Below are 57234 nucleotides of genomic sequence, written 5' to 3' on the forward strand. Positions count from 1 at the left end.
GCGAAGCGGCTCGCCGCCGCGGTCTCCCCGGCCGGCCAGTGGCTGAGTACCATCCCGGTGATCGCCCTGGTGGTGATCCCGGTCTACGCCTACATCGATCCGAACATGTCGATCATCTTCTTCGCGGCGGGGGCGGGGCTGGCGGCGGTCAGCGGGCCGGTCAACCGGCCCGGCTCGGCGCCGGCCGCCGGCGCCACCGCACCGGTGGCGGCGCCCACGGCCCCGCCGGTCCGCGCCACCGGGGCGGCCGCCGTCCCGGCGCGGGCCACCGCCGCCGTCCCGCCACCCGCCCCGGCCGAACCGCTGGTCGCCCGCGCCGCCGTGCCGGCCCCGAGGGTCGACCCGGAGCGGACCGGTGCGCCGGTGACCGCGTCGGCGTCCGTGCCGAGGCCGGCGGGCCCGGTCGATGCGGAGACGACCCGTCCCTCCGGGCCCGGTCCGGCGCCGGAGCGGACCGGTGCGCCGGTGACCGCGTCGGCGTCCGTGCCGAGGCCGGCGGGCCCGGTCGAGCCGGGCGCCGTGCCGGCGCCGGCGCCCGCGTCGTCCGGGGCGACACCGGCCGGTGTCCCGCCCCGCCCCACTCCGGTCGCGGCGCAGCCGGTGGCCGGGCGTGCGGTGGTCGCGCCGACCGCCGTGGGACCCGAGGCGGCCGTGGGCCACGCGCCGCAGCGGGCCGCCGCGCGGAGCGTGGACGCGCCGACCGTGATCCAACCGGTACGGCGGGACCCGGAGGCGGGCCGGGTCGAGCCCGGCGCCGGGGCGCGACCGCCGGTCCGCGAGCAGTCGCCCCCGACGCAGCAGCCGGCGGCCCGGGTGCCCCGGCAGACCGGGCCCGGCGAGCCGGCGCGGCCCGAGGCGGCCACCCCGTCGGTGCGGGTGCCGGCCGGGCGTCCGGAGGAACCGGTCGCGGGCGGCGAGGGGGAACGGGCATGAGTCAGCCGGGCAGCGGGACGTCGCCGGCGACGGCGGTCGCGCCGCCGCCGGTCGACCGGGACGCGAACGTCGCCGCCGTGACCCCGGGCGGGCCGGGGGAGTCGACCGGGCCGGGCGAGGTCCGGCGCAGTGCCCGCAGCGGCGCGGTCGGGCTGGCCGGCGCGGCCGTCAACGGCGCGCTGGGTTTCGTGCTGACCGTGGTGATCGTGCGCGGCTATGGCGCCGCCGGCTCCGGCGCGCTCTTCACCGCGATCGGGGTGGTCTCCATCCTCGGTGCGGTCTGCTGCGCGGGCGCCGACACCGCCCTGGTCTGGGCGATGCCCCGCCGGCGCGCCGGGGCCGGTGGCGACGCCGCGCGGCTGCTGCCGGTGGCGCTGCTGCCCGTGCTGCTCCTCAGCGCCGTCGTCGCCGCGGCCGGCGCGCTCGCCGCCGACCGGCTCGCGCCGATCTTCTTCGACAGCCCCGACGGGCCGGCGCTGCTGCGGCTGGCCTTCCTGGCCCTGCCGGCGACCGTCGCGATGACGGTGCTGCTCGCGGCCGTACGGGCGGTCCGGCCGGTTGCCGCCGTGGTCGGCATCCAGTACGTCGGGGTGCCGCTGGCCCGGCCGGCCCTGCTGCTCGCGGCGGTGGCGGCGGGAGCCGGCGTCGCGGTCGGCTTCGCCGGCTGGCTGCTGCCGGTGCTCGCCGCCGTGGTGGCCGCCGCCGTGCTGCTGGTCCGCCCGCTCGGCCTGCTCGGCGGCGCGCGGCTGCGCCCGGACCGGGCGGACTGGCGTACCCTCTGGGGTTTCGCGCTGCCCCGCGCGGTGTCGGCGGCGATCGACGCGAGCAGCATGTGGGTCGGGGTGCTGCTCACCGCCGCGCTGGCCGGTGCGACGCAGTCCGGCGTCTTCGCCGCCGTGGGCCGCTACGCCCTGGCCGGACTGCTGATCATGCAGGGGCTGCGGGTGGCGGTCGCGCCGCAGCTGTCCCGCCTGCTCGGGCAGGGCCGCGCCGCGGACGCGGCGCTGGTCTACCGGCGGGTCACCATGGTGATCATCATGCTCTCCTGGCCGGCCTACCTGCTGCTCGCCGTCTTCGCGCCGGCCTTCCTGAGTCTCTTCGGCGACGGCTTCGCCGCCGGCGCCACCCCGCTGGCGGTGCTCGCCGGCGCCATGATGGTCAACTCCGGGGTGGGCATCGTGCAGACGATGCTGCTGATGAGCGGCAACAGCCGCCGTCACCTCCAGGCCACCCTGGTGGGCCTGACCCTCACCGTGGGCCTGGGCGTGGTGCTGATCCCCGACCACGGCGCGCTCGGCGCCGCGTCCGCGTGGACCGCCGGCATCGTCGCGGAGAACGTGCTGGCCGCGCTGGCCGCCCGGGTCGCCGTCGGGGAGCCGCTGCTGACCCGCTCGGTGGGGCGGACCGCCGCCGCGGTGGGCGGGGGCGCCGCCGTGATCGCGCTGCTCAGCGCCGTGTCGGCCGGGCGCGGTGTCGCCGGCCTCGCGCTGGCCCTGGCGGTGCTGGCGGTCACCGCCGCGGGGCTGATGGCGAACCGGCGGGTCCGCCGGACGGTCCGCGCCACCGTGACGATGCTCGGGCCGCGACCGGCGTGAGGAGAGGGGAACGATGACGATCCGCGACCGGCTCAAGGGTGCGGTGCCGCACCAGGTCACCCGCCAGGTGCGCAGCTCGCTGGTGCGCTACGGCGAACGGACCGCCGACCGGCGGCCGCTGCCGGACTTCCTGATCACCGGTACCAAGCGCGGCGGCACCACCTCGCTCTGGCGCTACCTGCTGGAGCACCCCCTCGTGCCCCGGCTCTTCCCGGCCTGGAACACCAAGACCTCGCACTACTTCGAGGAGAACTGGGGACGCAGCGAGACCTGGTACCGGTCGCACTTCCCGACCGAGCGCCAGCGCCGGGCCCTGGAGAAGCGGCACGGCGGGCCGGTCCGGGTCGGCGAGGCCGCCCCGCTCTACATGTTCCACCCCCTGGTTCCGCAGCGGGTGGCCGACCTGCTGCCCGACGTGCGGCTGATCTTCCTGCTCCGCGACCCGGTGGAGCGGGCGTACTCGCACTGGAAGGAGCGGCGCACCGAGGGCCGGGAGCCGCTGGACTTCGCCGAGGCGCTGGCCCGCGAGGAGGAGCGGACGGCGGGGGAGCGGGAGAGGCTGATCGCCGACCCGACCTACTTCAGCGAGGCGTACGACTGGTACACCTACCGGGCCCGGGGCCGCTACCTGGAGCACCTGGAGCCGTGGCTGGCCCGCTTCGACGCCGAGCAGCTGCTCATCCTGCCCAGCGAGACGCTCTACGCCGAACCGGCCGCCACCCACGCCCGGGTGCTGGACTTCCTCGGCCTGCCGCCGCACCGGCTGGCGACGTACGAGGCGCACAACCACCGGCGCAGCAGCAAGATGGACGAGGCCGTGCGGGCGGAGCTGAGCGAGTACTTCGCGCCGTACAACGCGGCGTTGTCGGAGCGGCTCGGGATGCGTTTCGACTGGTCCTGACCGGCACCGGTGACCTGCCCCGCGGACGTCCGCGTCCGCAGGGCGGGACGCGGCGGGCACGGCGTCGCGGCGGGCACCGGGCGTGACAGACTGACCGCTGTGTTGCGCTGGCTGACTGCAGGTGAATCGCACGGTCCCGCCCTGGTGGCGTTGCTGGAGGGCGTCCCCGCCGGGGTGGCGGTGACCTCCACCGACATCGCCGGTGAGCTGGCCCGGCGCCGGCTCGGCTACGGCCGTGGCGCGCGGATGTCGTTCGAGCAGGACGAAGTCGAGATCATCGGCGGGGTACGGCACGGCCGCACCCTCGGCAGCCCGGTGGCGATCCGGGTTGGCAACTCCGAGTGGCCGAAGTGGCGCACGGTGATGGCGGCCGACCCGGTCGACGCCGACGAACTGGCCCGGCAGGCCCGCAACGCGCCGCTGACCCGCCCCCGGCCCGGCCACGCCGACCTCGCCGGCATGCAGAAGTACGGCCACACCGACGCCCGGCCGATCCTGGAGCGGGCCAGCGCGCGGGAGACCGCCGCACGGGTCGCCGTCGGCACGGTCGCCAAGGCCCTCGTCCGGCAGGCGCTCGGCATCGAGATCGTCTCGCATGTGGTGGAGCTGGGTCCCGTCGCCGCCAAGCCGGGCCTGCGGCCCCGGCCGGAGGACGCCGAGCGAATCGACGCCGACCCGCTGCGCTGCCTCGACCCGGAGGCCAGCGCCCGGATGGTCGCCGAGGTCGACGCCGCGAAGAAGGCCGCCGACACCCTCGGCGGCGTGGTCGAGGTGCTGGCGTACGGGGTGCCGCCGGGCCTGGGCAGCCACGTGCAGTGGGACCGCAAGCTCGACGCCCGGCTGGCCACCGCGCTGATGTCCATCCAGGCCATCAAGGGCGTCGAGATCGGCGACGGCTGGCAGCAGGCCCGCTCCCGTGGCTCGGAGGCGCACGACGAGATCATGCCGACCGCCACCGGTGTCCGCCGGGTCACCGACCGGGCCGGCGGCCTGGAGGGCGGCATCACCACCGGTGAGCCGCTGCGGGTCAAGGCGGCGATGAAGCCGATCTCGTCGCTGAACCGGGCCCTGGCCACCGTCGACGTGACCACCGGCGAACCGGCCACCGCGATCAACCAGCGCTCCGACGTCTGCGCCGTCCCGGCGGCGGCGGTGGTCGCCGAGGCGATGGTGGCCCTGGTGCTCGCCGAGGCGGCCACCGAGAAGTTCGGCGGCGACTCGGTGGCCGAGATCCGCCGCAACCTCGACGGCTACCTCGACGCGCTGGTGATCCGGTGATCGGCCGGGCGACGCCGGGGCGGAGTGTGCTCCGGTGAGCGCGAGGAGTGCAGCGGAGCGGAGCCCCGCAGTCGCGAACGACAGGGTGATCCCGTGACGAAGCCGCTCTGCGTGCTGGTCGGGGCGCCCGGCTCCGGCAAGTCCACCATCGGCTCGGAGCTGGCGACGCTGCTGGGCGTCGAGTTCCGGGACACCGACACCGACATCGAGCGGCTCGCCGGCAAGCCGATCCCGGAGATCTTCATCGACGAGGGGGAGGCGCACTTCCGTACCCTCGAACGGGCCGCGGTGGCGGCGGCGCTGGCCTCGCACGGTGGGGTGCTCGCGCTCGGCGGCGGCGCGGTCCTCGCCGAGGAGAACCGCGCCGCGCTGGTCGGGCACACCGTGGTGCACCTGTCGGTGGAGCTGTCCGACGCGGTGAAGCGGGTCGGGCTCGGCGCCGGCCGGCCGCTGCTCGCCATCAACCCCCGGGCCACCCTGAAGTACCTGATGGACCAGCGCCGACCGCTCTACGCCGAGGTGGCCACCGCGACCGTGGTCACCGACGGGCGCACCCCGGCGGAGATCGCCGGCGAGATCGCCGGCCTGCTCAAGCCCTGACCCGGGCGGGTCAGCCCCGGGCGATGGCGTCGAGCAGGTCCGCGAGGGCCTTCGGCTCGCTCAGCATCGGCCAGTGGCCGGTCGGCAGGCCGTGCAGCTCGGCGCCGGCGAGACCGGCGAAGAACGGGTGACCGTCGGCGATCATCGCACCGGCCACCTCCACCGGGAAGGTGCAGGCCACCAGCGCGGTCGGCACCGGCCGCCCGCCGGTGCGCCGCACCGGGTCGGTCGCCGCACCCAGTGGGTGTCCGGTGGAGCGGCGGCGCAGCAGCGCCAGCGCGGCGTCGTCCAGACCGGCCAGGTTCTGCGGGTCCTCGGCGGGTTCCCAGGCGGGCGGCGGCAGCAGGTGCCCGTCGCCGATCAGCGCGCGCAGCCGCTCCTGCTCCTCCGGCGGGTTGCAGTCGAACTGGGACACCCCGTCGGGCAGCGGCCCGCTCTCCACGTAGACCACCCGGGCGATCCGGTCCGGCATCCGGTCGGCCGCCTGGGTCACCGGCATCCCGCCGCCGGAGTGTCCGACCAGGATCACGTCGCGCAGCTCCTCCGCCTCGATCAGTCCGGTGAGGTCGGTGGTGTGCGTCTCCAGGTCCACCTGCGGGCCGGCCAGGTGCGCCCGTTCGGCCACCCCGGTCAGCGTCACCGGGTACCCGTCGTGGCCGCGCCCGCGCAGGTCGGCGGTCACCTCCCGCCACGCCCAGCCGCCCAGCCACAACCCCGGCACCAGCACGAACGTCGCCATCTCGGATCTCCCTTTCTCGATGTCCAGGGACACCGTAGGCTCGGATCCGGACGACTTCCGCCCGGTATCGTGAGGTGGCCCGTGTCACATCCCGCCGGTCGGGTGCTGGCGATGCTCGAACTGCTCCAGAGCCACCACCGACTCACCGGCGCCGAACTGGCCGACCGGTTGCGCGTCGACGAGCGGACCGTGCGTCGCTACGCCACCACCCTGGCCGAGCTCGGCATCCCGGTCACCGCCGCACGCGGCCGGTACGGCGGCTACCGGCTGCGCCCCGGCTACAAGCTCCCGCCGCTCATGCTCACCGACGACGAGGCGGTCGCGGTGCTGCTCGGCCTGGTCGCGGCGGAGCGGCTGGGGCTGGGCACCGAGGAGCCGGCGACCGTCACCGCCCTGGCGAAGATCCGGCGGGTGCTGCCGGCGCCCCTCGCCGAGCGGCTCGCCGCCGTCCAGGACCACCTCGGCTTCACCCTGCGCCGCGCCGACCCGGCGCTCCGCCCGGCCGCCGCGACGCTGCTCACCCTCGGCGCGGCCACCCGGCAGCGGCGGCGGGTGACGCTGGACTACCGCTCCTGGCGGGGGGAGCCGTCACGGCGGCAGGTCGACCCGTACGGGCTGGTCTTCCACGCCGGTCGCTGGTACGTCACCGGCCACGACCACCTCCGCGACGAGATCCGCACCTTCCGGCTGGACCGGATCGGGGAGGTCAGCCCCGGCCCGGAGAGCTTCCACCTGCCGGACGGCTTCGACCCGGTGGCCCAGGTGACCCGCTCGCTGGCCGGGGTGCCGTACGCGCACACCGTCGAGGTGCTGCTGGAGACCGACCTGGCCGCCGCCCGCCGCCGCGTCCCGCCCAGCGTCGCCGAGCTGACCGAGGTCGCCGACGGAGTGCTGCTGCGGGCCCGCGCCGAGCACCTCGACGGGATGGCGCAGCTCCTCGCCGGGCTGGGCTGGCCGTTCACCGTGCTCGCCCCCGACGCGCTGCGCGACGCCGTCCGCGCACACGCGACCCGGCTGGCCGCCTGGGCCGAACGGCCGCTACCCGCCGTCACTGGGGCGGGCACCGGACACCACAACGAGCCTGATACCTCAGAGGCATATTGATGCCTCTGAGGTATCACGCTTACTCAGGCAACCGCCTTCCGGCGCCGCCGACGACACGCACCACCGCCTCACCCAGCCGATCATGAATCGCTCACGCCGGCCGGGATCGGGGGCGGCGCGACGGGCGGCCGGCCGTAACCGGGCGGGCGGTGTCCGGGCTCAGGCCGGCGACGGCGCCGTCCCGGGCCGGACGCGGCGGGGCGCCGGGCGCCAGGTGACCAGCAGGGCCAGGGCGAGCAGAAGTTCGGCGAGGTCGCCGCCGTAGTACATCAGCGTCGCCGCCGCCCGGAGCTGCTCCGCCGGCGCGGCGGTGTCGACCAGGCCGACGTACATCAGCTGGGCGAGGGTGGCGTGCGCGGCCACCGACACCCCCAGCACCACCAGCCGGACGGGCACCCCCGGCCGGTGCGGCCCCGGGTCGGGGCCGGCGATCGCCCAGCAGAAGAGGTATCCGCTGACCAGGAAGTGCAGCAGCACCAGCGCGTGCAGGCCCGGGTCGCTCAGGACGGCGCGGTGCAGCGGGGTCAGGTGCAGCAGGTAGAGCCCGCCGGCGGTGAGCAGCAGGCCGGTGACCGGGTGGGCGAGGGTCCGCGCCACCGGGTGGCGCAGCAGCCGCAGCGCCGCGCGTCCGACGTCGCGGCGTACCGTGCGCAGCGCCAGGGTGCCCGGCGCGCCGAGCACCAGTCCGAGTGGCGCGACCATCCCGACCAGCAGGTGCTGCCACATGTGCCCGACCAGGTCGTGGCCGGGGAGCACCACGGCCACCGCGAGCAGCGCGGCGCCCGCGCCGAAGCTCGCGGTACGCCAGTGGCTCCACCCGCCCTGGTCGCGCTGCCGCAACGCGGCGGCCAGGTAGACCCAGAACAGCACCGGCGGTACGAGCAGCAGCGGGCCGACGACGGTCGGCGCGTGTCCGGTCATCGCCGGTCGGCGCAGGTGTCCACCACCGTGGCCCGCCGCTGCACCGCCCAGCCCACCGCGATCAGCGCCACGCCGAGCAGCAGGAAGCCGATGTCCCAGGCGGTCTGGTGCGGTCCGCCGCGGACGTGGTGGATGCCGAGCAGGTGGTGGTCGACCACCCCCTCGACCAGGTTGAACAGCCCCCAGCCGACCAGCGCCCAGCCCCACAGCGCGCCGGAGCGCCAGAGCCGGCCCCGGGACCGGGTGACCCGGGCGTACAGCAGGGCCAGGCCGGTGAGCACCGCGATCCAGGTGACGACGTGGAAGAGCCCGTCCCAGAGCGTGTTCATCTCCAGGCCGGGCACGGTGTCCACCGGATACGCCCGGAGCCCGAGGTTGTCGCTGCCGGTGCTGCTGAGCAGGTGGTGCCACTGGAGCACCTGGTGCAGCAGGATCCCGTCGACGAGCCCGCCGAGCCCGACGCCGAGGATGGTGGCGGGCAGTCGGATGTCCGCGCCGTCGATCGTGCCGGCCATGGGCCACCTCCGCCGTCGTGGGTCGGTCGTTCCGCCGGTGCCCCCGCTGCGCCCGGCTAAACGTCGGTCCCGGCCGGCGCGTCCCGGCGCCATCAGGTGGACACCGCCCGTCGGGGGCCCGTAACTGCACTAGGCTGCGCTGCGATGGACGAGGTGACCCGGATTCCGGTCGGCGGCGACCAGCCGTACGACGTACTGGTCGGACGTGACCTGCTGGCTCCGCCGCCGCGGCTGCTGCCCGGCGCGGAGCGGGTGGCGGTGCTGTACGCCGCCCCGCTCAAGGGGCTGGTCGACGCGTTCGGCGAGCAGTTGCGCGCGGTGGGTGTCGCCCCGCTGCCGATCGAGGTGCCCGACGCCGAGGCGGGCAAGCGGATCGAGGTGGCCGCGCACTGCTGGGACCGGTTGGGCGAGGCCGGCTTCACCCGTACCGACGCGGTGGTCGGGGTGGGCGGCGGCGCGGTGACCGACCTGGCCGGCTTCGTCGCGGCCTGCTGGCTGCGCGGGGTGCGCTGGGTGCCGGTGGCGACGTCGCTGCTCGGCATGGTCGACGCCGCGGTCGGCGGCAAGACCGGCGTCAACACCGCCGCCGGCAAGAACCTGGTGGGCGCGTTCCACCCCCCGGCCGGGGTGATCTGCGATCTGGCCACCCTGGACAGCCTGCCGCCGGCGGACCTGGCCGCCGGGCTGGCCGAGGTGGTCAAGTGCGGCTTCATCGCCGACCCGGTGATCCTCGACCTGGTCGAGCGGGACCCGGCCGCCGCCACCGATCCCCGCGGCCCGGTGGCCCGGGAGCTGATCGAGCGGGCGATCCGGGTGAAGGCCGACGTGGTCTCCGGTGACCTGCGCGAGTCGGGGGTGCGGGAGGTGCTCAACTACGGGCACACCCTGGCGCACGCCATCGAGAAGGTGGAGGGCTACCGCTGGCGGCACGGGCACGCCGTCGCCGTCGGCACCGTCTACGCCGGCGCCCTGGCCCGGCTGGCCGGACGCCTCGACGCGGCCACCGCGCAGCGGCACCGCACCGTCATGGCCGCGCTCGGCCTGCCCACCAGCTATCCGGCCGAGGCGTGGCCCCAGCTGCTGGCCACCATGCGGGTCGACAAGAAGGCGCGGGGGAGCACGCTGCGCTTCGTGGTGCTGGACGGCCTGGCCCGGCCGGCGATCCTGGAGGGCCCGGACGACGAGCTGCTGCACGCCGCCTACCGGGAGATCTCCTCGTGAGGGTGTACGTGCTCAACGGCCCGAACCTGGGCCGGCTGGGCACCCGGCAGGTGGACGTGTACGGGGTGACCAGCTACTCCGACCTGGTGACGCTCTGCGTCGACACCGGCCGCGAGCTGGGTCTGGACGTCACCGTCCGGCAGACCGACGCCGAGCACGAGCTGCTCGGCTGGCTGCACGAGGCCGCCGACGAGGGTGCGGCGGTGGTGCTGAACCCGGCCGCCTGGTCGCACTACTCGATCGCCGTACGGGACGCCTGCGCGATGCTGCGCGCCCCGCTGGTCGAGGTGCACATCTCCAACATCCACGCCCGGGAGGAGTTCCGGCACCACTCCGTGGTCTCGGCCGTGGCGACCGGGGTGATCTGCGGCCTGGGCGTGGACGGCTACCGGCTCGCCCTGCGCCACCTGGCGACCCGCCTCGACGCGGAGGGCGGGTCGGCGTCGGCCGGCGGCCAGTGGCCGAGTGGACGCAGCTAGTAGACTTGTCAGGTCTGTCCGCCAATTGATGATCAAGGCAGGAAATGGCATCCACCAACGACCTCAAGAACGGCCTGGTACTCAACCTCGACGGGGAGCTCTGGGCCGTCGTCGAGTTCCAGCACGTCAAGCCCGGTAAGGGTGGGGCGTTCGTCCGCACGACGCTGAAGAACGTGCTGTCCGGCAAGGTCGTCGACAAGACCTTCAACGCGGGCACCAAGGTCGAGACCGCGACCGTGGACAAGCGCACCATGCAGTACCTCTACGCCGACGGCGAGGACTACGTCTTCATGGATCTGGAGACGTTCGACCAGATCACCGTCCCCGGCGGCACCGTCGGCGAGGCCGCCAACTACCTCCTCCCGGAGGCCGAGGCGACCGTCGCCACGCACGAGGGTGTCCCGCTCTACATCGAGCTGCCCACCTCCGTCGTGCTGGAGGTCACCTACACCGAGCCGGGTCTGCAGGGCGACCGTTCGACCGGCGGCAACAAGCCGGCGACCGTCGAGACCGGCGCGACCGTGCAGGTGCCGCTCTTCATCACCACCGGCGAGAAGATCAAGGTCGACACCCGCGACGGCCGTTACCTCGGCCGCTCCTGATGGCCGAGGGTCCCAAGCAGCAGATGCCGTCGCGCCGCAAGGCGCGCAAGCGGGCGCTGGACGTGCTCTACGAGGCCGACCTGCGTAAGCGGCCCCCGGTCGAGGTGCTCGCCGGCTACGTCGAGCGGATCGAGAAGCCCCGCCCGGAGCACCTCGGCTACGCGGTCAGCCTGGTCGAGGGGGTCGCCGCCCACCTCGACCGGATCGACGAGCTGATCGCCAGCTACGCCGAGGGTTGGACCCTGGACCGGATGCCGGTGGTCGACCGCAACCTCGCCCGGATCGCCGTGTACGAGCTGCTCCACGTCGACGAGATCGACGACGCGGTGGCGATCAGCGAGGCGGTGGAGCTGGCCCGGCAGATGTCCACCGACGACTCGCCGCGCTTCCTCAACGGCATCCTCGGCCGGATCGCCGAGTACGCCACCCGCTGACCGGCGTTGCCGAGGCTGGTACGAACGAAAGGGCCCGTGCCTGGCGGCACGGGCCCTTTCGGTGCGACAGCGTGGATCAGGACGCGAAGAACGCCCGCGGGTCGGCGACGAGCACGCCGTGCTCGGTGAGCCGCTCGATCAGGCCGGACGGCGAGGCGTCGTAGACGATCGCCAGGGCGCGCAGGTCGTCGGCGCGGATGGAGAGCACCCGGCCGTTGTAGTCGCCGCGCTGCTGCTGGATGGCCCGGGCGTAGCGGGCGACGTACGCGAGGTCCTCGGAGGCCTCGTCGTAGAGCCGCTCCAGGTCCAGGACGATCTTGCTGGTGGGCTCGTGCCGCACCCCGCTGCCGTCGGGCAGCAGCTCCGAGACGGGAACGCGGTAGAAGTCGGCCAGCTCCGCCAGGCGGGACACGGTGACGGCCCGGTCGCCGCGCTCGTACGAGCCGACCACCACGGCCTTCCACCGCCCGTTCGACTTCTCCTCCACCCCTTGCAGGGACAGACCCTGCTGCTGGCGGATGGAGCGCAGGCGGGCGCCCAGCGACTTGGCGTATTCAGAGGGCATTCGGACACTCCCAGTGCTGTGCTTTGGGGTTCTCCCAGCGATCGCTACGGAGCGTGACGGTACGGGGATTGCGACACCGGGTCAAGTGGTCGTGACCTTACCGTTGGGGAGCGCGGGGGGACTTATCCCCTTTTCGCCGACCTGATCCGGGGATCAGTGGGTGCCGACGATCGACCTGGTGACCGCTGGTAACGTGGCGTGAAGCTCCGACCCGGGCCGCCCGCGGCCCGGCCGGAGACCCCAGACGTCCTTTAACGACCCGTCCCGTGAGGCGGGGAAGGAGGTCCGCCGTGGCCTGCCCACCGGCTGCCCAGTCATCGCCCCCACGACAACCCTCGGTGAAGGTGATCCTCGCCAGCGCCGACGTGCAGCGCGTCGTCGACCGGATCGCCCACCAGATCCTGGAGAAGACCCAGGGCGCCGCGGATGCCGTCCTGCTCGGCATACCCACTCGCGGAGCTCCGCTCGCAAGGCGCCTCGCCGCCCGGATCAGCACCTTCGAGGACGTGGACGTCCCGGTCGGCGTGCTGGACATCACTCTCTACCGCGACGACCTGCGCCGGCACGCCACCCGCGCGGTCGGACCGACCCAGCTCCCGCCGGGCGGCATCGACGGCAAGCGGGTCATCCTCGTCGACGACGTGCTCTTCTCCGGCCGCACCGTGCGGGCCGCGCTCGACGCGCTCAACGACGTCGGCCGCCCGGCCACCGTGCAGCTCGCCGTCCTGGTCGACCGCGGCCACCGCGAACTGCCGATCCGCGCCGACTACGTCGGCAAGAACATCCCGACCTCCCTCGCCGAGAGCGTCAAGGTCACCCTCGCCGAGACCGACGGGGCCGACGAGGTCAGGCTGTACGGGGGTACTTCTTCATGATCCGGCACCTGCTCTCCGGGGCCGACCTGGACGCGGCCACCGCCACCCAGATCCTGGACACCGCCGCCGAGATGGCCACCGTCGCCGGCCGGGAGGTCAAGAAGCTTCCCGCGCTGCGCGGCCGGACCGTGGTGAACCTCTTCTACGAGGACTCCACCCGGACCCGGATCTCCTTCGAGGCGGCCGCCAAGCGGCTCAGCGCCGATGTGATCAACTTCTCCGCCAAGGGCTCCAGCGTGACCAAGGGGGAGAGCCTGAAGGACACCGCGCTCACCCTCCAGGCGATGGGGGCCGACGCAGTGGTGGTGCGGCACCCCGCCTCCGGCGCCCCGCACCGGCTGGCCAACTGGGTGGACGGGTCGGTGGTCAACGCCGGCGACGGCACCCACGAGCACCCCACCCAGGCGCTGCTCGACGCGTACACGATGCGCTCCCGGCTGGGCCGGCTCGCCGGCCTGCACGTCGCGGTGGTCGGGGACGTGCTGCACTCCCGGGTGGCCCGCTCCAACGTGCTGCTGCTCTCGACCCTCGGCGCCAAGGTCACCCTGGTCGGCCCCCCCACCCTCATCCCGGTGGACATCGCCGCCGCGCTCGCCCCCGGCACCAACGTCTCCTACGACCTCGACGCCGTTCTCCCTGATGTGGACGTGGTGATGATGCTGCGGGTGCAGCGCGAGCGGATGGGCGACTCCTACTTCCCCTCCGCCCGCGAGTACGCCCGCCGCTACGGCCTCGACGGCCCGCGCATGCGCCGACTGCCGGAGCACGCGATCGTCATGCACCCCGGCCCGATGAACCGGGGCATGGAGATCACCCCCGAGGTCGCCGACTCACCCCGCTCCACCATCGTCGAACAGGTCGCCAACGGGGTCTCCGTGCGGATGGCCGTGCTCTACCTGCTGCTCGGAGGGAACAACCGGTGACCGCGTACCTGATCAAGAACGTGAGCGTCGTCGGCGCCGCGCCGACCGACCTGCTGATCCGCGACGGCGTCGTCGCCGAGACCGGCGCGGGCCTGACCGCGCCGGACGCCACCGTGCTCGACGGGACCGGGCTGGTCGCCCTGCCCGGCCTGGTCGACCTGCACACCCACCTGCGTGAGCCGGGCCGGGAGGACGCCGAGACCGTCGAGTCCGGCTCCCGCGCGGCGGCGCTGGGCGGCTACACCGCCGTCTGCGCGATGGCCAACACCTCTCCGGTCGCCGACACCGCCGGCGTGGTCGAGCAGGTCTGGCGGCTCGGCCGGGAGGCCGGGCTGGTCGACGTGCAGCCGATCGGCGCGGTCACCGTCGGGCTGGCCGGCGAACGGCTGGCCGAGCTGGGCGCGATGGCCGACTCCGCCGCCCGGGTGCGGATCTTCTCCGACGACGGGCACTGCGTCGCCGACCCGAAGCTGATGCGCCGGGCGCTGGAGTACGTCAAGGCGTTCGACGGGATCATCGCGCAGCACGCCGAGGAGCCGCGGCTCACCGAGGGCGCGCAGATGCACGAGGGCGAGGTCTCCACCCGGCTCGGGCTCACCGGCTGGCCGGCGGTCGCCGAGGAGGCGATCATCGCCCGCGACGTGCTGCTGGCCGAGCACGTCGGCAGCCGGTTGCACGTCTGCCACGTCTCCACCGCCGGCAGCGTCGAGGTGCTGCGGCACGCCAAGGCGCGCGGGGTGCGGGTAACCGCCGAGGTGACCCCGCACCACCTGCTGCTCACCGACGCCCGGGCCGAGACCTACGACCCGGTCTACAAGGTCAACCCGCCGCTGCGCACCGAGGCCGACATCGCCGCGCTGCGCGCCGCGCTGGCCGAGGGCGTCATCGACATCGTCGCCACCGACCACGCCCCGCACGCCGTGGAGGACAAGGAGTGCGAGTGGGCGTACGCCCGGCCGGGCATGCTCGGCCTGGAGACGGCGCTCTCCATCGCGCTGGAGGTGCTCGGCCCCGAGTGGGACCTGATCGCCGAGCGGATGTCCCGCACCCCGGCCCGCATCGCCGGTCTCGACGGGCACGGTCTCGACCCGGCGCCCGGCGTGCCGGCCAACCTCACCCTGGTCGACCCGGCCGCCCGCCGGGTCATCGAGCCCGCGGAGCTGGCCAGCCGCAGTCGCAACACCCCGTACGCCCGCATGACGCTGCCGGGTCGCATCGTGGCGACCTTCCTGCGCGGCGAGCCGACGGTCCTGGACGGAAAGGCTGTCAAGTAAATGGCGAAGCGTAGATCGGCGATCCTCGTTCTGGAGGACGGCCGGACCTTCCACGGCGAGGCGTACGGCAGCGTCGGGGAGACCTTCGGTGAGGCGGTCTTCAACACCGGCATGACCGGCTACCAGGAGACCCTCACCGACCCGTCGTACCACCGGCAGGTGGTGGTGCAGACCGCGCCGCACATCGGCAACACCGGCGTCAACACCGAGGACGACGAGTCCGGCCGGATCTGGGTCGCCGGTTACGTGGTGCGCGACCCGGCCCGGATCGGCTCCAACTGGCGGGCCACCGGCGGGTTGGAGGACCGGCTCGCCGCCGAGGGCGTGGTCGGGATCAGCGGCGTCGACACCCGGGCGCTCACCCGCCACCTGCGCGAGCGCGGCGCGATGCGGGTCGGCGTCTCCAGCGTCGAGGACGACCCGCGCGCCCTGCTGGCCCGGGTCCGCCAGTCGCCGCAGATGGTCGGCGCGGACCTCTCCGCGCAGGTCACCACGGAGAAGCCGTACGTGGTCGAGGCGGTCGGCGCGCACCGGTTCACCGTGGCCGCCCTCGACCTGGGCATCAAGCGCAACGTGCCGCGCCGGCTCGCCGCGCGCGGGGTCACCACCCACGTGCTGCCCGCCTCGTCCGGCATCGACGACCTCCTTGCCACCGGCGCGGATGCGGTCTTCTTCTCGCCCGGCCCCGGCGACCCGGCCACCGCGGACGGTCCGGTCGCGCTCGCCCGGGAGGTGCTGCGCCGTGAGGTGCCGCTCTTCGGCATCTGCTTCGGCAGCCAGATCCTCGGCCGGGCGCTCGGCTTCGGCACCTACAAGCTCGGCTACGGCCACCGGGGCATCAACCAGCCGGTGCTCGACCGGGCCACCGGCAAGGTCGAGGTGACCAGCCACAACCACGGCTTCGCCGTCCAGGTGCCGGGCGCCGGGCCGGGCGTGGTCGTCCCCGACCAGGTGATCGAGACCGAGTTCGGCGGTGTCCAGGTGTCGCACGTCTGCCTCAATGACAACGTGGTCGAGGGGCTGCGGGCCCGGGACGTGCCCGCCTTCACCGTCCAGTACCACCCGGAGGCAGCGGCCGGTCCGCACGACGCGGACTACCTCTTCGACCGCTTCGCCGAGCTCATCGAAGGCGGTAGGAATGCCTAAGCGCAAAGACCTCAAGCACATCCTGGTGATCGGCTCCGGGCCGATCGTGATCGGGCAGGCCTGCGAGTTCGACTACTCCGGCACCCAGGCCTGCCGGGTGCTGCGCAGCGAGGGGATCCGGGTCAGCCTGGTCAACTCCAACCCGGCGACGATCATGACCGACCCGGAGTTCGCCGACGCCACCTACGTCGAGCCGATCACCCCGGAGTTCGTCGAGCTGGTCATCGCCAAGGAACGCCCGGACGCGATCCTGCCCACCCTGGGCGGGCAGACCGCGCTGAACACCGCGGTCGCCCTGCACGAGGCCGGCGTCCTCGACAAGTACGGCGTGGAGCTGATCGGCGCCAACATCGACGCGATCAACCGCGGCGAGGACCGGCAGCTGTTCAAGGACATCGTGGCCAAGGCCGGCGCCCGGCTCGGCGTCGAGGACCCGACCGCCCTGGTGCCCCGCTCCCGGGTCTGCCACTCGATGGACGAGGTCGAGGCCACCGTCGCCGAGCTGGGCCTGCCGGTGGTCATCCGGCCGTCCTTCACCATGGGCGGCCTCGGCTCCGGCATGGCGCACACCCCGGAGGACCTGGCCCGCATCGCCGGCGACGGCCTGACCGCCAGCCCGGTGCACGAGGTGCTCATCGAGGAGAGCGTGCTCGGCTGGAAGGAGTACGAGCTCGAGCTGATGCGCGACCGCCACGACAACGTGGTGGTGGTCTGCTCCATCGAGAACCTCGACCCGATGGGCGTGCACACCGGCGACAGCGTCACCGTCGCCCCGGCCATGACGCTCACCGACCGGGAGTACCAGCGCCTGCGCGACCTGGGCATCGCGGTGCTGCGCGAGGTCGGGGTGGACACCGGCGGCTGCAACATCCAGTTCGCGGTCAACCCGGCCGACGGCCGGATCGTCGTGATCGAGATGAACCCCCGGGTGTCCCGCTCCTCGGCGCTGGCCTCGAAGGCCACCGGCTTCCCGATCGCGAAGATCGCCGCCAAGCTGGCCATCGGCTACACCCTGGACGAGATCCCCAACGACATCACCCTGAAGACCCCGGCGGCGTTCGAGCCGACCCTGGACTACGTGGTGGTGAAGATCCCCCGGTTCGCCTTCGAGAAGTTCCCCGGCGCCGACCCGGAGCTGACCACCACGATGAAGTCCGTCGGCGAGGCGATGAGCCTGGGCCGCAACTTCACCGAGGCGCTCAACAAGGCGATGCGCTCGATGGAAACCACATCATCGGGTTTCTGGACCACCCCGGACCCGACGGGGGCGACGAAGGAGAACACCCTCGCCGCGCTGCGGATGCCGCACGACGGCCGGCTCTACACCGTCGAGCGGGCGTTGCGCCTCGGCGCGTCCATCGCCGAGGTGGCGACGGCCTCCGGCGGGATCGACCCCTGGTTCCTGGACCAGATCGCCGCCCTGGTCGAGCTGCGCGCGGAGATCGTGGACGCCCCGGTGCTCGACGGGGAGCTGCTGCGCCGGGCCAAGCGGGCCGGCCTGTCCGACCGGCAGCTGGCCGCGCTGCGCCCGGAGCTGGCCGCCGAGGACGGCGTCCGTACCCTGCGGCACCGCCTCGACGTGCGGCCGGTCTACAAGACCGTGGACACCTGCGCGGCCGAGTTCGAGGCCACCACGCCGTACCACTACTCGACGTACGACCAGGAGACCGAGGTCGTCGCCTCGGACCGGCCCAAGGTGCTCATCCTGGGCTCCGGCCCGAACCGGATCGGCCAGGGCATCGAGTTCGACTACTCCTGCGTGCACGCGGTGATGGCCCTCCGCGCGGTGGGCTACGAGACCGTGATGGTCAACTGCAACCCGGAGACGGTCTCCACCGACTACGACACCGCCGACCGGCTCTACTTCGAGCCGCTGACCTTCGAAGACGTGCTGGAGGTCTGGCACGCCGAGGACTCGTCGGGCAGGGCGGCCGGCGGGCCGGGCGTGGTCGGCGTGATCGTGCAGCTCGGTGGGCAGACCCCGCTGGGGCTGGCCCAGCGACTCAAGAACGCCGGCGTGCCGGTGGTCGGCACCTCGCCGGAGTCGATCCACCTCGCCGAGGAGCGGGGCGCGTTCGGCGCGGTGCTCGCCCGGGCCGGGCTGCGCGCCCCGGCGCACGGCATGGCCACCTCGTACGACGAGGCGAAGGAGATCGCCGACGAGATCGGCTACCCGGTGCTGGTCCGGCCGTCGTACGTGCTCGGTGGGCGGGGCATGGAGATCGTCTACGACGACGCCACGCTGCGCGACTACATCGGCCGGGCCACCGACATCTCCCCGAACCACCCGGTGCTGGTGGACCGCTTCCTCGACGACGCCATCGAGATCGACGTGGACGCGCTCTGCGACGCCGACGGCGAGGTCTACCTCGGTGGCGTGATGGAGCACATCGAGGAGGCCGGCATCCACTCCGGCGACTCGTCCTGCGCGCTGCCGCCGATCACCCTGGCCGGCTCGCACCTGGCCCAGGTGCGCCGCTACACCGAGGCGATCGCCCGGGGCGTCGGCGTGCGCGGGCTGCTCAACGTCCAGTACGCCCTCAAGGACGACATGCTGTACGTGCTGGAGGCGAACCCGCGGGCGTCCCGGACGGTCCCGTTCGTCTCCAAGGCCACGGCGGTGCCGCTGGCGAAGGCGGCGGCCCGGATCGCGCTCGGCGCCACCATCGCCGAGCTGCGCGCCGAGGGGCTGCTCCCGCCCACCGGGGACGGCGGCGTGATGCCGGCGGACGCCCCGATCGCGGTGAAGGAGGCGGTGCTGCCGTTCAAGCGGTTCCGCACCCCGTCGGGCAAGGGCATCGACTCGCTGCTCGGCCCGGAGATGAAGTCCACCGGCGAGGTGATGGGCATCGACACCAACTTCGGGCACGCCTTCGCCAAGTCCCAGTCCGCCGCGTACGGCTCGCTGCCCACCGGCGGCAAGATCTTCGTCTCGGTGGCGAACCGGGACAAGCGCGGCATGATCTTCCCGATCAAGCGCCTGGCCGACCTGGGCTTCGAGATCGTCGCCACCACGGGCACGGCCGAGGTGCTGCGCCGGCACGGCATCGCCTGCGAGCAGATCCGCAAGCACTACGAGGCCGGCGAGGGCGAGGACGCGGTGTCGATGATCCTCGGCGGCGACGTCGCCCTGGTGGTCAACACTCCGCAGGGCTCGGGCGCCAGCGCCCGCTCCGACGGCTACGAGATCCGCAGCGCGGCGGTCACGGCGGACATCCCCTGCATCACCACGGTCCCCGGCGCGGCGGCCGCCGTCATGGGCATCGAGGCGAGGATCCGCGGCGACATGCAGGTCCGCCCCCTCCAGGAGCTGCACGCTGCCCTGCGAGCGGCCGAGTGACCGCCCCCGTCACCGCGGTGATCATGAAGTTGGCGGCAGTCGAGGAGATCGACTTCGCCGTCAACTTCATGATCGACGCGATGGGGGTCCGGGGGAGGGTGCGGTGATCTTCCAGAAGGTGGTGCGGCCGGCGTTGTTCCGCATCGGGGGCGGGGACGCCGAGGCGGCGCACGAGTGGACGTTGCGGCGGCTGGCCGGGGTGTCCCGGCGGCCGGCGGTGCTGCGGGCGCTGCGGGCCCGGTACGCGGTGCGGGCGCCGCGGACGGTCTTCGGGGTCGAGTTCCCGAACCCGGTCGGGCTGGCCGCCGGCATGGACAAGGACGGCGCGGCGCTGCCGGCCTGGCCGGCACTGGGGTTCGGCTTCGTCGAGGTCGGCACGGTGACCGCGCACGCCCAGCCGGGCAACCCGCGCCCTCGGCTGTTCCGGCTGCGCGACAGCGAGGCCGTGGTCAACCGGATGGGCTTCAACAACGCCGGCGCCGAGGCCCTCGCCGCCCGCCTGGCGGCGCTGCCCCGCCCGCTCGGGGTGCCGCTGGGCATCTCGCTCGGCAAGTCCAAGGTGACCCCGCTGGACGAGGCGGTCGAGGACTACCTCGCCTCCTACCGGGCGCTGCGCGGGCACGGCGACTACTTCGCGGTGAACGTCTCCTCGCCGAACACCCCGGGACTGCGCTCCCTTCAGGACAAGGCCCACCTGGACGCCCTGCTGGCGGCGTTGGTGGGGGAGAAGCCGGTGCTGGTGAAGATCGCCCCGGACCTGACCGAGCCGGCCGTCGCCGAGCTGCTGGAGGTCTGTCTGGCCCGGGGAGCGGCCGGCGTGATCGCCACCAACACCACGCTGGCCCGCGACGGGCTCGCCCCGGCCGACCGGGAGCGCGGCGCGGAGACCGGCGGCCTCTCCGGCCGGCCGCTGACCGCCCGGGCCCGTGAGGTGGTCGCCTTCGTGCACCGGGAGACCGGCGGCCGGCTGCCGGTGATCGGGGTCGGCGGCATCGTCGACCCCGACGACGCCACCCGCATGTTCGACGCCGGCGCCACCCTGGTCCAGCTCTACACCGGCTTCATCTACCGGGGCCCCGCCCTGGTCCGCGCCACCGCCGGCGCGTCGGCGGGCGCCACCGCGCCGGTGCCGGCCGGGTGAGGCGTCCCGGCCGCGCCACCGAAGAGGGTACGAAGGAGAGCGTGTGACGCCCGAGGAGATTCTGGCGGCTGACCGGGCGCACGTGTGGCACCCGTACGCGGCGTCGCCGCCGGCCGCGTCGCCGTACGTGGTCCGGAGCGCCCAGGGGGTGCGGCTGCGGCTGGCCGACGGCCGGGAGCTGGTCGACGGGATGTCGTCCTGGTGGGCGGCGATCCACGGCTACCGGCACCCGGTCCTCGACGCGGCGGTGACCGACCAGCTCGGCCGGATGAGCCACGTGATGTTCGGCGGGCTCACCCACGAGCCGGCCGTCCGGCTGGCGCGGACCCTGGTCGAGCTGGCGCCGGAGGGGCTGGAGCACGTCTTCCTGGCCGACTCCGGCTCGGTGGCCGTCGAGGTCGCGATCAAGATGTGCCTGCAGTACCAGCGGGCCACCGGCCGGCCCGGCCGCCGCCGGCTGGGCACCTGGCGGGGCGGCTACCACGGCGACACGTTCCACCCGATGAGCGTCTGCGACCCGGTGGGCGGCATGCACCACCTCTGGGGTGACGTGCTGCCCCGGCAGGTATTCGCCCCGCCGCCGCCCGGTGGCTTCGACGACCCGCCGGACCCGGCGTACGTCGCCGCGCTGACCGACGAGGTCGCCCGGCACGCCGACGAGCTGGCGGCGGTGATCGTGGAGCCGGTGGTGCAGGGTGCCGGCGGGATGCGCTTCCACCACCCGGGGTACCTGCGCGCGCTGCGCGAGGTGACCCGGGAGCACGGGGTGCTGCTGATCTTTGACGAGATCGCCACCGGGTTCGGCCGGACCGGGACGATGTTCGCCGCCGAGCACGCCGGGGTGAGCCCGGACGTGCTCTGCGTCGGCAAGGCGCTCACCGGCGGCTACCTGACCCTGGCCGCCGCGCTCTGCACCGCGGAGATCGCCCGGGGCATCTCCGCCGACGGGGTGCTGGCGCACGGGCCGACCTTCATGGGCAACCCGCTGGCCTGCGCGGTCGCCAACGCCTCCCTGGGGCTGCTGCGCGCCGGCGACTGGGCCGCCGAGGTGTCGAGGGTGGGTGCCGGGCTGCGGGCCGGCCTGGAGCCGCTGCGCGGTGCTCCGGGCGTCGCCGACGTGCGGGTGCTGGGCGCGATCGGGGTGGTGCAGCTCGATCACGAGGTGGACCTGGCCGCGGCGACCGCGGCGGCGGTGGCGCAGGGGGTCTGGCTGCGCCCGTTCCGCGACCTGGTCTACACCATGCCGCCGTACGTGACCGACGACGTGGACCTGGCGCGGATCACGGCCGGGATCGCCGCGGCGGTCAAGGCCGGCTGAGGACGGCCGGGGCCACGACCGGCTCGGCGCCGGCGGGGGTACGGCCGACGACGGGAACGGCCGCTGTCGGCCGCCCGCGCGCAATCACGTCCGGGCGGTGGCGGGTTCCCCCGGCAACGGAGAGGACGGGCCGGCGGTCGCCGGTGTCGAGCGAGGAGAGAGGTACGCCGATGGAGAGCTTCGGGACCCGGCTGCACCGGGCCATGGCGGAGCGGGGGCCGCTCTGTGTGGGCATCGACCCGCACCCCGGGCTGCTGGCCCGCTGGGGGCTGCCGGACGACGTCGACGGGCTGGAGCGGTTCGCCCGGATTGTCGTGGAAGCCGTCGGTGACCGGGTTGCGGTCGTCAAGCCCCAGTCGGCCTTTTTCGAGCGCTTCGGTGCCCGAGGTGTCGGGATTCTTGAGTCAACTATCCGACAGTTGCGAGATCGTGGCTCGCTCGTTCTGCTTGACGTCAAGCGCGGCGACATCGGTTCGACGGTCGCCGCGTACGCCGCGGCGTACCTCGATCCATCCAGCCCGCTGTATGTCGACGCGGTGACGGCGAGCCCCTACCTCGGGGTCGGATCGCTGGCGCCGATGTTCGACCTGGCGCGTGCCCACGGCGGCGGAGTCTTCGTGCTGGCGCTCACCTCCAACCCTGAGGGGGCCCAGGTCCAGCGCGCCGTCGCGGCCGACGGGCGGACCGTCGCGCAGACCGTGATCGACGAGATTTCCCAGCTCAACGCGGGTGCCGAACCCCTCGGCAGTTTCGGGTTGGTGGTCGGGGCGACCATCGGTGAGACCGGTCACGACCTCTCCGGCGTGAACGGTCCGCTGCTCGCCCCGGGGCTCGGCGCGCAGGGCGCGACGGCGGCGGACCTGCGTACCGTCTTCGGCTCCAGCCTGCCGGCGGTCCTCCCGTCGTACTCCCGGGAGGTGCTCAACGCCGGTCCCGATCCGGCCGCCCTGCGGGCCGCCGCGGACCGCGCGCAGGCCGACTGCCGGGGTGTTCTGGCCGCTTCCTGACTGACTGAGGGCTCGGTCATTTTTTGTTGATCTTCGCGCGCCCACGTTGCCGAAAGTGCCCGCGACCGCTAGTTTTCCCCGCGCTGGGAACCACGGACCCCTTTGGTTGCCAGCGACACCACGTTTCACAGAGCGGTGGTGCGCCCCGCCCGCCGCGATAGGGACCTGAGGAGAACTGGTGCCGCTCCCGTCACTGACCCCCGAGCAGCGCGCTGCCGCGCTGGAGAAGGCCGCGGAGATCCGCAAGGCCCGTGCTGAGCTGAAGGAGCAGCTCAAGCAGGGCAAGACCACCCTCGCCGCCGTCCTCGAGCGGGCCGAGTCCGACGACGTCGTCGGCAAGCTCAAGGTTTCGGCCGTGCTGCAGGCGATGCCGGGCATCGGCAAGATCCGGGCCACCCAGATCATGGAGAAGCTCAAGATCGCCGACAGCCGTCGTCTGCGTGGACTGGGCGAGCAGCAGCGCAAGGCTCTGCTTGGAGAGTTCGCCGCCAACTGAACGCCGCAACGTGTAGAAACAAGCGGTGAGCACGGATGACGAGGCGCGCCCGGCGGCTCGGCTCACCGTCCTGACCGCACCTTCGGGTGCCGGCCTGGGCGGTGTCGTCGAGCTCGTCCGGGCGCGTTCTCCGTCCGTGTGGGTGCCGGTGCCGGCCACCACCCGACCGCGCCGCCCCGGCGAGCGGCACGGCGTCGACCGGCTCTTCTGCGACCCGGCCGAGTTCGACCGGATGATCGCCGCCGAGGAGCTGCTGGAGTGGTCGCGGATCGGCGCGTACCGGCGGGGCACGCCGCGCGCGCCGCTGCGGGCCCGGCTGGCCCAGGGTCGGCCGGTGCTGCTCCCGCTGGACCTGCCCGGAGCGCTCGCGGTCCGGGCCGGCTGGCCCGACGTACGACTGGTGCTGCTCGCCCCGGCGCGGCACCGCCCGGACCCGGCCGTCGTCGCGGCAGTCGGACACACCGTGGCACACGACCTCACCGAGCGCGCCGCCGACGAACTGGTAGGCTTGCTCGGTTCTTCCTATCTGGCTCCCGCCCAGCCGCGACTGCGCGGTTGAGCGACCAGCCGCGCTCGCGCGGACACTCTAGACGCAGAGGGTTATTTCGTGGGATCCATCGCCAACCCCGAGGGCATCACCAACCCGCCGATCGACGAACTGCTCGAGAAGACCACCTCGAAGTACGCCCTGGTGATCTTCGCCGCCAAGCGGGCGCGCCAGGTGAACGCCTACTACAGCCAGCTCGGCGAGGGCCTGCTCGAGTACGTCGGCCCGCTCGTGGAGACCACTCCGCAGGAGAAGCCGCTCTCGATCGCCATGCGCGAGATCAACGGGGGCCTGCTCACCGCAGAGCCGACCGACCAGCCGTAACAGTCGCCCGCCCCGATGTCCGCCGAGATCGTTCTCGGGGTCGGCGGCGGCATCGCCGCCTACAAGGCGTGTGAGCTGCTGCGGCTCTTCACCGAGTCGGGCCACCGGGTCCGGGTCGTGCCGACCGCGTCGGCGCTCCGCTTCGTCGGGGCGCCGACCTGGGCGGCCCTCTCCGGCCACCCGGTCGCCGACGACGTCTGGTCCGACGTGCACGAGGTGCCCCACGTCCGGCTCGGCCAGCGGGCCGACCTGGTGGTCGTCGCCCCGGCCACGGCGGACCTGCTCGCCAAGGCCGCCCACGGGCTCGCCGACGACCTGCTCACCAACACCCTGCTCACCGCCCGGTGCCCGGTGGTGCTCGCCCCGGCGATGCACACCGAGATGTGGGAGAACCCGGCCACCGTCGCCAACGTCGCCACGCTCCGCTCCCGGGGGGTCCGGGTGATCGAGCCGGCCGTCGGCCGGCTCACCGGCGCCGACACCGGCAAGGGGCGGCTGCCCGACCCGGCGGAGATCTTCGCCGTCGCCCGGCGGGCCCTCGCCCGGGGCGTCGACGCCCCCGCCGACCTGGCCGGCCGGCACGTGGTGGTCACCGCCGGCGGCACCCGCGAGCCGCTGGACCCGGTCCGCTTCCTCGGCAACCGCTCCTCCGGCAAGCAGGGGTACGCCTTCGCCCGCGCGGCCGTCGCCCGGGGCGCCCGGGTCACCCTGATCGCGGCGAACGTGTCGCTGGCCGACCCGGCCGGGGTGGACCTGGTCCGGGTCGGCACCACCGAAGAACTGCGCGAGGCGACCGTCGAGGCGGCCGCCGACGCCGACGCGGTGGTGATGGCGGCGGCTCCGGCCGATTTCCGGCCGGCGACCTACGCGCCTGGCAAAATCAAGAAGTCGGACGACGGCAGCGCGCCCACCATCGCGCTCGTCACCAACCCGGACATCGCCGCCGAGTTGGGGCGACGCCGTCGACCGGAGCAGGTGCTGGTGGTGTTCGCCGCCGAGACCGGCGACGCCGAGGCCAACGGTCGGGCCAAGCTCGCCCGCAAACGGGCGGATCTCGTCGTGATCAACGAGGTCGGTGTCGACAAGGTCTTCGGCGCCGAGACCAACGCGGCGACCGTCATCGGAGCGGACGGCGCGGTGCACCCCATGCCCGAGCAGTCCAAAGAGGATCTGGCCGACGGCGTCTGGGACCTGGTCGTGGCGCGGTGGGCCGCTCGATCCTGAGCAGTGAGCAGGGACTCGCCCGATCGAGTGGTCCGTGCCGTGGTGACTAGACTGCCGCGGAACAACTTTTCAAAGAGCTTAGGAGTGCCGTGACACGCCGCCTCTTCACTTCCGAATCGGTCACGGAAGGCCACCCCGACAAGATCGCCGACCAGATCAGCGACGGCATCCTCGACGCCCTGCTCAGCCAGGACCCGCACAGCCGGGTGGCGGTGGAGACCATGATCACCACGGGTCAGGTGCACATCGCCGGGGAGGTGACCACCAAGGCGTACGCCGACATCCCGACCATCGTCCGGGAGACGATCCTGGGGATCGGGTACGACTCCTCGAAGAAGGGGTTCGACGGCGCCTCCTGCGGCGTCAGCGTCTCCATCGGCCAGCAGTCCTCGGACATCGCCCAGGGCGTCGACAACGCCTTCGAGCTGCGTACCGGGGCGTCGGAGAGCGCCCTGGACGCCCAGGGCGCCGGCGACCAGGGCATGATGTTCGGCTTCGCCTGCTCGGAGACCCCGGAGCTGATGCCGCTGCCGATCGCCCTGGCGCACCGGCTGGCCCGCCGGCTCGCCGCGGTCCGCAAGGACGGCACGATCCCCTACCTGCGCCCGGACGGCAAGACCCAGGTCACCATCGAGTACGAGGGCCTGCGTCCGGTCCGGCTCAACACGGTGGTCGTCTCCAGCCAGCACGCCGCGGACATCTCGCTGGAGTCGCTGCTCACCCCGGACGTGCGCGAGCACGTCATCGCCCCGGAGCTGGAGAGCCTCGGCCTGGACACCGACGGCTACCGGCTGCTGGTCAACCCGACCGGCCGGTTCGAGATCGGTGGCCCGATGGGTGACGCCGGCCTGACCGGCCGCAAGATCATCGTTGACACCTACGGCGGGTACGCCCGGCACGGCGGCGGCGCCTTCTCCGGCAAGGACCCGTCCAAGGTGGACCGCTCGGCCGCGTACGCGATGCGCTGGGTGGCCAAGAACGTCGTCGCCGCCGGCCTGGCCGAGCGGTGCGAGGCCCAGGTCGCCTACGCGATCGGCAAGGCCCACCCGGTCAGCCTCTTCATCGAGACCTTCGGCACCGAGACCGTGCCGGTCGCCTCGATCGAGAAGGCCGTCACCGAGGTCTTCGACCTGCGCCCGGCCGCCATCATCCGGGACCTCAACCTGCTCCGCCCGATCTACCAGCAGACCGCCGCGTACGGCCACTTCGGCCGCGAGCTGCCGGACCTGACCTGGGAGAGCACCGACCGGGCCGCCGACCTCAAGTCGGCCGCGGGAGCCTGACCGGCACCAGGCGCAGCGACCGGCGACCCGCGGAAGGGTCGCCGGTCGCTCGTGTCTGCGTGGACGTGCCCCTGCCGCACCTGGACCGCCCCTTCGACTACCTGGTCCCGGCCGAGCTGGACCCGGCAGCGGTGCCCGGGAGCCGGGTCAAGGTGCGTTTCGCCGGCCAGCTGGTCGACGGCTGGCTGCTGGAGCGGGCCGACTCCTCCGACCACCCCCGGCTGGCCTACCTGGAGAAGGTCGTCTCCCCGGAGCCGGTGCTGGCGCCGGAGATCGCCCGACTGGCCCGGGTCGTCGCCGACCGGTACGCCGGCAACCTCGCCGACGTGCTCCGGCTCGCCGTCCCACCCCGGCACGCCCGGATCGAGAAGGAACTCCGCGCCGCCGGGGACCAGCCGGCCGCCGCTCCGACGGCCGCCGTTCCGGACCAGCCGGCCGCCGCTGCGGCGGCGGTCGATCCGCGTGGCTGGCGGGACTATCCCACCGGGCCGGCCCTGCTCCGGGCGCTCACCGACGGCCGGGCGCCCCGCGCCGTCTGGTCGGCGCTGGCCGGGGAGGACTGGGCGGCCCGGTACGCCGACGCGGTCGCCGCGACCGTGGCCGGTGGGCGGGGCGCCGTGGTCGTGGTCGCCGACGCCCGGGACCTGGACCGCCTCGACGCCGCGCTGACCCAGCTCCTCGGCCCGGGACGGCACGCCTGCCTCTCCGCCGCGCTCGGCCCGGCCCGGCGCTACCGGGCCTTCCTTGCCGCCCGGCGCGGCGACGTGCCCGTGGTGATCGGGACGCGGGCGGCGATGTTCGCCCCGGTCGACCGGCTCGGCCTGGTGGCGATCTGGGACGACGGCGACGACCTGCACGCCGAGCCGCGCGCGCCGTACCCGCACGCCCGGGAGGTGCTGCTCACCCGGGCCCAGCTCGCCGGAGCCGGCGCCCTGGTCGGCGGGTACGCCCGTACCGCCGAGGCGCAGTTGCTGCTGGAGACCGGCTGGGCGCGCGAGGTCGTCGCGGACCGGGCCACCCTGCGGGCGCGTACCCCGGCCATCGCGCCGACCGGCGACGACCCGCAGCTGGCCCGCGACCCCGGCGCCGCGACCGCCCGGCTGCCCAGCCTGGCCTGGACCACCGCCCGGGACACCCTGCGCGCCGACGCGCCCGTGCTGGTGCAGGTGCCCCGCCGCGGCTACCTCCCCTCGGTCTCCTGCGCGGACTGCCGCACCCCGGCGCGCTGCCCGCACTGCGCCGGCCCGCTGGCGCTGCGCTCCGCCGACGCCCCGCCCGCCTGCCGCTGGTGCGGCCGGATCGCCGCCGGGTACGCCTGCCCGGAGTGCGGCGGGCGCCGACTGCGCGCCGCCGTCACCGGCGCCCGGCGCACCGCCGAGGAGCTGGGCCGGGCCTTCCCCGGGGTGCCGGTACGCACCTCCGGTCGGGAGGAGGTGCTGACCACCGTGCCCGGCGGGGCCGGCCTGGTGATCGCCACGCCGGGGGCCGAACCGGTCGCCGAGGGCGGCTACGGGGCGGTCCTGCTGCTGGACTCCTGGGCCCTGCTCACCCGGGCCGACCTGCGGGCCGGTGAGGAGACGCTGCGGCGCTGGCTGAGCGCCGCCGCGCTCGCCCGGCCGGCCCCCGCCGGCGGGCGGGTGGTCGTGGTGGCCGACGGGGCGCTCGCCCCGGTGCAGGCGCTGCTGCGCTGGGACGCCGCCTGGTTCGCGGCCCGGGAGCTGGCCGAGCGGCGGGAGCTGGGCTTCCCACCGGCGATGAAGATGGCCAGCCTCACCGGCCCGGCCGACGCGGTGGCCGACCTGCTCGCCGCCGCCCGGCTGCCCGAGGACGCCGAGGTGCTCGGCCCGGTCCCGGCCGACGAGGACCGGGAGCGGATGCTGGTCCGGGTGCCGCGCGCCCGGGCCGGCGCCCTGGCCGAGGCGCTGCACTCGGCGGCCGGGCAGCGCAGCGCCCGCAAGGCGGCCGTCCCGGTCCGCCTCCAGGTCGACCCGCTAAGCCTGTTCTGACGGCGGGCCGGGGTGATCCCGGCCACGGGCCGGGCCGCCCGGCCTGCGGTGGCGGGGCGGCGTCGCACACCGCGTGCGGCAAATCGCTGGCGGCGGGGTGATAGCATCGCCCGTCATGCCCGGGCGCCCGGATGGCGCGACGATGGCGGGGAACGCGTCGATCCGACGCAGATCGATGATGTCAATCAGCCGGTGAGCAGGGGTGGACCAGTCGTGACCGTTCGTCAATCGATCGTCTTCAACGGTGACCTCGGCAGCGGCAAGAGCACCGTCTCCGTCGAGATCGCCAAGCGGCTCGGGCTGCGCCGGGTCAGCGTCGGCGACCTCTACCGGCAGATGGCGCAGGAGCGGCAGATGACCGCGCTCCAGCTCAACCTGCACGCCGAGCTGGACCAGGCCGTCGACGGCTACGTCGACCAGCTCCAGCGGGACATCGCCGCCTCCGGCGAGTCGCTGGTGATGGACTCCCGGCTGGCCTGGCACTTCTTCACCGACGCGCTCAAGGTGCACATGATCACCGAGCCCGGTGAGGCGGCCCGGCGGGTGCTGCTGCGCCCCTCCGGCCCGGCCGAGAGCTACACCTCGCTGGAGGAGGCGGAGGCCAAGCTCCGGGAGCGCAGCGAGAGCGAGCGGAACCGGTTCATCCTCCGTTACGGCGTCGACAAGGCCCGACTGCGCAACTACGACCTGGTCTGCGACACCACCCGGGCGTCCGCGTCCGAGGTGATCGAGCACATCGTCGACGCGTACGAGGGTCGGCTCGGCGCCGAGGTGCTGCGCGACGCCCCGCCGCTGCTGCTGCTCGACCCGGCCCGGATCTACCCCACCGAGGACATCGCCGCGCTGCGCGGACTCTGGGACTCCGAGTTCGTCGGGGAGGTGGCCGAGGCCGGCGACGAGGCCCTGGAGCCGCTGCGGATCGGCTACACCGGGGAGTACTTCTTCGTGGTCGACGGCCACCGCCGGCTCAGCGCCGCCCTGCAGAGCGGCTTCCCGCTGGTCCCCGCCCAGCTGGTGGCCGAGGTGGAGGAGCCCGTCGTCGGTGGGCTGAACGCGATCGACTACTTCGCCGCCAACGTCCGGCCGAGCATGATCTACGACTGGGCGGCGGCGCACGGCACCGCCCTGCCGCTGCCCGAGCACGCCCTGCTCGGCGGGGACACCGTGCTCGCTGGCGAGCCCGGCAGCGGCGCCTGACCGGAGGCCCCGGGCGGTCGGGGTCGCCCGCCGGCGGGCCGGCGCGCATGATGGAGCCTTCCGACGCATCGACGCGGGAGGCCGGTCATGGACGCCGCCGAGGCACTGACCCTGCTCATGTCACCGCAGGGGCGGGTGGATCCCTACCCCACCTACGACCGGCTGCGCGGATACGGGCCGGTGGTGCGGTCCGGCCCGGGCTTCTTCGTGGTGACCGGCTACGCCGAGGCCGACGAGATCCTCCGCGATCCCCGGTTCGGCGTGCTCGACGACGACCTGCGTGACCAGTTCCTACCCGGTTGGCGGGACAGCCCCGCCGTCGTGTCGATCTCCCGGTCGATGCTGCGCACCAACCCGCCCGACCACAGCCGGATGCGCCGGCTCGCGGCCGGCGCGTTCACCCCACGCCGGATCGCCGCCCTGCGCGACGTGGTCGAGGCCCAGGCCGACGCGCTCGTCGACGGCATGCTCGCCCGGGCCCGGGCGGGGGAGCCGGTCGACTTCATGGCCGAGTTCGCGTACCCGTTGCCGGTGGGGGTGATCTGCGCGTTGCTCGGCGTCCCGGCGGCGGACCGGCCGCTCTTCCGGCGCTGGGCGGCCGACCTGACCGGGGTGCTGGAGCCGGAGATCACCCGGCAGGAGCTGGCCGTCGCCGACCGGGGCGCGACGGAGCTACGGGACTACTTCACCGCGCTGGTCGAGGCCCGTCGCCGCGCGCCGGCCGACGACCTGACCACCGCCCTGGTCCAGGTGCACGACGCCGACGGCGACCGGCTTTCCGGCGACGAGCTGCTGGCCAACCTCGTGGTGCTGCTGGTGGCCGGCTTCGAGACCACCACCAACCTGCTCGGCAACGGACTGGTGGTGCTGCTGGCGCACCCCCGGGAGGCCGACGCGCTGCGCGACCGGCCCGACCTCGCCCCCGCGTACGTCGAGGAGCTGTTGCGTCACGACTCGCCGGTCCAGCTCACCTCCCGGGTGAGCAGCGCGCCGGTGACCTGCGCCGGCGTCGACCTGCCGGCGGGGAGCTGGGTGCTGCTGCTGCTCGGGGCGGCCAACCGGGACCCCCGCCGCTACCCGGAGCCCGCCCGGTTCGACCCCTGGCGGGCGCAGTCCCACCCGCTCTCCTTCGGGGCCGGGCCGCACTACTGCCTCGGCGCCGGCCTGGCCCGGCTGGAGGCCCAGGTCGCCTTCCCGCTGCTGCTGCGCCGGCTGCCCGGGCTGGCCCTGGCCGCCCCGCCCCGGCACCGCACGCGGCTGACCCTGCGCGGGTACGAACGCCTCCCGGTGATCATCGACACGAAGGCGGCGGCCGCGCGTCCCGGTACGCCGGCCGGCGCGGCCCCGGGCACTCCGTAGACTGGTACCGCACCATCCGTCCAGCCGAAGGAGCCACACCGCGTGACCGTCCAGCCCATCCGTCTGTTCGGGGATCCGGTGCTGCGCACGCCGGCCGATCCGGTCGTCGACTTCGACGCCGAGCTGCGTAGGCTCATCGCCGACCTCACCGACACCATGCGCGAGCAGAACGGCGCCGGACTCGCCGCGCCGCAGCTCGGCGTGGGCCTGCGGGTGTTCACCTTCGACGTGGACGACGTGCTCGGCCACCTGGTCAACCCGGTGCTGGAGTTCCCGGACGCCGAGGAGCAGGACGGCCCGGAGGGCTGCCTCTCCATCCCGGGCCTCTACTTCGACACCAAGCGCCGGCAGAACGTGATCGCCAAGGGGTTCAGCGCCTTCGGTGACCCGGTGCAGATCGTGGGCAGCGGCCTGATGGCGCGCTGCGTCCAGCACGAGACCGACCACCTCGACGGCGTGCTCTTCGTCGACCGGCTGGATCCCGAGGGGCGCAAGGAGGCCATGAAGGCGATCCGCCAGGCCGAGTGGTACGACCAGGCCGCCCCGCCGGTGGTCAAGCTCAGCCCGCACCTGACCGATCCGTTCGGTCTGGGTCGGTGAGCCGCCGGTGCGCCTGATCTTCGCCGGTACACCGGCCGTCGCCGTTCCCGCCCTGGCCGCCGTGGCCGCCTCCGGGCACGAGCTGCTGGCCGTGGTCACCCGCCCCGACGCCCCGGCCGGGCGCGGTCGCGGCCTGGTCCGCTCGCCCGTCGGCGCCTGGGCCGACGAGCACGGCATCGAGGTGCTCACCCCGGCGAAGCCGCGCGAGCCGGAGTTCCTCGACCGGCTGCGTGAGCTCGCCCCGGACTGCGTGCCCGTGGTCGCGTACGGCGCGCTGGTGCCGCCGGTCGCCCTGGAGATCCCCCGGCACGGCTGGGTCAACCTGCACTTCTCGCTGCTGCCCGCCTGGCGCGGCGCGGCGCCGGTGCAGCACGCCGTGCTGCACGGCGACGAGCTGACCGGCGCCAGCGTCTTCCAGCTGGAGCAGGGGCTGGACACCGGCCCGGTCTACGGCACGCTGACCGACGAGATCCGTCCGACGGACACCTCCGGGGACCTGCTGGAGCGGCTCGCCCACTCCGGCGCGGGCCTGCTGGTGGCCGTCCTCGACGCGATCGGGGCGGGCACCGCCCGGGCCGAGCCGCAGCCGGCCGACGGGGTCTCCCTGGCGCCGAAGCTGACCGTCGAGGACGCCCGGGTGCGCTGGACCGACCCGGCGTTCGCCGTCGACCGGCGGATCCGGGCCTGCACGCCGGCCCCCGGGCCGTGGACGACCTTCCGGGACGACCGGGTCAAGCTCGGCCCGGTGACCCCGGTCGGCAACGGCCCCGAGTTGAAGCCCGGAGAGCTGCTGGTGGAGAAGTCCCGGGTGCTGGCCGGCACCGCGACCGTGCCGGTGCAGCTCGGTGAGGTGCGCGCGGCGGGCAAGAAGGCCATGGCGGCGACCGACTGGGCGCGCGGCGTCCGGGTCGGCGCCGGCGAGGTGCTCGCGTGAGCGCCCCCTCGGACCGTCCCGACAGCTCCCGTGCCGACCGGCCTCGCGACGACCGGCCTCGCGACGACCGGCCCGCCGACGGCTCCCGTGGGGACCGGTTCGACCGGTCCGCGCCCCGACGCTCCGACGCGCCGCGCGGCGACCGGCCGGGCGGCGGCGGTTACCGTGGCGACCGCCCGACCGGCGGCGGTTACCGCGGCGACCGGTCGACCGGCGGCCGCCCCGGCTTCGACCGGCGCGGCGGTCGCCCCGCCCGCCCGGCCGTGGACCTGCCCCGACACGTCGCCTACCAGGCGGTCGCGGCGGTGCACCGCGACGACGCGTACGCCAACCTGGTGCTCCCGTCGATCCTGCGGGACGAGGGGCTGACCGGTCGGGACGCCGCCTTCGCCACCGAGCTGACCTACGGCACGCTGCGGCACACCGGCACCCTCGACGCGATCATCACCGACGCCGCCGGCCGGGACGTCGGGCGGATCGACCCGCCGGTGCGCGACGCCCTGCGGCTCGGCGCGTACCAGCTGCTGCACACCCGGGTGCCGGCGCACGCGGCGGTCTCCTCGACCGTGGACCTGGTCCGCTCGGTGGCGCCGGGGGCGACCGGCTTCGCCAACGCGGTGCTGCGCGAGGTCGCCGGCCGGGACGCCGACGCCTGGGTGGCGAAGCTCGCCCCGCCGATGGAGACCGACCCGATCGGGCATCTGGCGCTGGCGTACAGCCATCCGCAGTGGATCGTGCGGGCCTTCTCCGAGGCGCTCGGCGGCGACCTGGGCGAGACCACCCGGCTGCTGATCGAGGACAACGTACGCCCGCCGGTGCACCTGTGCGCCCGGCCGGGTCGGGCCGACCCGGTGGAGCTGGCCGACGAGGTGGGTGGCGCGCCGGGCGCGTTCTCCCCGTACGCCGTCTACCTCGGCGGCGGCGCTCCCGGTGACCTGCCGGCGCTGGCCGAGGGGCGGGCGCACGTGCAGGACGAGGGTTCGCAGCTGGTGGCCGACGCCCTGGCGATGGCGCCGCTGGACGGCCCGGACGGCCGCTGGCTCGACCTGTGCGCCGGTCCCGGCGGCAAGTCGGGGCTGCTCGGCGCGCTCGCCGCGCAGCGCGGCGCCCGGCTGACCGCCGTGGAGGTCTCCGAGCACCGGGCCCGGCTGGTCGAGCAGGCCACCCGGGGCCTGCCGGTGACCGTGCTGCACACCGACGGCCGGACGGTCGGCGCCGACCCGAAGCTGCCGGAGGCGCACTTCGACCGGGTGCTGGTGGACGCCCCGTGCACCGGCCTGGGTTCGCTGCGCCGCCGGCCCGAGTCGCGCTGGCGCAAGCAGCCCTCGGACCTGCCGCCGCTGACCCGCCTGCAGCGGGAGCTGCTCACCGCGGCGCTGCGGGCGACCCGGCCGGGCGGCCTGGTCGCCTACGTCACCTGCTCCCCGCACACGGTGGAGACGCACGTGACGGTCACCGAGGCGGCCCGGCGGGCCGAGGTGCCGGCGGACTTCGTCGACGCCCGTACGCTGCTGCCGGCCGGTATGCCGGGGCTGGGCGACGGCCCGACCGTGCAGCTCTGGCCGCACCGGCACGGTACGGACGCGATGTTCCTCGCGGTGCTGCGCCGCGGCTGACGGACGCGGGGTCGGGCCGCCGGGCCCGGCCCCGCGCTGCGGCGTCCGGCGGACAGCGGGTCGTCGACCGCCGGGGGCTCAGCGGATCGGCAGGCCCTTCGGGCCGACGCCCTTGAGTGACCGGGTGAGGGTGCGGTCGGCGACCCAGACGAAGCACTGCACCCCGCGGTTGCCGCTGCGCCACTCCCGCTCCAGCGGATGGTAGAAGATCGATCCGGCCCGGAACCGCAGGTTGCCGTCGTTCGGCACGCCGGTGTACCGCGCCACCAGCGCCGCGCAGCCCCGGTGCACCCGGGTGCCGCCGCGGGCCAGCTCGGACCAGCTCAGCCCGGGGGCCTGCCACACGCCGACGAACTCGGCGTGGTGCCTCGCCGCGCAGGACGCCGGGACCATCGCCTCGACGTCGTCGCCCCTGACCTTCGGGTTGAAGCAGCGCAGCCGCAGGTCGGTGTCGCCGGTCAGGGCGCCCCGCAGGGAGCCGGTGCGGGTGTGCGCCCCCGGCTCGTCGATGCTCCTGATCTCGGTCAGGTCGCAGCGGAACCAGCGCGCCCCGCCGGTCCAGGCCGGCGGGGAGGGGAAGACGACGGCGAGGCCGAGCCGCGCGGAGCGCCAGTCGCCGCCGACCGCCCGGCGGATCTCCCGGTCGCACTCGCCGCGGGCGGCCAGCATCCCGGCCGAGCCGGCGGAGGGGGGAGCGGCACCCGCGGCGAGTGCGCCGGTCAGGGTGCCGACGTGGAGGGTCTCGGCGCGGTGCGGGCCGGCGCAGTCGACCGGGTTCCAGCCGCCGAGGTAGCCGACGTCCTGCACGCCGGGATGGCACGCGCCGGCGGCGGGGACGAAGCCGGCCGGGGCGGCCAGGGACGGCCAGTCGTCGATGAGGTCACCGTCCACGCCGGTCGGGGCGTCGCAGCCGGTCAGCGCCAGGGCCGCCAGGCAGCTCACCGCCACCGCCCGCCGCCACCGCCGCATCACCCCGACCTCCCGCCGACCGTGACCCCGGACGTGCCGCCCGACGGGCGGCACGGTGCGGGAGCATACGGCACCCGGGGTCAGATGGCGGGTAGTCCTTCGGGACCGGCGCCGCGCATGGAACGGGTGAGCTTCCGGTCGTCGCTCCACAGGAAACAGCGGATGCCGCGGTCGCCCTCCTCCCACTCCCGCTGGGAGGGCGGATAGAAGATCGACCCCGCCCGGTACGGCAGGTCGCTGTTGTCGGGCACCGTGGCGAAGGCGGCGATCAGCGCCATGCACCGGCGGTGCACCTGCTGGTTGGCCCGGTTGAACTGGGCCCAGGTCATGTCCCGTTCCAGGTAGACGCCGACGAACTCGGCGCGGTGCGGCTCCGAGCAGAGCACCGGCGCCATGTAGTTCAGGTTGTTGCCGATCAGCTTCGGGTCGAAGCAGCGGTGGGTGAGCGGGTTGTCCCCGATCAGCGCGCCGCGCAGGCTGCCGCTTCGGTTCACCGGCCGGGTGTTGTCGATGCTGTCGGTCTCGCTGAGGTCGCAGCGGAACCAGCGGGCGCCGCTGTTCCACGCCGACGTGGAGGGCAGGGAGATGTTCAGGGTGAGCCGAGCGGCGTGCCAGTCGCCGCCGAGCACCTCGCGGGCCCGCTGGTCGCATTCGGAACGGGCGGTGCCCAGCGCGGGGGAGCCCGGCTGGGGTCGGGCCGGGCCGGCGGCGGCGCCCCGGAAGGCGCCGACGTGGATCGCCTCGGCCAGGTGGCTGCGGGCGCAGTCCACCGCCTCGTAGGTGCCGGCCTGCACCACCGCGGTGATCCGGGGCAGGCAGGCGTCCGTGGCGGGCACGAAGAGCTGCGGCACGGGCAGCGCCGGCCAGTCGTCGGTCAGGTCGCCGTCGGCCCTGTGCTGTTGGAGGCAGCCGCTCAGCGCCACCGTCGTCGTGCCGGCCAGCGCCAGCGCCACGAGCCACCGTCGCATCGTCCGCCCTTTCCGGGAATGACGGTCGGTCGCCGCGGCCCGCGCGGCCTTACCCCGCCGCCGGACGTACGGCACCTGAAACCGTCCCTGATGGAGTGTTGCGGTGTTTCCGTCGAACGGCCAGTCGCCGATGGCCTTTCGTCCGGTTTACGGTTCCGAGAGGTCCGATTCTGCACCACCGGTCACGCCTGGGTCACAGCGCGTTCCCGGTGGAGCCGCGATGTCCGCGGTGGATCGCCGCGTTCGTACACTGGCCCCGTGACCGTACCGCCGCCGATCGTCGCGCCCAGCATCCTCGCCGCCGATTTCGCCCACCTCGCCGACGAGGTCCGTGCCGTGGAGAACGCCGCGGACTGGCTGCACGTCGACGTGATGGACAACCACTTCGTACCGAACCTGACCATCGGGCTACCGGTGGTGCAGAGCCTGCGGGCGGTGACCCAGATCCCGTTCGACGTGCACCTCATGATCACCGACCCGCGCCGCTGGGCCCCCGGCTACGCCGACGCGGGCGCCTACAACGTCACCTTCCACGCGGAGGCCTGCGACGATCCGGTGGCCCTGGCCAAGGATCTGCGCTCGGCCGGCGCCAAGGCGGGGCTGGCGATCGACCGGGACACCCCGATCGAGCCGTACCTGGAGCTGCTGCCGAGCTTCGACACCCTGCTGATCATGACGATCAAGGCCGGGTTCGGCGGGCAGCGGTTCATCCCGCAGTTGCTGGACAAGGTCCGCGCCGCCCGCCGGCACGTCGACACCGGCCACCTGGAGCTGCGGATCGAGGTCGACGGCGGGATCGCCGCCGACACCATCGAGCAGGCCGCGGCGGCCGGCGCCGACGCGTTCGTGGCCGGCACCGCCGTCTACGGCGCGGCCGACCCGGCGGAGGCGGTCCGCCGCCTGCGAGGGCTCGCGGAACGCGCGGTCACCGGGGCCTGAGGTGGACCCGGCCGGCGACCGACCCGACGTCATCCTGGTCGTCGACGACGATGAGGACATCGCCCGCTTCGTCGAGTTCAACCTGCGGTTGCACGGCTTCGAGGTGATCCACGCCGGCGACGGCCAGGAGGCGCTCGAGATGATCGAGCAGCACCGGCCGGATCTGGCCGTGGTGGACCTGATGATGCCGCGGATCGACGGGCTGGAGCTGACCCGCCGGTTGCGCGCCGACCCGATGACCTCCGCCCTGCCGGTGATCATGCTCACCGCCAAGGGGATGACCGTGGACAAGGTGCACGGCCTCAGTGCCGGGGCCGACGACTACCTGGTCAAACCCTTCGACACCGCCGAGCTGGTGGCCCGGGTCAGCTCCACCCTGCGCCGCAACAAGGAGTTCCGCGAGGTCTCCCCGCTGACCGGGCTGCCCGGCAACAGCCGGATCCGCCGGGAGATCAGCGACCGGGTGCGCAGCGGGGTCGACTACGCGGTCGGCTACATCGACATCGACCGGTTCAAGAGCGTCAACGACCGGTACGGCTTCGTCCGTGGCGACGAGTTCATCTCCGCGCTCGCCCGCAGCCTGCACCGGGCGGTGGTCGCGATCGGGCTGCCGCCGGCCTTCCTCGGCCACGTGGGCGGGGACGACTTCGTGATCGTCTGCACCCCGGAGCAGATCCGCCCGCTCACCTCCCGCGCGGTGGTCGACTTCGAGAAGTCCGCCGACACCCTCTACGACCCGACCGACCGGGAGCGCGGCTTCGTCGAGCTCAAGGACCGGCGCGGCAACATCCGCCGGGCCGCTCTGGTCACCCTCTCGATCGGCGTCTCGCTCTCCGACGCCACGAAGCGCTTCACCGACCCGCTCGCCGCCATCGCGGTGGCCTCGGAGATGAAGACGGTCGCCAAGAGCCAGCCCGGGTCGTACGTCGCGGTCGACCGGCGCCGCGCCGACGGGGTGTGAGGTACCTCGCGCGGGTGGCGCAACGGCGCGCCGAACGTGTAAGACTTCGCTTGTACCCACCACGCGCTGGCGGGGCTCGGTGAAATTCCGAACCGGCGGTGATCCACGGTCAGACCGTGGTAAGCCCGCGACCCGGACGGCTCAGGCCGCCCGGTGGACCTGGTGAGAATCCGGGGCCGACGGTTGGGAGCGGGAGGTTTCCGCACCCAGAAAGTCCGGATGGGAGACAGCGCGCGGGACGGGGCGACCCTGCGCGCTTGTCGCTGTCATCCAGCCGCGCGTGGGTTCCCCGGGGCCGGCTGTGCCGTTCCCGGCTCTCGCCGCCGCCTGCCCACTGCTCCTCCCGTCACCGCCACGCGCGTGAACCGGCGAGTGAGAGGGCAAGGTCATGGCCGCCGACCACGTCGACGAGGCGATGCGTCGCGCCATCGTGCTCGCCGCCCGCGGGCTCGGCGCCACCAGCCCCAACCCGGTCGTCGGCTGCGTCCTGCTCGATCCGGACGGCGTGGTCGTCGGAGAGGGTTTCCACGCGTACGCGGGCGGACCGCACGCCGAGATCGTCGCGCTGGCCCAGGCCGGGGAGCGCGCCCGCGGCGGCACCGCGGTGGTCACCCTCGAACCCTGCGACCACACCGGCCGCACCGGCCCGTGCAGCCTCGCGCTGATCCAGGCCGGGGTCGCCCACGTGGTGATCGCCGTGCCGGACCCCAACCCGGTCGCCTCCGGCGGGGCCGCCACGCTGCGTGCCGCCGGGATCCAGGTCGAGTTCGGGGTACGCGCCGACGAGGCGGAGGTCGGCAACGTCGCCTGGCTGACCTCGATGCGTCGCGGCTGGCCGTACGTGATCTGGAAGTACGCCGCCACCCTCGACGGCCGGTCGGCGGCGGCCGACCGCACCAGCATGTGGATCACCTCGGAGGCCGCCCGGATCGACGTGCACGCCCTGCGCGGCACGGTCGACGCGGTGATCGCCGGGGTGGGCACCGTGCTGGCCGACGACCCCCGGCTCACCGCCCGCAACCTGCGCGACGGCAGCCTCGCCATCCGGCAGCCGCTGCGGGTGGTGGTGGACAGCTCCGGGCGTACCCCGGTCGGGGCCCGGGTCCGCGACGGCGTCGCCCGCACCTGGATCGCCACCGCGGCGGAGGTCGGGGCCGGCCCGGACGGCCGGGTCGACCTGCCGGCGCTCCTGGCCGAGCTGCACCGCCGCGGGGTACGGGCCGCGCTGCTGGAGGGCGGCCCCCGGCTGGCCGGCGCGTTCCTCGCCGCCGGGCTGGTCGACAAGGTGGTCGGCTACGTCGCGCCGAAGCTGCTCGGCGCCGGCCCGACCGCGCTGCTCGACGCCGGCGTGACGACCGTCGCCGACGCCATCGAATTGGAACTCACCGATGTTACGCAGGTCGGTCCCGACCTGCGGATCACCGCGCTGCCCCGGAAGAGGGAGGCCTGACATGTTCACCGGCATCGTCGAGGAGTTGGGCGAGATCGTCCGGATCGCCGACACCGGAGGTGACTCCGCGCTGGTCGCGATCCGCGGCCCGCTGGTCACCTCCGACGCCCGGCACGGCGACTCCATCTCCGTCAACGGGGTCTGTCTCACCGTGGTCGACGTCGACGGCGGCGTCTTCACCGCCGACGTGATGGGGGAGACGCTGCGCCGCTCGGCGCTCGGCGCGCTGCGCCCGGGCGACGCGGTCAACCTGGAGCGGGCCGCCGCGCTGGGCAGCCGCCTCGGCGGCCACCTGGTGCAGGGGCACGTCGACGGGGTCGGCGAGATCGTCGGGCGGGAGCCCGCCGAGCAGTGGGAGACGGTCCGCTTCCGGCTCCCCGCCGCCCTGGCCCGGTACGTGGTGGAGAAGGGCTCCATCACCATCGACGGCGTCTCGCTGACCGTGGCGGCGGTCGGCGACGACTGGTTCGCCGTCGGGCTGATCCCCACCACCCTGAAGCTGACCACGCTCGGCGCCAAGGGCGTCGGCGACCCGGTCAACCTGGAGGTCGACGTGCTGGCCAAGTACGTCGAGCGGCTGCTCGGCGACCGTCTCGCCGGCGGCGCCGGGCTCCCGGGCGGTGAGCGCTGATGGGCCCGCTCGGCTGGCTGCTCGAGGCCCAGGTCCAGATCGCCGGCTCGCCGGTGCTGGTCCGGGAGATCGTCGGCAACGGCTTCGGCCTGGCCTCCGCCCTGCTCGGCCTGCGCCGGCTGGTCTGGGCCTGGCCGGTCGGCATGATCGGCAACGCGCTGCTGTTCACCGTCTTCCTCGGCGGCGTCTTCCTCACCCCGCAGGCGCACGACCTCTACGGCCAGGCCGGCCGCCAGGTCTTCTTCTTCGCCGTCAGCGTGTACGGCTGGTGGCGCTGGTCGCGCAACCGCCGGGCGGGCACGGACGGCGAGGGGGCCGCGGTGACGCCGCGCTGGGCCACCGGCCGGGAGCGGCTCGGCCTGCTGCTGGCCGCGGTGCTCGGCACCGCCGCCGCGTACCCCGTGCTCGCCGCGCTCGGCTCGTGGGGTCCGCTGCCGGACGCCTGGATCCTCACCGGCAGCCTGCTCGCCACCTACGGGATGGCCCGCGGCTGGGTGGAGTTCTGGCTCATCTGGATCGCCGTCGACGCCGTCGGCGTGCCGCTGCTGCTGCGCGGCGGGTTCTACCCGTCGGCGGCCATGTACCTGCTCTACGGGGCCTTCTGCGTCTGGGGGATGGTCGCCTGGTGGCGCAGCTCGCGGGCCCCCCGGCCGGCGTCCCGACCGGTTCCGTCCACCTACTCGGAGGTCGTCGCATGACCACGTTCGCCAGCATCGAGGACGCGGTGGCCGACATCGCCGCCGGTCGGCCCGTCGTCGTGGTCGACGACGAGGACCGGGAGAACGAGGGAGACCTGATCTTCGCGGCCGAACTGGCCACCCCGGAGCTGGTCGCGTTCATGGTCCGCTACACCTCCGGCTACATCTGCGCGCCGCTCACCGAGAGCGAGTGCGACCGGCTGGACCTGCCGCCGATGCACCACACCAACCAGGACCGGCGCGGCACCGCCTACGCGGTGACCGTGGACGCCCGGGAGGGGATCAGCACCGGCATCTCCGCCGCCGACCGGGCGCACACCATCCGGCTGCTCGCCGACCCGTCCACCGGCCCGACCGACCTGGCCCGCCCCGGCCACGTGGTGCCGCTGCGCGCCCGCGCCGGTGGGGTGCTGCGGCGGCCCGGGCACACCGAGGCGGCCATCGACCTGACCCGGATGGCCGGGCTGCGCCCGGCCGGCGTGCTCTGCGAGATGGTCAACGACGACGGCACCATGATGCGCCTGCCGGACCTGGAGAAGTTCTGCGCGGAGCACTCGCTGACCCTGATCACCATCGCCGACCTGGTGGCGTACCGGCGGCGGCACGAGAAACAGGTCGAGCAGGTCGCCGACGCCCGGATGCCCACCCAGTACGGGGTGTTCCGGGCGCTGGGCTACCGCGCCGAGCACGACACGGCCGAGCACGTCGCGATGGTCTACGGCGAGATCGGCGACGGGCGGGACGTGCTGGTGCGGGTGCACTCGGAGTGCCTGACCGGGGACGTCTTCGGCTCGCTGCGCTGCGACTGCGGCCCGCAGTTGCAGGCCTCCCTGGCCCGGGTGGCCCGGGAGGGGCGGGGGGTGGTGCTCTACGTGCGCGGCCACGAGGGTCGCGGCATCGGGCTGCTGCACAAGCTCCAGGCGTACCAGCTCCAGGACCAGGGGCGGGACACCGTGGACGCGAACCTCGACCTGGGGCTGCCCGCCGACGCCCGGGACTACGGCACCGGCGCGCAGATCCTCTACGACCTGGGCGTGCGGTCGATGCGGCTGCTCACCAACAACCCGGCAAAGCGGGCCGGGCTGGAGGGGTACGGGCTGACCATCACCGGCCGCGAGGGGCTGCCGGTCCGGCCGCACCCGGAGAACGTGCGCTACCTGCGTACCAAGCGGGACCGGATGGGTCACCTGCTGGACGAGTTGGACGAGGTGACCGAGGCCCCGATGGGCCGGCCGGTCGCCGGTGGTGAGATCGACGAGATCGGAGCGTAGAGAGATGGCGGGATTCGGTGAACCCGGGGTGACCACGGTGGACGCCGCCGGGCTGACCGTCGGGGTGGTGGCGGCGCGCTGGCACGCCGACCTGACCGACCACATGCTCGACCGGGCGGTGGCGGCGGCGGAGGCGTGCGGCGCGCGGGCGGTCGTCGCCCGGGTGGCCGGCTCGGTGGAGCTGCCGGTGGTGGCCCAGGCGCTGGCCCGCCGCTGCGACGTGGTGGTCGCCCTCGGGGTGGTGGTCCGCGGCGCGACCGCGCACTTCGACTACGTCTGCCGGTCGGTGACCGACGGCCTCACCCGGGTGGCGCTCGACGAGGGGAAGCCGGTGGCCCACGGGGTGCTCACCGTGGAGAACATCGAGCAGGCCCGGGACCGGGCCGGGCTGCCCGGCTCGGCGGAGGACAAGGGCTGGGCGGCGACCGTCGCCGCCCTCGACGCGGCGCTGGCCATCCGCGACGCGGTCGCGGCGAACGGCCACCGGGTCGGCTTCGGCCGCTGACCCCGCACCGGTCGTCGACCGGCCTCATTCGCGGCGTGTCGCGCTCTCCCCGACCGGGGAGCCCGCGACACGCCGCAAATGTGTGGGTGGGGCTCGACCGTCCGGCGGGAAACGCCGACACGGCCGGACCCGGAGCGCGCGTCGCCGGACGGTGACTGGAAGAATCGCCTCCCGTGAAGACGTTCGAGGAGTTGTTCGCCGAGCTGCAGGCCAAGGCCGCCGCCGGCACCCCGGGCTCGGGCACGGTCGCCGCCTTGGACAAGGGCGTGCACTTCATCGGCAAGAAGGTCGTCGAGGAGGCGGCCGAGTCGTGGATGGCCGCCGAGTACGAGGGGCCGGAGCGGACCGCCGAGGAGATCTCCCAGCTGCTCTACCAGGTGCAGGTGCTGATGCTCGCCAGTGGTCTCGAGCTCAAGGACGTCTACCGACATCTGTGAGTGCGCCCCGTCGTTGATCACACCTGATCGAAGGAGCACTCCGTCATGCTGCGTGTCGCCGTACCGAACAAGGGCGCCCTGGCCGAGAAGGCCGCCGAGATGCTGCGCGAGGCGGGTTACCGCCAGCGCAGCGACCCGAAGGACCTGGTCTGCCGGGACGAGTCCAACGACATCGAGTTCTTCTACCTGCGCCCCAAGGACATCGCCACCTACGTCGGCTCCGGTGACCTCGACGTCGGGATCACCGGCCGGGACCTGCTGATCGACTCCGGCGCGCCGGCGGAGGAGGTGGTGGACCTGGCCTTCGGCCGGGCCACCTTCCGCTTCGCCGCCCGCCCCGACGACGTCCACTCGGTGCAGGAGCTGGGTGGGCACCGGATCGCCACCGCGTACCCGGGGCTGGTCGAGCGGTACCTCGGCGACGTGGGCGTCAAGGCCGACGTGATCCGCCTGGACGGCGCGGTGGAGAACGCCATCCGGCTCGGCGTCGCCGACGTCGTCGCCGACGTGGTGGAGACCGGCGCCACCCTGCGCCAGGCCGGCCTGGTCGTCTTCGGCGACCCGCTGCTGCGCTCGTCGGCGGTGCTGGTCCGGCGCACCGGGGCGCCGAACCACCCGCAGGCCGAGCAGTTGGTGCGCCGGCTGCACGGGGTGCTGGTCGCCCGCCGCTACGTGATGCTCGCCTACGACGTGCCGGCCGGCCTGCTGGACCGGGCCAGCTCGCTGACCCCGGGCATCGAGTCGCCGACCGTCTCCCCGCTGCACCGGGAGGGCTGGGTCGCCGTCCAGGCGATGGTGCTCAGCGAGGACGTGCACCGGATCATGGACGAGCTGTACGACCTCGGCGCCCGCGCCATCCTGGTCACCAACATCCACGCCTGCCGGCTGTGAGAACGCCGCCGTCCGGGGTCGCCCTGGCCCTGGTCGCCCTGGGCGGGGTGGCCGGGGCGGCGCAGGGCGTGGTCAACGCCGAGCTGGGCGAGCGGGTCGGCAACGCCACCCTCGGCGCGGTGGTCAACAACCTCGGCGGGGTCCTGCTGGTCCTGGTGGGGCTGGCGCTGCCGTCCATGCGGGCCGGCCTGGTGGCGCTGCGCCGGGCCCGGCCCCCGTGGTGGTCGTACCTCGGTGGGCTGGGCGGCGCGGCCATCGTGCTGCTCGGCGCCTACGTCGTGCCGGTGCTCGGGGTGGCGCTCTTCACGATCGCCCAGGTCGCCGGGGGCAGCGTCGGCGGGCTGGCGGTGGACCGGGCCGGCCTCGCCCCGGTCGGCCGGCTGCCGCTGACCGGGCCCCGGCTGGCCGGCGCGCTGCTCGGGGTGGCGGCGGTCGCCCTGGCCCAGGCCGGCCAGCCCCTGGGTGAACTGGCCGTCGGGCTGGTGCTGCTCGCCGTCCTCGGCGGCGTCGCCGTCGCGCTCCAGTCCGCCCTCAACGGCCGGATCTCCGCAGCCGGCTCGCCCGCCGCCGGGGTGGCGGTCAACTTCGCCACCGCCACGCCGGTCGTGCTGCTCGTCGCCGCGCTGGCCGGCGCGTTCACCGGACCGGGAACCACCTGGCCGGACGACTGGTACCTCTACGTCGGGGGACTGCTCGGCGTCGGCATCGTGGCCAGCCTGGTGGTCGGCGTCCGCGCGGTCGGGGTGCTGCGGACCGGCCTGGCGCTGGTCGCCGGTCAGCTCGGCGGCGGGCTGCTGCTGGACCTGCTGCCCGGCGGCCCGGGGCTGCGCTGGCCGGTGCTGGCCGGCGCGGTGCTCACCCTCGTCGCGGCGGTGGTGGCCGGTCGGGGTGCGCCCGGTGCCCGGACCGCGCCGGCGCCGGCCGAGCCCGCCGAACGGCCGGCCGCGCTTCGCCGGTGACCGCCCTCGGCGCCCCCGGCCGCTGACCGCCTTCGGCGCCCCCGGCCGCCGGCCGGCCGACGACGTGGCCGGGGCGCCGGCCGGCGGACGCGGACCCGTGTGGCGGCGGAACGCCGGCCCGGAGCGGGTGGCAGACTGGTGGGGTGAGCGACATCGAGCTGATCCGCCTCAAGCCCCGCCGCGTGCGGGTGGTCTGCTGGGCCTCGGCCGCCGCGCTGCTGGTGGTCTTCAGCCTGGTCGCCACCTCGTTGACCGGCCCGACCGGTAACGGCTACGGCAGCTTCCAGCGCGGCGACCAGCTCGCCATGATCGGTCTCGGTGTGCTCGGCGCGCTGGGCATCCTGCTCTTCACCCGCCCGCGGGTGGAGGCGGACGCCCGGGGGGTGCGGGTGCGCAACGTGGTCGGCTCGTACGAGCTGCCCTGGGAGGTCGTCCGCGGGGTGCGCTTCGACCGGGGCGCCCCCTGGGCCAGCCTGGAGCTGCACGACGACGACCTGCTGCCGATGGTGGCCCTGCAGGCCGCCGACAAGGAGATCGCGGTCGAGGGGGTGCGCGCGCTGCGCCGGCTGCACCAGGCCCACCTGGCGACGCTCGCCGGTGACCCGACCCCCCGCTGAGCTGCCGCGCTGAGCTGCCAGCCCGGTTTGGGGCTGACTGCGGTGAGGGTGTAGTGTTGCCGAGTCGACCAGACTGCCCCCGTTCCGACGTGCGGGCGGTCTCGAAGCGGAGCGCCTGCTCCCACCCGAGTTGCCCCTGACGGCGGCCGGGTCCGGTCACCGGTTCCGGGGACATCCCGGTTCCGGATGCGCGATCATGTGATCGTGCCGACCGGTCGAGCGGGCCCTGGCATGCGCCGGGGCCTTCTGCTTTCCGGACGGCTCCCATCCGGGAGCCCACGGGGTCGCCACACGCAGGAGAACCGACTCGAGGAGGCCCCATCAGCGTCGAACCACGCGTGAACGAGCAGATCCGGGCACGTGAGGTCCGACTGGTCGGCCCTGAGGGTGAGCAGGTGGGCATCGTCCCGCTGGAGCGCGCCCTGCAGCTGGCCGCGGACGTCGACCTGGACCTGGTCGAGGTTGCGCCGATGGCGCGCCCACCGGTGTGCAAGCTCATGGACTTCGGCAAGTTCAAGTACGAGAGCGCACTCAAGGCGCGCGAAGCGCGGCGTAACCAGCAGCAGACCGTCATCAAGGAGATGAAGCTCCGGCCGAAGATCGACCCGCACGACTACGAGACCAAGAAGGGTCACGTGGTGCGGTTCCTCAAGGCCGGCGACAAGGTCAAGGTGACGATCATGTTCCGCGGTCGCGAGCAGAGCCGCCCGGAGCTGGGTTACCGGCTCCTGCGTCGGCTCGAGTCCGAGATCACGGAGCTGGGATACGTCGAGGCCGCACCGAAGCAGGACGGCCGAAACATGATCATGGTTCTCGCTCCGCACCGGGCCGTCAAGGCCTCCGCGGTCGCCGCGACGGCGTCCCGCGGTGCTCCCCGGGACCGGGCCGCGGAGGAGTCCGCCGCCCCGGCAGGTGGCGAGACCCCGGCGGCCGGCGAGACCGCAGCAGCCGGTGAGACCGGCACGACCGCCGACACCAGCGGTCAGTAACAGGGGAGAGACGTTCCACATGCCGAAGATGAAGAGCCACACGGGTATGGGCAAGCGGGTCAAGGTGACCGGCAAGGGCAAGATCGTTGCCCAGCAGGCCGGCCTTCGCCACAACCTGGAGAAGAAGCCCTCCCGGCAGACCCGGCGGCTGACCGGCACGATCGAGCTGGCCAAGGTCGACGTCAAGCGCATCAAGAAGCTGCTCGGCCGCTGACGCGCGCCACCTGAACCGAAGAAGGAGTTGAGATGGCACGCGTCAAGCGGGCTGTGAACGCCCAGAAGAAGCGTCGTACCCTGCTGGAGACCGCGAGCGGTTACCGCGGTCAGCGCTCCCGGCTGTACCGCAAGGCCAAGGAGCAGGTGCTGCACTCGATGCAGTACGCCTACCGGGACCGTCGCGACCGCAAGGGCGACTTCCGGCAGCTCTGGATCCAGCGCATCAACGCTGGCGCCCGGGCCAACGGCATGACCTACAACCGGCTGATCCAGGGCCTGCGCCTGGCCGGCATCGAGGTCGACCGCAAGATCCTGGCCGACCTGGCCGTCAACGACGCCGCGGCGTTCGCCGCGATCGTCGAGCTGGCCCGCGCCGCCGTGGCGGCCGAGGGCACCGGTGGCGCCGCGGCTCAGGCCGCCTGATCCACCCGTAGCAGAGATCGAGGCGTCTCCCATGCAGTCACCATCGCGCGGGAGGCGCCTCGACGCTGTCTCCGGCCCGTTCACCCCGCGTACCCCGCGGGTCGTCGCCGCCCGCCGGCTCCAGCGCCGCCGGGACCGCGACGCCGCCGGCCGGTTCCTGGCCGAGGGGCCGCAGGCCGTCCGCGAGGCCCTGGCCCGCCCCGACACGGTCACCGAACTCTTCGGCACGCCGGCCGCCCTCGACCGGTACGCCGACCTCGCGGCCGAGGCCGCCCGGGCCGACGTGCCCGTCTCCGAGGTGACCGACGAGGGGCTCGCCGCGCTCGCCGAGACCGTCGCCCCGCAGGGCCTGGTCGCGGTCTGCCGGCACCTCGACGTACCCCTGGACGCGGCCCTGGCCCGGGAGCCCCGGCTGGTCGCGGTGCTCGCCGGGATCCGCGACCCGGGCAACGCCGGCACGGTGCTGCGCACCGCCGACGCGGCGGGCGCGGGCGCGGTGGTCTTCGCCGGCGACGCGGTCGACCCCTACAACGGCAAGTGCGTGCGCTCCTCCGCCGGCAGCCTCTTCCACGTCGACGTGGTCCGCGCCCCGGACCCCCGCGCGGTGGTCGACGCGCTCCGCGCGGCCGGCCTCTCCGTCTTCGCCACCACCGGGTACGGCGACAGCGACCTCGACGATCTCATCGACTACGGGCGGCTCGCCGCCCCCACCGCCTGGCTCTTCGGCTCGGAGGCGCACGGGCTGCCGGAGGAGCTGGCGGCCGCCGCCGACGCCCGGGTCCGGGTGCCGCTGCACGGGCGCGCGGAGAGCCTCAACCTGGCTGCGGCCGCCGCGGTCTGCCTGTACGCTTCAGCCAGAGCACTGCGCTGACCTTCGTCGCGCACCCATGCCAGACAGGGGAGTCGTCCCGGATGATGAACGCGCCACGGCGTTCGTTTAGCCAGCCCGCCGGTGTCGGCGGGCGGCGGGCCTGACCCTTCCTCCTGCGCAACTCCCACCGGCGGGCAGCGGCACAGCCGCGCGTCCGTAGACTCGCCTAGCCGCCCGTGAGGGCCGGCGCCGCCGTGAGGGAGTGCCCGTACGCCATGAGCTACCGCAACGATCCGTACGACCCGAAGCAGGTCGCCCTGCTGGACCCGGCCGCCCTGGCCGAGGCCGTGGCCGACGCCGAGAAGGCGTTCGCCGGGGCCGCCGATCCCGACGCGCTGACCGCGCTGCGTCCCGCGCACCTCGGTGACCGGGCGCCGGTCTCCCTCGCGCGCCGCGAGATCGGCGCGCTGCCGCCGGCCGCGAAGTCCGACGCGGGCAAGCGGGTCAACGAGGCCCGCCGGTCGATCGAGTCCGCGTACGCCGCCCGCCAGGAGGTCCTGGAGCGGGAGCAGGCCGCCCGGGTGCTGGTCGAGGAGCGGGTCGACGTGACCCTGCCGTACGACCGCCGCCCGAGGGGCGCCCGTCACCCGCTGGCCACCCTGATGGAGCAGATCAGCGACCTCTTCGTCGGGATGGGCTACGAGGTGGCCGAGGGCCCCGAGGTCGAGCTGGAGTGGACCAACTTCGACGCGCTGAACATCCCCGCCGACCACCCGGCGCGCGGGCTGATGGACACCTTCCACATCGCGCCGGAGGGCTCCGGCCTGGTCCTGCGCACCCACACCTCCACCGTGCAGACCCGCACCATGCTCAGCCGCAAGCCGCCGATCTACGTGATCTGCCCCGGGCGGGTCTACCGCACCGACGAGGTGGACGCCACCCACAGCCCGGTGTTCCACCAGGCAGAGGGGCTGGTGGTCGACAAGGGCATCACGATGGCGCACCTGCGTGGCACCCTGGACCACTTCGCCCGGGCGATCTTCGGGCCGGAGGCGAAGACCCGGTGGCGGCCGCACTACTTCCCCTTCACCGAGCCGTCGGCCGAGTTCGACGTCTGGTTCCCCGAGCACCGGGACGGGCCGCGGTGGGTCGAGTGGGGCGGCTGCGGCATGGTGAACCCGCGGGTGCTGCGCGCCTGCGGGATCGACCCGGAGGTCTACTCCGGATTCGCCTTCGGCATGGGCATCGACCGGACCCTGATGGTCCGGCACGGGGCCGGTGACATCCGGGACCTGTTCGAGGGCGACGTGCGGTTCACCCGCGCGCTCGGCACCGGGGCGGCGTAGGCGATGCGGGTACGAGTCATGGAGACGGTGGTCTGAGTCATGCGAGTTTCTGTCAGTTGGCTGCGGGAGTACGTCGACCTCCCGGCCGACCTGCCCACCGAGGACCTGGAGCAGTCCCTGGTCGACCTCGGCATCGAGGTCGAGTCGATGGTGGACCTGCGCCGGACCGTCACCGGTCAGTTGGTGGTCGGTGAGGTCCGCGAGATCGAGGAGCTCACCGGCTTCAAGAAGCCGATCCGCTACTGCCTGGTCGACGTCGGCGCCGCCAACGGCACCGGCGAGCCGCAGCAGATCGTCTGCGGGGCGCGCAACTTCGCCCCCGGCGACAAGGTCGTGGTGATCCTCCCCGGCGGCGTGCTCCCGGGGAACTTCACCATCGGCGCGCGCAAGACGTACGGGCGCATGTCCGCGGGCATGATCTGCTCGGCGAAGGAGCTGGGCCTGGGCGACGACCACTCCGGCATCATCGTGCTGCCGGCCGACAGCCCGGCCAAGCCGGGCGACGACGCGCGCCCCGTGGTCGGACTCGACGACGTCGTGGCCGAGCTGGAGATCACCCCGGACCGGGGGTACGCGTTGAGCGTGCGCGGCATCGCCCGCGAGCTGGCGCACGCCCTCGGCCTGTCGTTCCGCGACCCGGGCCTGGCGCCCGCCCCGGCCGGCACCGACGCGCCGGCGTACCCGGTGGAGGTGCGCGACACCGTCGGCTGCGACCGGTTCGCCGCCCGGATGGTCCGGGGCGTCGATCCCACCGCGCGGACCCCCGGCTGGATGGCGCAGCGGCTCACCGTGGCCGGCATCCGCAGCATCTCGCTGCCGGTCGACATCACCAACTACGTGATGCTCGAACTGGGCCAGCCGATGCACGCGTTCGACGCCGAGCGGATCACCGGCCCGCTGGTGGTCCGCCGCGCCGAGGCGGGGGAGAAGCTGACCACCCTGGACGGTGTCGCCCGCACGCTCACCGCCGAGGACATGGTCATCTGCGACGACACCGGGCCGATCTCGTTGGCCGCGGTGATGGGCGGCGAGACCAGCGAGGTCGTCGCCGGCACCACCGACGTGCTCTTCGAGGCCGCGCACTGGGACCCGGTGATGGTGGGCCGGACCGCCCGCCGGCACAAGCTGTTCAGCGAGGCGGCGAAGCGGTGGGAGCGGGGTGTCGACCCGGCGCTGCCGCTGGTCGCCCTGGAGCGTGCCGTCGGCCTGCTCACCGAGCACGGCGGCGGCGTGGCCGGCGACGAGATCCTCGACATCGACCACGTGCGGCCGATGCGGCCGGTCGTCCTCCCCGTCGACCTGCCGTCGCGGCGGATCGGGGTCGACTACCCGGCGCAGCGGGTGGTCGACCTGCTGGAGCAGGTCGGCTGCACCGTCGCGCGGGGCGCCGACCGGCTGGGCGAGGACCCGGGCGAGGTGGGTGTCGCCGCGGGCGAGGGCGACGTGCTCACCGTGACCCCGCCGACCTGGCGGCCCGACCTGACCGACCCGGCCGACCTGGTCGAGGAGGTGGTCCGCCTCGACGGGTACGACCGGGTGCCGTCGGTGCTGCCGACCGCGCCGGCCGGCCGTGGCCTGACCGCCGCGCAGCGCCGCCGTCGTGCGGTGGCCCGGGCGCTGTCCGAGCGGGGCTACGTGGAGGTGCTCGCGCACCCGTTCGCCGCGCCGGAGCTCGCCGACCAGCTCGGCCTGCCCGCCGACGACCCGCGGCGGTCGGCGGTGCGGCTGGCCAACCCGCTGTCGGAGGAGGAGCCGCTGCTGCGCACCACGCTGCTCGGCCCGCTGCTCGGCATCTTGAAGCGCAACCTCGGCCGTGGTCACCGCGACCTCGCGCTCTTCGAGGTCGGGGCGGTCTTCCACCCGCGTCCCGACGCCGGCAGCCCGCCGGCGATGGGCGTGGACCGGCGTCCCACCGACGCCGAGTTCGCCGCCGCCGACGCGGTGGTGCCCGACCAGCCCCGGCACGTCGCGGTCGTGCTGGCCGGCGAGATCGAGCCGGCCGGCTGGTGGGGCGCCGGCCGGGCGGCCGGCTGGGCGGACGCCGTGCAGGCCGGCCGGGACGTGCTCGCCGCCGCCGACCTTCCGGCCGACCGGATCGAGGTCCGCGCCGCCGAGTACGCGCCCTGGCACCCGGGCCGCTGCGCCGCGCTGCTGGTCGACGGCGTCGTCGTCGGTCACGCCGGCGAGCTGCACCCGTCGGTCGTGGCGGGGCTGGAGCTGCCCCGGCGGACCTGCGCGATGGAGCTGAACCTGGACGCGCTGCCGGCCGCGCCGGTGGCGCCCGCGCCGACCGTCTCCGGCTTCCCGCCGGCGCTGATCGACGTGGCGCTGGTGCTGGACGCCTCGGTGCCGGCGGAGCAGGTGCAGCAGGCCCTCGTGGACGGCGCCGGGGAGCTGCTGGAGGGGGTCCGGCTCTTCGACGTGTACGCCTCCGAGCAGCTCGGCGCGGGACGCCGGTCGCTGGCGTACAAGCTCACCTTCCGGGCGCTGGACCGCACCCTGACCGTGGAGGAGGCGGTGGCCGCCCGGGACGCCGCGGTCGCGGTGGTCACGGAGCGCTTCGGCGCCACCCTGCGCGGCGCCTGACCGGCGGGAACGGGCCCCTTCCCGACGCCTCGGGCGCGGGGAGGGGCCCGCCTTCGTCGCGTCACCGTGATCCGGTGGTGACCGGCGGTGACGCATCGGCCGAAAGGCCACCGGCCACGATTCGTTCGGCTACCCACGGGTCACATGGGAGGGGTTAGCCTGCTTGGATTCCGGCTACCGGCCGGATCACCCCACCCCGCCACCCCCACGGGAGTTCAGTCATGTCCGAGGAAACGGGCCGCCCGCCCATCTCCGTCGACGTCTGCATCGTCGGCGGCTGCGGTCGGGTGGGCCTGCCGCTGGGCATCGCCTTCGCCTCCCGCGGCCTCTCCGTCGTCCTGTACGACATCAACGCCGACGCCGTCGCCACGGTCAACGCCGGCACGCTGCCCTTCGCCGAGCCGGGCGCCGCCGAGGTGCTGGCCGAGGCGGTCGCCGCCGGCCGGCTGCGGGCCACCACCGACCCGGTCGCGGTGGGCGCCTCCGAGCACCTGGTGGTGGTGGTCGGCACCCCGGTCGACGAGCACCTCAACCCGGACCTGGGCGCGGTGCCGCGGGCCCTGGAGCGCTGTGCCGAGCATCTGCGCGACGGGCAGCTGGTGGTGCTGCGCAGCACCGTCTACCCGGGGGTGACGGCGCTGACCGAGAAGCTCCTCGCCGGCAAGGGCATCCGCGCGGACGTGGCGTTCTGCCCGGAGCGCATCGCCGAGGGCCGGGCGATGACGGAGCTGTTCACCCTGCCGCAGATCGTCGCCGCGCGGACGCCGCACGCGCTGGCCCGGGCGGAGAAGCTGTTCCGGCACCTCACCGAGCAGATCGTCCCGCTCGAGCCGGAGGAGGCGGAGCTGGCGAAGCTGTTCACCAACACCTGGCGCTACATCAAGTTCGCCACCGCCAACCAGTTCTGGATGATGGCCAACGACTTCGGGCTGGACTTCGCCCGGATCCGGCACGCGGTGGCCCACGACTACCCGCGCGCGGCGGACCTGCCGATGCCCGGTTTCGCCGCCGGGCCGTGCCTGTTCAAGGACACCATGCAGCTGGCCGCGTTCAACCGGAACAACTTCGTGCTCGGCCACTCCGCGATGCTGATCAACGAGGGGCTGCCGCTGTACCTGGTGTCCCGGCTGGAGGACCGGTTCGACCTGTCCGAGCTGACCGTGGGGATCCTCGGAATGGCCTTCAAGGGCGGCTCGGACGACCCGCGGGAGAGCCTGGCGTACAAGCTGCGCAAGATCCTGGCGTTGAAGACCCGGGAGACCCTCTGCACGGACCCGTACGTCGCCGACGAGCGCCTGGTCGACCTGGACGAGGTGCTGCGCCGCGCCGACCTGCTGGTCATCGCCGCCCCGCACGAGCAGTACGCCCGCCTCGACACCGACAAACCGGTGATCGACATGTGGGGCCTGACCGGGACGGGGGTCCGGGTGTGAAGCCCCGGGTCTCGGTGATCGTGCCGGTCTACAACGAGGGCGAGGCGATCCTGCGCTGCCTGGAGCGGATGCTGCGGGAGATGCTGCTCCCGGCCGAGGTGTTGATCGTGCACGACATGCCGGAGGACACCACCGTCCCGTACGTGGAGCGGATCGCCCGGGTCGACCCGCGGGTGCGGGCGGTGCTCAACACGTACGGCCGGGGGCCGGCGAACGCGATCCGGTTCGGCATCGACGCCGCGCTCGCCCCGGTCGTGGTGGTGACCATGGCCGACGGCTGCGACGACCCGCGCCAGATCGACGAGCTGGCCCGGCTGGTGGACCGGGGCGTGGTGGTCGCCGCCGCCTCCCGGTACATGCCCGGCGGTCAGCAGGTGGGTGGCCCCCGGCTGAAGCGGATGATGTCGCGCTGGGCCGGGCGCAGCCTCTACACCCTGGCCCGGGTCGGCACCCGGGACGCCACGAACAGCTTCAAGGCGTACGACACGGCCTTCGTGCGGGAGGTCGGGATCGAGTCGCGCACCGGCTTCGAGATCGGGCTGGAGTTGACCGCGAAGGCGACCCGGCTGCGCCTGCCCGTCGCCGAGATCCCCACCATCTGGCTGGACCGGCCGCTGGGGGAGTCCCACTTCGACCTGGGCCGGTTCCTCCCCGGCTACCTGCGGTGGTACTTCTTCGCCTACGGTCGACGGCTGAGCCGGGAGAAGCTCGCCGCCCGCGGCGCCGCGGTGGCCGTGCCGGCCCCGCGTCACCCGCAGGGCGACAGCACCGAGTACGAGAAGACCGTTTAGGAGCGCACGTGGCGAAGGTCCTGGTAACTGGTTCGGCCGGCTTCATCGGCGGTTACCTGGTGCAGGAGTTGCTGGACCGGGGCCACGAGGTGGTCGGGATCGACAACTTCTCGAAGTACGGCCCGGTCACCCACAGCTACGACGACCACCCGCGGTTCCACTTCACCGAGGGCGACGCCCGCGACGTCGACCTGCTCACCGAGCTGCTGGACGGCTGCGACCACCTGGTCGCCGGCGCGGCGATGATCGGCGGCATCTCCTACTTCCACGCCTACGCCTACGACCTGCTCGCCACCAACGAGCGGATCATGGCGGCGACCTGCGACGCGGCGATCCGCGCCCACCGCGAGGGCAGCCTGGCGAAGGTCACCTACCTCTCCTCCTCGATGGTCTTCGAGTCCACCGAGCACTGGCCCAGCAAGGAGGGCGACGAGCGGCGCATCCCGCCGCCGCTGTCGTCGTACGGCTTCCAGAAGCTGGCCGTGGAGTACTACGCCCGGGCTGCCTGGGAGCAGTACCAGCTGCCGTACACGATCGTCCGGCCGTTCAACTGCGTCGGGGTGGGGGAGGGGCGGGCGCTGGGCCAGGCCGAGGTGCTCTCCGGCAACGTCAAGCTGGCCATGTCGCACGTGGTGCCCGACCTGGTGCAGAAGATCGTCAAGGGGCAGGATCCGCTGCACATCCTCGGTGAGGGCCACCAGGTGCGGCACTACACCTACGGCGGGGACCTGGCCCGGGGCATCGCGACCGCGGTGGAGCACCCGGCGGCGCGCAACGAGGACTTCAACCTCTCCACCGCGGAGTCGACCAGCGTGCTGGAGCTGGCCGAGCTGATCTGGCACAAGATCAAGGGCCCGGACGTGCCGTTCCGGCACGTCTCCGACGAGCCCTTCCGGTACGACGTGCAGAAGCGGGTGCCGGACGTGACGAAGGCCCGCGAGGTGCTCGGCTTCACCGCCACCACCTCGCTGGACGAGATGCTCGACGAGGTCGTTCCGTGGGTGACCCGGGCGGTCGAGGAGGGCCGTCTCTAGTCTCCCGCGACGTTCGTCCCGACCCGGCCCGGTTCGCCCCCCGCGAACCGGGCCGGGCTCTTTCGTGTCGGTTGACCGGCGTTCTGGCTTCATGCTCATGCGATGTGTTGTATGAACTTGCAGTAGAGGGGTTACGTCGCTAGCCTTTTTGCATAGTCATGCGGAGGTGAGTATGGGCATCCGAGTCGCGGTCGCCGGAGCGAGCGGGTACGCCGGTGGCGAGCTGCTGCGCCTGGTCGCCGGGCACCCGGACTTCGACCTGGTCGCCGCCACCGCGCACCGGCAGGCCGGCCAGCCCGTCGCCGCCGTACACCCGCAGCTCGTGGGCCTGGACCTGGTCCTCGGGGCGACCGACCCGGTCGCTCTGGCCGACGCGGACCTGGTCTTCCTGGCCCTGCCGCACGGCCAGTCGGCGGCGCTGGCCGCCGCCCTGCCCGAGACGGTCCGGGTGGTCGACCTCGGCGCCGACCACCGGCTCGCCGACGCCGACGCCTGGGCCCGCTACTACGGTGGCCCGCACGCCGGCACCTGGACCTACGGCCTGCCCGAGCTGCCCGGCCAGCGGGCGGCCATCGCCGCCGCCACCCGGGTGGCGAACACCGGCTGCTACGCCGTGGCGACCACCCTGGCCCTGGCCCCGCTGATCGCCGCCGGCGCCGTCTTCCCCACCGACGTGGTGGTGGTCGCCGCCTCCGGCACCTCCGGCGCCGGCCGGGCCGCCAAGGCCCACCTGCTCGGCAGCGAGGTGATGGGCGACCTGTCGCCCTACAAGGTCGGCGCCCACCAGCACGTGCCGGAGATCAAGCAGGCCACCGGCGCGACCACCCTCTCCTTCACCCCGGTGCTCGCGCCCATGCCGCGCGGCATCCTGGCCACCGTCACCGCCGTGCCCACCGGCGACGTCGACCCGCGCGCGGTCCTCGCCGCGGCGTACGCCGACGCCCCGTTCGTGCACCTGCTGCCCGAGGGCGCCTGGCCGCACACCGCCGCGACGGCCGGCGGCAACTCCTGCCACCTGCAGGCCACCCTGGACGTCGACTCCGGCCGGGTGATCGTGGTCAGCGCGATCGACAACCTCGGCAAGGGCGCCGCCGGTCAGGCCGTGCAGAACGCCAACCTCATGCTCGGCCTGCCCGAGACCACCGGCCTTCACGCCTTCGGAGTCGCGCCATGACAGTCACCACCCCCCGGGGCTTCCGGGCGGCCGGGATCGCCGCCGGCCTCAAGTCCAGCGGCGCCGCCGACGTCGCCCTGCTCGTCAACGACGGCCCCGACGCCACGGTCGCCGGTGTCTTCACCGCCAACCGGGTGAAGGCCGCGCCGGTGCTCTGGACCCAGCAGGTCGTCCGCGGCGGCGTGGTCCGGGCCGTCGTGCTCAACTCCGGCGGCGCCAACGCCTGCACCGGCCCGGCCGGCTTCCAGGACACCCACGCCACCGCCGAGCACACCGCCGCCGCGCTGACCTCGGTCAGCCCCCGGCTGATGCTCGGCGCCGGCGAGGTCGCCGTCTGCTCCACCGGGCTGATCGGCGAGCGGCTCCCGATGGACAAGCTCCTGCCCGGGGTGCGCAGCGCGGTCCGGGGGCTCGCCCGGGACGGCGGCGCCGCCGCGGCCGAGGCGATCATGACCACCGACACCCGGCCGAAGAGCATCGTCGCCCGGGGCAGCGGCTGGACCGTCGGCGGCATGGCCAAGGGCGCCGGCATGCTCGCCCCGGCCATGGCGACCATGCTCTGCGTCCTGACCACCGACGCGGTGGCCGGGCCGGAGGCGCTCGACGCGGCGCTGCGGGCGGCGACCCGGCTCACCTTC

At 74.1% G+C, this 57234-nt stretch carries 57 protein-coding genes and 1 riboswitch (2 of these 58 cut by a window edge); of the genes, 51 read left to right on the forward strand and 6 right to left on the reverse strand.

What is annotated here, in order from left to right:
* The 5 genes from AC5L3Z_RS26255 to AC5L3Z_RS26275 all read left to right on the forward strand — a co-directional run.
* On the forward strand, positions 1-933 hold the final stretch of the coding sequence (locus tag AC5L3Z_RS26255) for an O-antigen ligase family protein (RefSeq protein ID WP_494845783.1). Its footprint begins 1098 nt before the window's first position; the window shows 933 of its 2031 coding nt (coding positions 1099-2031); its start codon lies off the left edge, out of view; the stop codon is at positions 931-933.
* 77 nt (positions 934-1010) lie between these two features.
* Entirely contained in the window at positions 1011-2528 is a 1518-nt protein-coding gene (locus AC5L3Z_RS26260; RefSeq protein WP_494845869.1) for a lipopolysaccharide biosynthesis protein, read from the forward strand.
* A 13-nt stretch (positions 2529-2541) separates the two neighbouring features.
* Positions 2542-3429, forward strand: a complete 888-nt coding sequence (locus AC5L3Z_RS26265; protein WP_494845784.1) for a sulfotransferase domain-containing protein — start codon at positions 2542-2544, stop codon at positions 3427-3429.
* Between the two features lie 99 nt (positions 3430-3528).
* Positions 3529-4707: a chorismate synthase gene (gene aroC, locus AC5L3Z_RS26270; protein ID WP_494845786.1), complete on the forward strand. Its 1179-nt coding sequence runs from the start codon at positions 3529-3531 to the stop codon at positions 4705-4707.
* A gap of 93 nt (positions 4708-4800) precedes the next feature.
* Positions 4801-5307, forward strand: coding sequence for a shikimate kinase (locus tag AC5L3Z_RS26275; RefSeq protein WP_494845787.1), 507 nt, complete (start codon positions 4801-4803; stop codon positions 5305-5307).
* 10 nt (positions 5308-5317) lie between these two features.
* Here AC5L3Z_RS26275 and AC5L3Z_RS26280 read toward each other — a convergent pair whose 3' ends face one another.
* A complete protein-coding gene (locus AC5L3Z_RS26280) occupies positions 5318-6046 on the reverse strand; it encodes an alpha/beta fold hydrolase (RefSeq protein ID WP_494845789.1) in 729 nt (242 codons plus the stop codon).
* A gap of 81 nt (positions 6047-6127) precedes the next feature.
* Here AC5L3Z_RS26280 and AC5L3Z_RS26285 point away from each other — a divergent pair, with 81 nt between their 5' ends.
* Positions 6128-7150, forward strand: coding sequence for a helix-turn-helix transcriptional regulator (locus tag AC5L3Z_RS26285; protein WP_494845790.1), 1023 nt, complete (start codon positions 6128-6130; stop codon positions 7148-7150).
* A 159-nt stretch (positions 7151-7309) separates the two neighbouring features.
* Here AC5L3Z_RS26285 and AC5L3Z_RS26290 read toward each other — a convergent pair whose 3' ends face one another.
* Positions 7310-8071, reverse strand: a complete 762-nt coding sequence (locus tag AC5L3Z_RS26290; protein WP_494845792.1) for a cytochrome c oxidase assembly protein — start codon at positions 8069-8071, stop codon at positions 7310-7312.
* A complete protein-coding gene (locus AC5L3Z_RS26295; RefSeq protein ID WP_494845793.1) occupies positions 8068-8586 on the reverse strand; it encodes a DUF2243 domain-containing protein in 519 nt (172 codons plus the stop codon). Before AC5L3Z_RS26295 ends, AC5L3Z_RS26290 begins: the two co-directional genes overlap by 4 nt.
* A 144-nt stretch (positions 8587-8730) precedes the next feature.
* On the opposite strand from AC5L3Z_RS26295, the gene aroB reads away from it, so the two are divergent.
* The 4 genes from aroB to nusB are packed head-to-tail and all read left to right on the forward strand — an operon-like array spanning position 8731 to position 11322.
* Positions 8731-9807 (forward strand): 3-dehydroquinate synthase, encoded by a 1077-nt coding sequence (gene aroB / locus AC5L3Z_RS26300; RefSeq protein WP_494845795.1) that lies wholly within the window; start codon positions 8731-8733, stop codon positions 9805-9807.
* A complete protein-coding gene (gene aroQ, locus AC5L3Z_RS26305; RefSeq protein WP_494845796.1) occupies positions 9804-10286 on the forward strand; it encodes a type II 3-dehydroquinate dehydratase in 483 nt (160 codons plus the stop codon). Before aroB ends, aroQ begins: the two co-directional genes overlap by 4 nt.
* 44 nt (positions 10287-10330) lie before the next feature.
* Positions 10331-10888, forward strand: a complete 558-nt coding sequence (gene efp / locus AC5L3Z_RS26310) for an elongation factor P (RefSeq protein WP_074318567.1) — start codon at positions 10331-10333, stop codon at positions 10886-10888.
* Between the two features lie 23 nt (positions 10889-10911).
* Positions 10912-11322 (forward strand): transcription antitermination factor NusB, encoded by a 411-nt coding sequence (nusB, locus tag AC5L3Z_RS26315; protein ID WP_334531893.1) that lies wholly within the window; start codon positions 10912-10914, stop codon positions 11320-11322.
* A 76-nt stretch (positions 11323-11398) separates the two neighbouring features.
* On the opposite strand, the gene bldD is transcribed toward nusB, so the two are convergent.
* Complete coding sequence (bldD, locus tag AC5L3Z_RS26320; protein ID WP_013285505.1) at positions 11399-11887, reverse strand: transcriptional regulator BldD; 489 nt, start codon at positions 11885-11887, stop codon at positions 11399-11401.
* Between the two features lie 290 nt (positions 11888-12177).
* On the opposite strand from bldD, the gene pyrR reads away from it, so the two are divergent.
* From pyrR to AC5L3Z_RS26415, 19 genes are all read left to right on the forward strand, one after another.
* A complete protein-coding gene (gene pyrR, locus AC5L3Z_RS26325) occupies positions 12178-12762 on the forward strand; it encodes a bifunctional pyr operon transcriptional regulator/uracil phosphoribosyltransferase PyrR (RefSeq protein ID WP_494845797.1) in 585 nt (194 codons plus the stop codon).
* Positions 12759-13685, forward strand: a complete 927-nt coding sequence (locus AC5L3Z_RS26330; RefSeq protein ID WP_494845798.1) for an aspartate carbamoyltransferase catalytic subunit — start codon at positions 12759-12761, stop codon at positions 13683-13685. The genes pyrR and AC5L3Z_RS26330 overlap by 4 nt, the downstream gene beginning before the upstream one ends.
* On the forward strand, positions 13682-14959 hold the full coding sequence (locus tag AC5L3Z_RS26335; RefSeq protein WP_494845800.1) for a dihydroorotase: 1278 nt from the start codon (positions 13682-13684) through the stop codon (positions 14957-14959). Before AC5L3Z_RS26330 ends, AC5L3Z_RS26335 begins: the two co-directional genes overlap by 4 nt.
* A complete protein-coding gene (gene carA, locus AC5L3Z_RS26340) occupies positions 14960-16105 on the forward strand; it encodes a glutamine-hydrolyzing carbamoyl-phosphate synthase small subunit (protein WP_494845801.1) in 1146 nt (381 codons plus the stop codon).
* Positions 16098-19445: a carbamoyl-phosphate synthase large subunit gene (carB, locus tag AC5L3Z_RS26345; RefSeq protein WP_494845803.1), complete on the forward strand. Its 3348-nt coding sequence runs from the start codon at positions 16098-16100 to the stop codon at positions 19443-19445. Before carA ends, carB begins: the two co-directional genes overlap by 8 nt.
* Positions 19446-19548: 103 nt before the next feature.
* Entirely contained in the window at positions 19549-20586 is a 1038-nt protein-coding gene (locus tag AC5L3Z_RS26350; protein ID WP_494845804.1) for a quinone-dependent dihydroorotate dehydrogenase, read from the forward strand.
* Positions 20587-20629: 43 nt separating this feature from the next.
* Positions 20630-21904 (forward strand): adenosylmethionine--8-amino-7-oxononanoate transaminase, encoded by a 1275-nt coding sequence (locus AC5L3Z_RS26355; RefSeq protein ID WP_494845805.1) that lies wholly within the window; start codon positions 20630-20632, stop codon positions 21902-21904.
* Between the two features lie 170 nt (positions 21905-22074).
* Positions 22075-22911 carry an orotidine-5'-phosphate decarboxylase gene (gene pyrF, locus AC5L3Z_RS26360; RefSeq protein WP_494845807.1) on the forward strand — a complete coding sequence of 279 codons (837 nt, stop codon included), beginning with the start codon at positions 22075-22077 and terminating at the stop codon, positions 22909-22911.
* A 178-nt stretch (positions 22912-23089) separates the two neighbouring features.
* Entirely contained in the window at positions 23090-23407 is a 318-nt protein-coding gene (gene mihF, locus AC5L3Z_RS26365) for an integration host factor, actinobacterial type (protein ID WP_088962722.1), read from the forward strand.
* Between the two features lie 25 nt (positions 23408-23432).
* On the forward strand, positions 23433-23966 hold the full coding sequence (locus AC5L3Z_RS26370) for a nucleoside/nucleotide kinase family protein (RefSeq protein WP_494845808.1): 534 nt from the start codon (positions 23433-23435) through the stop codon (positions 23964-23966).
* 48 nt (positions 23967-24014) lie between these two features.
* The gene (rpoZ, locus tag AC5L3Z_RS26375; RefSeq protein ID WP_074318577.1) at positions 24015-24278 is read left to right on the forward strand and encodes a DNA-directed RNA polymerase subunit omega; all 264 of its coding nucleotides are present in this window, start codon (positions 24015-24017) and stop codon (positions 24276-24278) included.
* Between the two features lie 15 nt (positions 24279-24293).
* Positions 24294-25502, forward strand: a complete 1209-nt coding sequence (coaBC, locus tag AC5L3Z_RS26380; protein ID WP_494845809.1) for a bifunctional phosphopantothenoylcysteine decarboxylase/phosphopantothenate--cysteine ligase CoaBC — start codon at positions 24294-24296, stop codon at positions 25500-25502.
* Positions 25503-25591: 89 nt separating this feature from the next.
* Positions 25592-26785 (forward strand): methionine adenosyltransferase, encoded by a 1194-nt coding sequence (metK, locus tag AC5L3Z_RS26385; protein ID WP_334531931.1) that lies wholly within the window; start codon positions 25592-25594, stop codon positions 26783-26785.
* A 59-nt stretch (positions 26786-26844) separates the two neighbouring features.
* A complete protein-coding gene (locus AC5L3Z_RS26390) occupies positions 26845-28791 on the forward strand; it encodes a primosomal protein N' (RefSeq protein WP_494845811.1) in 1947 nt (648 codons plus the stop codon).
* A 213-nt stretch (positions 28792-29004) separates the two neighbouring features.
* Positions 29005-29988: an AAA family ATPase gene (locus AC5L3Z_RS26395; RefSeq protein WP_334531936.1), complete on the forward strand. Its 984-nt coding sequence runs from the start codon at positions 29005-29007 to the stop codon at positions 29986-29988.
* Between the two features lie 87 nt (positions 29989-30075).
* Positions 30076-31347 (forward strand): cytochrome P450, encoded by a 1272-nt coding sequence (locus tag AC5L3Z_RS26400; RefSeq protein ID WP_494845812.1) that lies wholly within the window; start codon positions 30076-30078, stop codon positions 31345-31347.
* Between the two features lie 42 nt (positions 31348-31389).
* Positions 31390-31947 (forward strand): peptide deformylase, encoded by a 558-nt coding sequence (def, locus tag AC5L3Z_RS26405; protein ID WP_494845813.1) that lies wholly within the window; start codon positions 31390-31392, stop codon positions 31945-31947.
* A gap of 7 nt (positions 31948-31954) precedes the next feature.
* Complete coding sequence (gene fmt, locus AC5L3Z_RS26410) at positions 31955-32881, forward strand: methionyl-tRNA formyltransferase (protein ID WP_334531944.1); 927 nt, start codon at positions 31955-31957, stop codon at positions 32879-32881.
* Positions 32882-33144: 263 nt separating this feature from the next.
* The gene (locus tag AC5L3Z_RS26415) at positions 33145-34497 is read left to right on the forward strand and encodes an RsmB/NOP family class I SAM-dependent RNA methyltransferase (RefSeq protein WP_494845870.1); all 1353 of its coding nucleotides are present in this window, start codon (positions 33145-33147) and stop codon (positions 34495-34497) included.
* 78 nt (positions 34498-34575) lie between these two features.
* Here AC5L3Z_RS26415 and AC5L3Z_RS26420 read toward each other — a convergent pair whose 3' ends face one another.
* Both AC5L3Z_RS26420 and AC5L3Z_RS26425 read right to left on the reverse strand, forming a co-directional pair.
* Positions 34576-35466, reverse strand: a complete 891-nt coding sequence (locus tag AC5L3Z_RS26420; RefSeq protein WP_494845871.1) for a septum formation family protein — start codon at positions 35464-35466, stop codon at positions 34576-34578.
* A gap of 80 nt (positions 35467-35546) precedes the next feature.
* Positions 35547-36434: a septum formation family protein gene (locus AC5L3Z_RS26425; RefSeq protein WP_494845814.1), complete on the reverse strand. Its 888-nt coding sequence runs from the start codon at positions 36432-36434 to the stop codon at positions 35547-35549.
* A 258-nt stretch (positions 36435-36692) separates the two neighbouring features.
* On the opposite strand from AC5L3Z_RS26425, the gene rpe reads away from it, so the two are divergent.
* The 22 genes from rpe to argJ all read left to right on the forward strand — a co-directional run.
* Positions 36693-37373, forward strand: coding sequence for a ribulose-phosphate 3-epimerase (gene rpe, locus AC5L3Z_RS26430; protein WP_494845816.1), 681 nt, complete (start codon positions 36693-36695; stop codon positions 37371-37373).
* Position 37374: 1 nt separating this feature from the next.
* Positions 37375-38334 (forward strand): GGDEF domain-containing response regulator, encoded by a 960-nt coding sequence (locus AC5L3Z_RS26435; protein WP_334532205.1) that lies wholly within the window; start codon positions 37375-37377, stop codon positions 38332-38334.
* Positions 38335-38395: 61 nt separating this feature from the next.
* A riboswitch (FMN riboswitch) is annotated at positions 38396-38569 on the forward strand.
* A gap of 153 nt (positions 38570-38722) precedes the next feature.
* Positions 38723-39784: a bifunctional diaminohydroxyphosphoribosylaminopyrimidine deaminase/5-amino-6-(5-phosphoribosylamino)uracil reductase RibD gene (ribD, locus tag AC5L3Z_RS26440; protein WP_494845817.1), complete on the forward strand. Its 1062-nt coding sequence runs from the start codon at positions 38723-38725 to the stop codon at positions 39782-39784.
* Between the two features lies 1 nt (position 39785).
* Complete coding sequence (locus tag AC5L3Z_RS26445; RefSeq protein WP_494845818.1) at positions 39786-40415, forward strand: riboflavin synthase; 630 nt, start codon at positions 39786-39788, stop codon at positions 40413-40415.
* On the forward strand, positions 40415-41113 hold the full coding sequence (gene pnuC, locus AC5L3Z_RS26450; RefSeq protein ID WP_494845820.1) for a nicotinamide riboside transporter PnuC: 699 nt from the start codon (positions 40415-40417) through the stop codon (positions 41111-41113). The genes AC5L3Z_RS26445 and pnuC overlap by 1 nt, the downstream gene beginning before the upstream one ends.
* Positions 41110-42384: a bifunctional 3,4-dihydroxy-2-butanone-4-phosphate synthase/GTP cyclohydrolase II gene (locus AC5L3Z_RS26455; RefSeq protein WP_494845821.1), complete on the forward strand. Its 1275-nt coding sequence runs from the start codon at positions 41110-41112 to the stop codon at positions 42382-42384. Before pnuC ends, AC5L3Z_RS26455 begins: the two co-directional genes overlap by 4 nt.
* Positions 42385-42388: 4 nt before the next feature.
* Positions 42389-42889, forward strand: a complete 501-nt coding sequence (gene ribH / locus AC5L3Z_RS26460; RefSeq protein ID WP_334532190.1) for a 6,7-dimethyl-8-ribityllumazine synthase — start codon at positions 42389-42391, stop codon at positions 42887-42889.
* Positions 42890-43062: 173 nt separating this feature from the next.
* Positions 43063-43326, forward strand: a complete 264-nt coding sequence (locus AC5L3Z_RS26465) for a phosphoribosyl-ATP diphosphatase (RefSeq protein ID WP_184184738.1) — start codon at positions 43063-43065, stop codon at positions 43324-43326.
* Positions 43327-43371: 45 nt separating this feature from the next.
* Entirely contained in the window at positions 43372-44217 is an 846-nt protein-coding gene (gene hisG / locus AC5L3Z_RS26470) for an ATP phosphoribosyltransferase (RefSeq protein WP_494845823.1), read from the forward strand.
* On the forward strand, positions 44214-45176 hold the full coding sequence (locus AC5L3Z_RS26475) for a DMT family transporter (RefSeq protein WP_494845824.1): 963 nt from the start codon (positions 44214-44216) through the stop codon (positions 45174-45176). Before hisG ends, AC5L3Z_RS26475 begins: the two co-directional genes overlap by 4 nt.
* 143 nt (positions 45177-45319) lie before the next feature.
* Entirely contained in the window at positions 45320-45793 is a 474-nt protein-coding gene (locus AC5L3Z_RS26480; protein ID WP_494845825.1) for a PH domain-containing protein, read from the forward strand.
* Positions 45794-46131: 338 nt separating this feature from the next.
* On the forward strand, positions 46132-46782 hold the full coding sequence (gene infC / locus AC5L3Z_RS26485; RefSeq protein WP_494845827.1) for a translation initiation factor IF-3: 651 nt from the start codon (positions 46132-46134) through the stop codon (positions 46780-46782).
* 19 nt (positions 46783-46801) lie between these two features.
* Positions 46802-46996 (forward strand): 50S ribosomal protein L35, encoded by a 195-nt coding sequence (rpmI, locus tag AC5L3Z_RS26490; RefSeq protein ID WP_334532176.1) that lies wholly within the window; start codon positions 46802-46804, stop codon positions 46994-46996.
* A 32-nt stretch (positions 46997-47028) separates the two neighbouring features.
* Positions 47029-47421: a 50S ribosomal protein L20 gene (rplT, locus tag AC5L3Z_RS26495; protein ID WP_030335718.1), complete on the forward strand. Its 393-nt coding sequence runs from the start codon at positions 47029-47031 to the stop codon at positions 47419-47421.
* Between the two features lie 31 nt (positions 47422-47452).
* Positions 47453-48292 carry a TrmH family RNA methyltransferase gene (locus AC5L3Z_RS26500; RefSeq protein WP_494845829.1) on the forward strand — a complete coding sequence of 280 codons (840 nt, stop codon included), beginning with the start codon at positions 47453-47455 and terminating at the stop codon, positions 48290-48292.
* A 215-nt stretch (positions 48293-48507) separates the two neighbouring features.
* Positions 48508-49578 carry a phenylalanine--tRNA ligase subunit alpha gene (gene pheS, locus AC5L3Z_RS26505; protein ID WP_494845831.1) on the forward strand — a complete coding sequence of 357 codons (1071 nt, stop codon included), beginning with the start codon at positions 48508-48510 and terminating at the stop codon, positions 49576-49578.
* A 39-nt stretch (positions 49579-49617) separates the two neighbouring features.
* A complete protein-coding gene (gene pheT / locus AC5L3Z_RS26510; protein ID WP_494845832.1) occupies positions 49618-52164 on the forward strand; it encodes a phenylalanine--tRNA ligase subunit beta in 2547 nt (848 codons plus the stop codon).
* Positions 52165-52385: 221 nt separating this feature from the next.
* The gene (locus AC5L3Z_RS26515) at positions 52386-53597 is read left to right on the forward strand and encodes a nucleotide sugar dehydrogenase (RefSeq protein WP_494845834.1); all 1212 of its coding nucleotides are present in this window, start codon (positions 52386-52388) and stop codon (positions 53595-53597) included.
* The gene (locus AC5L3Z_RS26520) at positions 53594-54388 is read left to right on the forward strand and encodes a glycosyltransferase family 2 protein (RefSeq protein WP_334532161.1); all 795 of its coding nucleotides are present in this window, start codon (positions 53594-53596) and stop codon (positions 54386-54388) included. The genes AC5L3Z_RS26515 and AC5L3Z_RS26520 overlap by 4 nt, the downstream gene beginning before the upstream one ends.
* Before the next feature lie 8 nt (positions 54389-54396).
* Positions 54397-55422, forward strand: coding sequence for an NAD-dependent epimerase/dehydratase family protein (locus tag AC5L3Z_RS26525; RefSeq protein WP_334532158.1), 1026 nt, complete (start codon positions 54397-54399; stop codon positions 55420-55422).
* Between the two features lie 172 nt (positions 55423-55594).
* Positions 55595-56596 (forward strand): N-acetyl-gamma-glutamyl-phosphate reductase, encoded by a 1002-nt coding sequence (argC, locus tag AC5L3Z_RS26530; RefSeq protein ID WP_494845836.1) that lies wholly within the window; start codon positions 55595-55597, stop codon positions 56594-56596.
* Positions 56593-57234 carry the 5' portion of a bifunctional glutamate N-acetyltransferase/amino-acid acetyltransferase ArgJ gene (gene argJ / locus AC5L3Z_RS26535; RefSeq protein ID WP_494845838.1) on the forward strand. Its footprint extends 531 nt past the window's final position, so only the first 642 of its 1173 coding nucleotides appear in the window; its start codon is at positions 56593-56595; the stop codon falls past the right edge of the window. Before argC ends, argJ begins: the two co-directional genes overlap by 4 nt.

The organism is Micromonospora sp. LZ37 (assembly GCF_059359015.1).

Coding starts and splice junctions, on each gene's coding strand:
- AC5L3Z_RS26445 (WP_494845818.1), top strand. CDS start 39,786: ATGTTCACCGGCATCGTCGAGGAGTTGGGCGAGATCGTCCGGATCGCC.
- AC5L3Z_RS26515 (WP_494845834.1), top strand. CDS start 52,386: ATGTCCGAGGAAACGGGCCGCCCGCCCATCTCCGTCGACGTCTGCATC.
- ribD (WP_494845817.1), top strand. CDS start 38,723: ATGGCCGCCGACCACGTCGACGAGGCGATGCGTCGCGCCATCGTGCTC.
- pheS (WP_494845831.1), top strand. CDS start 48,508: ATGAGCTACCGCAACGATCCGTACGACCCGAAGCAGGTCGCCCTGCTG.
- nusB (WP_334531893.1), top strand. CDS start 10,912: ATGCCGTCGCGCCGCAAGGCGCGCAAGCGGGCGCTGGACGTGCTCTAC.
- carA (WP_494845801.1), top strand. CDS start 14,960: ATGGCGAAGCGTAGATCGGCGATCCTCGTTCTGGAGGACGGCCGGACC.
- AC5L3Z_RS26265 (WP_494845784.1), top strand. CDS start 2,542: ATGACGATCCGCGACCGGCTCAAGGGTGCGGTGCCGCACCAGGTCACC.
- aroB (WP_494845795.1), top strand. CDS start 8,731: ATGGACGAGGTGACCCGGATTCCGGTCGGCGGCGACCAGCCGTACGAC.
- AC5L3Z_RS26330 (WP_494845798.1), top strand. CDS start 12,759: ATGATCCGGCACCTGCTCTCCGGGGCCGACCTGGACGCGGCCACCGCC.
- AC5L3Z_RS26280 (WP_494845789.1), bottom strand. CDS start 6,046: ATGGCGACGTTCGTGCTGGTGCCGGGGTTGTGGCTGGGCGGCTGGGCG.
- rplT (WP_030335718.1), top strand. CDS start 47,029: ATGGCACGCGTCAAGCGGGCTGTGAACGCCCAGAAGAAGCGTCGTACC.
- pheT (WP_494845832.1), top strand. CDS start 49,618: ATGCGAGTTTCTGTCAGTTGGCTGCGGGAGTACGTCGACCTCCCGGCC.
- efp (WP_074318567.1), top strand. CDS start 10,331: ATGGCATCCACCAACGACCTCAAGAACGGCCTGGTACTCAACCTCGAC.
- hisG (WP_494845823.1), top strand. CDS start 43,372: ATGCTGCGTGTCGCCGTACCGAACAAGGGCGCCCTGGCCGAGAAGGCC.
- pyrF (WP_494845807.1), top strand. CDS start 22,075: ATGGAGAGCTTCGGGACCCGGCTGCACCGGGCCATGGCGGAGCGGGGG.
- AC5L3Z_RS26295 (WP_494845793.1), bottom strand. CDS start 8,586: ATGGCCGGCACGATCGACGGCGCGGACATCCGACTGCCCGCCACCATC.
- carB (WP_494845803.1), top strand. CDS start 16,098: ATGCCTAAGCGCAAAGACCTCAAGCACATCCTGGTGATCGGCTCCGGG.
- AC5L3Z_RS26290 (WP_494845792.1), bottom strand. CDS start 8,071: ATGACCGGACACGCGCCGACCGTCGTCGGCCCGCTGCTGCTCGTACCG.
- pnuC (WP_494845820.1), top strand. CDS start 40,415: ATGGGCCCGCTCGGCTGGCTGCTCGAGGCCCAGGTCCAGATCGCCGGC.
- AC5L3Z_RS26500 (WP_494845829.1), top strand. CDS start 47,453: ATGCAGTCACCATCGCGCGGGAGGCGCCTCGACGCTGTCTCCGGCCCG.
- bldD (WP_013285505.1), bottom strand. CDS start 11,887: ATGCCCTCTGAATACGCCAAGTCGCTGGGCGCCCGCCTGCGCTCCATC.
- AC5L3Z_RS26400 (WP_494845812.1), top strand. CDS start 30,076: ATGGACGCCGCCGAGGCACTGACCCTGCTCATGTCACCGCAGGGGCGG.
- coaBC (WP_494845809.1), top strand. CDS start 24,294: ATGTCCGCCGAGATCGTTCTCGGGGTCGGCGGCGGCATCGCCGCCTAC.
- AC5L3Z_RS26420 (WP_494845871.1), bottom strand. CDS start 35,466: ATGCGGCGGTGGCGGCGGGCGGTGGCGGTGAGCTGCCTGGCGGCCCTG.
- AC5L3Z_RS26425 (WP_494845814.1), bottom strand. CDS start 36,434: ATGCGACGGTGGCTCGTGGCGCTGGCGCTGGCCGGCACGACGACGGTG.
- argC (WP_494845836.1), top strand. CDS start 55,595: ATGGGCATCCGAGTCGCGGTCGCCGGAGCGAGCGGGTACGCCGGTGGC.
- AC5L3Z_RS26455 (WP_494845821.1), top strand. CDS start 41,110: ATGACCACGTTCGCCAGCATCGAGGACGCGGTGGCCGACATCGCCGCC.
- rpmI (WP_334532176.1), top strand. CDS start 46,802: ATGCCGAAGATGAAGAGCCACACGGGTATGGGCAAGCGGGTCAAGGTG.
- ribH (WP_334532190.1), top strand. CDS start 42,389: ATGGCGGGATTCGGTGAACCCGGGGTGACCACGGTGGACGCCGCCGGG.